The sequence below is a fragment of the Geodermatophilus sp. SYSU D00525 genome, assembly GCF_054050475.1.
In genome coordinates, this window is sequence record NZ_JBJGZK010000022.1 from 1 (window position 1) to 54956 (window position 54956).

A 54956-nucleotide genomic window follows, 5' to 3' on the forward strand; every position below is an offset into this window, starting at 1 on the left:
GCTTTGTTCGTGTGTCTTAGCCCCTCCGCCCCCCCACCCCCACCCCCCCCCCCCCCCCCCCCCCCCCCGCCCCCCCCCCCCCCCCCCCCCCCCCCCGCCGCGTCCCCGGGGCGCGGCGCGGGGAGGCGCCGCACCCGGCACGGGCACGATGGCGGCAGGATCGTCGAGGAGAGGGAGGGGTCACGTGACCGAGGAACGGGGAGGACCGCTCCCGGGCCACCGCGACGCGCCGCCGGCGCCGGGCGCCGAGCCCCCGCCGCCGGCCGAGCGGCCGGTCGCGGTGCGGGTGGGGATCGGCGCGTTCATGGCCGCGCTGATCCTCGGCCTGGTGTCCTCGGTGGTCACGCTGTCCGACGTCGACGGCGTCGTCGCACAGGTGCAGGCCGCCTCGGGAGCCGAGGTCCCCGAGTCGACGGCGCGGGCCGCGTTCTGGGTCGGCGCGGGCTTCGGGGTGGTGCTGGTGGCCCTGGAGGCGCTGGTCATCCGGTTCGCCTGGACCGGGCGCGCCTGGGCGCGGGTGGTGCTCCAGGTCCTCGGTGCCGTCAACGTCCTCGGCGGGTTGTCCGGCCTCACCGGTCCGGGGACGACCGGTCAGGGCTTCCTCGGGTCGCTGTCGGTGTTCATCACCGTCATCAGCGCGGTGGGGCTCGTCGCGCTCGCCCTGCGGCCGGCCTCGGAGTGGTACCGGACGGAGGGGGAGCGCCGGCGAACGTCCGCCCGCTGACCGCCGGCCGGCCGCGCGGCGCGCCCGGGGGTGGTCGGACGGCGGCCCGTCGATCATCATGCGCGGGCCACCACGACGGGAGAGGACGGACATGACCGCAGGACAGGGCCCGCAGGGCTGGGACCAGCCGGGGCAGCCCTACGGCCAGAACCCCTACGGCCAGGACCCCTACGGCCAGAACCCGTACGGGGGCTACGCCTCCGCGCCGGCCGCGCCCGACGGCCTCGGCGCGCCCGCCCCGCTCGAGCGGCCGCAGGCGGTGCGCCTCGGGATCGGCGCCTACGTCGCGAGCCTGGTCCTCGGCCTGCTCGGCGCGATCGTCGCGTTCGCGCAGTTCGACGAGGTCGTCGACCGGGCGCTGGTCGACGCCGGCCTGGACCCGGCCGAGTACGAGGGCGTCTCCGGCGTCGCGAGCGCCACGGTGGTCACCGTCGGCATCGTCTTCAGCCTGGTCCTCCTCGGCCTGCAGGCGCTGTTCCTCTGGTTCGCCTGGACGGGGCGCAACTGGGCGCGGATCGTGCTCTGGGTGTTCGGCGGCCTGGCCGTCGTCGGCGGGCTGTTCTCGCTGGCCGGGCCGTCCGTCGGCGGGCTGACCACGGTGCTGAACCTGGTCCAGACGCTGCTCGTCGTCGTCGGCGTCGTCGCGCTCGCGCAGAAGCCGGCCAGCGACTGGTACCGCTCCCAGGGCTGGCGGCGGGCGCAGGGACGCTGATTCCGTCGCGCACGATCTGATGTCGTGACCGTTTCGTTACCTCCGGTGGTGAACCGCTCGCCCGGCCGCCCCGAACGCCGGACGTGACCACCACCGAGCAGGCCCCCGCGCCGGCCACCGGACCGGACGGGGCCGACCGCCCTGCCCGCCGCGGCGCGCGCGGGCTGCTCGCCGCGCTCGCCGGGCTGCTGGCCGCCGCGGCCGCGCTGGGCGTGGCCGAGCTGGTCGCCGCGCTCGTCGGTCCGGCGTCCTCGCCGGTCGTGGCGGTCGGCGACACGGTCATCACCCTGGTCCCCGAGCCGGTCAAGCAGTTCGCCGTCGCGACGTTCGGCGAGGACGACAAGGTCGCCCTCGTCGTCGGCACGCTGGTCGTCGTCGCTCTGTACGCGGCGCTGGTCGGGCTGGTGTCGCTGCGCTCCCGGCGGGCCGGCGTGGCCGGGATCGTGCTGTTCGGCGCCATCGGCGCCCTCGCCGCGGCGACCCGGCCGGCGGGCGGCCCGCTCGACGCGCTGCCCTCCGTCGCGGGCGCGGGGGCCGGCGTCGTCGCCCTCCTCCTGCTGGTGGCCCCGCTGACGGTGCCGCTGCGACCCGCCCCACGCGGCGACGACGAGGCGGTGCTGGACCGGCTGCGCGACGCGCTGACGACGGCCGGTCGCGAGGACGCCGGCCTGGACCGCCGGCGGTTCGTCCTCACCGGCGCCGCCGCCCTGGGCGCGGCCGCGGTCGCCGGCGGCGGCGGGCTGCTGCTGCAGCGCCGGTTCGACGTCAGCGGCGACCGCGGCGACCTCTCCCTGCCGACGCCGTCGTCCCCGGCCCCCGCGCTGCCCCCCGGCGCCGACCTCGCCGAGCGGGTCGAGGGGCTGACGCCGCTGTTCACGCCCGACCGCGACTTCTACCGGGTGGACACCGCGATCACCGTCCCGCAGATCCGCCCGGGGGAGTACCGGCTGCGGCTGACCGGGATGTTCGACTCCCCGCGCACGTACACGCTGGCCGACCTGTTCGACCGCGACGACGTCGTCGAGCGCGACGTCACGCTCACCTGCGTCTCCAACGAGGTCGGCGGCGGCCTGGCCGGCACCGCGCGCTGGACCGGCGTCCCGCTCCGCGCCTTCCTCCGCGAGAACGGCGTCTCCGACCGCTCCGACCAGCTGGTCTGCCGCTCGGCCGACGGCATGACGATCGGCGCGCCCACCCGCTCGGCGCTGCAGGTCGACGACGCGATGCTCGCCTTCGGGATGAACGGCGAGCCGCTGCCGGTCGAGCACGGCTTCCCGGTCCGGATGCTCATCCCGGGGCTGTACGGCTACGTCTCGGCCTGCAAGTGGATGACCTCGATCGAGGCCACCACCTACGACGCCTTCGACGCCTACTGGGTCGAGCGCGGCTGGGCCGCCCGGGGCCCGGTCAAGGTGGCCTCCCGGATCGACACCCCGGCCCCCCTGCGCCGGTTCCCCGCCGGCCGGCGCGCGATCGCCGGCGTCGCCTGGGCGCAGACCCGCGGCATCTCCCGCGTCGAGGTCCGGGTCGACGACGGCGACTGGCTGGAGGCCGAGCTCGCCCCCGCGGTCGACGCCGACGTGTGGCGGCAGTGGCGGCTGCCCTTCGACTTCGCCCCCGGCTCCTACCAGCTCACCGTCCGGGCCACCACGGCCGACGGCGAGGTGCAGACCGGGGAACGCGCCCGGCCCTTCCCCGACGGGGCCAGCGGCCTGCACTCCGTCCGGGTGATCGCGACCTAGCGGTCCCCGCCCCGCGGGGCGGCACCCGGCACACCCCCAGAACCCGTCTCGGCCACCCGGCCGCAGACGCCTCTCCCGACCCCTCGAACGGGCCGGGGGACCATGGACCGACGACCGAGGAGCACCCACCGTGAAGAGCACCCTGACCCGCGGCCTCCTGCTGGCCTCCGCCTCGACCCTCGCGGTCACCCTGAGCGCCTGCGGCTCGGAGGACACCAGCGCGGCCTCCGACAGCTCGCCCTCCGACAGCAGCTCGGCGCCGGCCTCGGAGAGCCCGGACTCGACGGAGAGCAACAGCCCGATGGCCGAGCCGGCCTCCGACGAGCCCTTCGGCGCCGCCTGCTCCTCGGTCCCGGCCGACGGCGAGGGCAGCTTCGCCGGCATGACCGACGACCCGGTGGCCACCGCGGCCAGCAACAACCCGGTCCTGTCGACGCTGGTGCAGGCGGTCACCCAGGCCAACCTGGTGGACACGCTCAACACCACCGACGACATCACCGTCATCGCCCCGGCCAACCCGGCGTTCGAGGCGATCCCGGCCGACCAGCTGCAGGCCGTGCTCGCCGACCAGGCGATGCTGACCCAGGTCCTGACCCACCACGTCATCCCGGGCCGGCTCTCGCCGGACCAGCTGGCCGGCACGCACACCACCGTGGCCGGCGACGAGGTCACCATCGAGGGCTCGGGCGAGAGCTTCACCGTCGCCCGGACCGTCACCGGCACCCCGGCCTCGGTGGTCTGCGGCAACGTGCAGACCGCCAACGCCACCGTCTACATCGTCGACCAGGTCCTGGCCCCCGCCCAGGGCTGACGCACGACGGCCACCGGCCCGGTTCCCTCGCGGGAGCCGGGCCGGTGCCGTGCGTAGGGTCGCTCCCATGGAGAAGGACCCCGTTCCCCCCCACCCCTCGTCCCTCGGGGCGGGCCCCTGGAACGGAGCCGCCCAGCCCGACCGCGACCGCCTGCTCGAGCTGGTCGTCGACCTCGCCGTCGTCCACGGGCGGGTCACGCTGTCCTCCGGGCGCGAGGCCGACTGGTACATCGACATGCGCCGGCTGACCCTGCACCACGAGGGCGCGCCGCTGGTGGGCCGGGTGATGCGCCAGCTCACCCGCGACCTGCGCTACGACGTCGTCGGCGGGCTCACCCTCGGCGCCGACCCGGTCGCCACGGCCATGCTGCACGCGGCCGCCGACGGCGAGGGGTTCCTCGACGCGTGCGTGGTCCGCAAGGCCGGCAAGGCGCACGGCCTGCAGCGGCGGATCGAGGGGCCCGACGTCGCCGGGCGGGCGGTGCTCGTCGTCGAGGACGTCTCCACCACCGGCAGCAGCCCGCTGACCGCCGTCGAGGCGCTGCAGGAGGCCGGGGCCGAGGTCATCGCCGTCGCGGTGGTCGTCGACCGCGGCGGGCGGGCCGCCGTCGAGGCCGCCGGCCTGGAGTACCGCGCCGCGTTCGAGCTGTCCGACCTCGGCCTGCAGTAGCCGTGCGGTTCCGCGGATGAGCGCGGGAACTGGCCGTACGGTGTGGCGGTGACCACACTCGCCACCGCGTGGGTCGACGAGCTCGCCGCCGTGCTCGGCCGGGACGGCGTGCTCACCGACCCCGACGTCACCGCCGCCTACGCCCGCGACCAGGCGATGCTCGCCGAGGCCGGCACCCCCGCCGCGGTCGTCCTCCCCCGGAGCACCGACGACGTCGCCGCGGTCATGCGGGTGGCCGCGCGGCACGGCGTCCCGGTCGTCCCGCGCGGCGCGGGCTCCGGGCTGGCCGGCGCGAGCAACGCCGTCGACGGCGCGATCACGATGGTCATGACCCGCATGGACGCCGTCCTCGAGGTCAGCGCCGCCGACCGGCTCGCCGTCGTCCAGCCCGGCGTGGTCAACAAGCAGCTGCGCGACGCCGTCGCCGGCTCCGGGCTGTTCTACCCGCCGGACCCCTCCAGCTACGACTGGTGCACGATCGGCGGCAACCTCTCGCAGAACTCCGGCGGCCTGTGCTGCGTGAAGTACGGCGTCACCACCGACTACGTGCTCGGCCTCGAGGTGGTCCTCGCCGACGGGCGGGTGCTGCGCACCGGCCGCCGCACGGTCAAGGGCGTCGCCGGCTACGACCTCGCCCGGCTGTTCGTGGGCTCGGAGGGCACCCTCGGCGTCATCACCGAGGCGACGCTCGCGCTGCGCCCGGCGCCGCAGCAGCCGGTGACGCTGGTGGCCACCTTCGCCACCACCGCGCAGACCGGCCAGGTCGTCGAGCGGGTGGTCACCTCCGGCCTGGTGCCCAGCCTGCTGGAGGTCATGGACAACACCTGCATCTGCGCCGTCGACGACCTGCTGCACGCCGACCTCGACCGCGGCGCGCACGCCCTGCTCGTCGCGCAGTCCGACGCCGGGGGAGAGGCCGCCGGCCGCGAGATCGAGGCGCTGGCGCGGCTGTGCCGCGAGGCCGGCGCGGAGCTGGTGCACACCACCGCCGACCCCGCCGAGGGCGACCTGCTGCTGGCCGCCCGCCGGATGGCGCTGCCGGCGCTGGAGCAGCTGGGCAGCACGCTCATCGACGACGTCGCCGTGCCCCGCTCGCGGATCGCGGAGTTCCTCGACGGCTGCGACGGCATCGCCGCCCGGCGGGGGCTGACCATCGGCGTCGTCGGGCACGCCGGCGACGGCAACATGCACCCGACCGTCTGCTTCGACCCCACCGACCCCGACCAGCGCGCGCGGGCGTTCGCCGCCTTCGACGACGTCCTGGAGCTGGGCCTGGCGCTGGGCGGCACGGTCACCGGCGAGCACGGCATCGGCTCGATCAAGGTCGAGTGGCTCGAGCGCGAGATCGGCCCGGTGTCGCTGGACGTGCACCGCCGGATCAAGGACGCCCTCGACCCGGCCGGCCTGCTCAACCCCGGCAAGGTGCTGCGCCGCAAGGGTTGAGACGGGGGCCTGTCGGGGGTTCCGCGCCCGGGAGATACTGACCGCCGACCAGCGTCGATCGACAGGAGTGCCCCGATGCCCATCGCGACCCCCGAGGTCTACGCCGACATGATCAGCCGGGCGAAGGAGGGCGGCTTCGCCTACCCGGCCATCAACTGCACCTCGTCGGAGACGATCAACGCGGCCCTCCGCGGGTTCGCCGACGCCGGCAGCGACGGCATCATCCAGTTCTCCACCGGCGGCGCGGAGTTCGGCTCCGGCACCAGGGTCAAGGACATGGTCACCGGCGCCGTCGCGCTGGCCGAGTTCGCGCACGTCGTGGCCGAGAAGTACCCGGTCAACGTGGCGCTGCACACCGACCACTGCCCCAAGGACAAGCTGGACTCCTACGTCCGCCCGCTGATCGCGCTGTCGAAGGACCGGGTCGACGCCGGCCAGGCGCCGCTGTTCCAGTCGCACATGTGGGACGGCTCGGCGATCGAGCTCACCGAGAACCTGGAGATCGCCCAGGAGCTCATCGAGAAGTGCGCCGCCGCGAAGATCGTCCTCGAGCTCGAGATCGGCGTCGTCGGCGGCGAGGAGGACGGCGTCGTCGCCGAGATCAACGAGAAGCTCTACACCGCCGACGGGGACTTCGTCCGCACCGCGCAGGCCCTCGGCCTCGGCGAGAAGGGCGTCTACCTGCTCGCGGCGACCTTCGGCAACGTCCACGGCGTCTACAAGCCCGGCAACGTGAAGCTGCGCCCCGACGTGCTGCAGCGCGGCCAGGAGCTGGTCGCCAAGGAGTTCGGTCTGGCCGAGGGCAGCAAGCCGTTCAACCTCGTCTTCCACGGCGGCTCGGGCTCGGCTCTGGAGGAGATCCGCGAGGCGCTGTCCTACGGCGTCGTGAAGATGAACGTCGACACCGACACCCAGTACGCCTTCACCCGGCCGATCGCGGGGCACATGTTCAGCAACTACGACGGCGTGCTGAAGATCGACGGCGAGGTCGGCAACAAGAAGACCTACGACCCGCGCAGCTACCTCAAGGCCGCCGAGACCGGCATGGCCGCCCGCGTCGTCACCGCGTGCGAGGACCTGCTGTCGGCCGGCCAGTCGCAGGGCGCCTGAGCCGTGACCCACGCGCACCAGAACCTGCTCGGCGAGCCGCCGGCCACGCTGCTGCCCGGCGACCCCGAGGCGGAGGCCGCGCTGGCGGCCGGCACCGACCCCGCCGAGGTCGCCGCCGGCCACCCGCGGGCCAGCGCGGCCTGGGCGGCGCTGGCCGAGGCGGCGATCGAGGACGGCCGCACCATCGAGGCCTACGCCTACGCCCGCACCGGCTACCACCGCGGCCTGGACGCCCTGCGGAAGAACGGCTGGCGGGGCCACGGCCCGGTGCCCTGGTCGCACGAGCCCAACCGCGGCTTCCTGCGCTGCGTCACCGTCCTCGCCCGCGCCGCCGAGGCGATCGGCGAGACCGACGAGCAGGAGCGCTGCACCCAGCTGCTGCGCGACTGCGACCCCTCGCTGGCGCCCTGACCCGGACTCCTGCCCCGGGAACGCGCGCGTCTCACCCACGGTCACCGTGACGGGTGAGGCCGCCCCTCCACCGCTGCGTTCACCGGGCGGGGCGGCCTCGCCCGGAGCACACTCCGTGACCAGCGCGCCCCGCCGGGGCGCCCGTCACAGGAGGTGTCCGTGGCACCGCTCCTCTGGATCCTCGCCGTCATCCTCGTGATCGCCGGCATCTTCGCGATCGTCCGAGGCCAGCTGCTCTGGGGCATCGTGCTGATCGTCGTCGGGCTGCTCGTCGGCCCCGGGGGTGTCAGCATCTTCGCCTGACCCGGCCCCGGGCTCGGCGGCCTAGCGGTCGCCGAGCTCGGGGTGCAGCTCCTGCAGGCGGGTGGTCAGCGCGGTGAGCTCCTCACCGCCGGCCATGAGCCGGGTCAGGTCGTCGGCGTCGACGTCGACGCGGGTGAGGTCGCCGGCCACCTGGCCGCGCGCCAGCAGCAGGAAGCGGTCGCCCACCAGGTGCGCGTAGCGCGGGTTGTGGGTGACGACGACGACGGCGAGCCCCTGCGCCCGCGCGCCGAGCACCGCCCGCCCGACCAGCGTGTGCTGGGCGATGGTCATCGGCTCGGTCGGCTCGTCGATCACCAGCGCCCGCGAGCCGTAGTGCACCGCCCGGGCGATCGCCAGGCTCTGCCGCGACCCGGGCAGCAGCGTGTTCACCGGCTGGTCGGGGTCGATGCCGGTGACGCCGATGCGCTCCAGGGCGCGCACCGTGGTCTCCCGCGCGGCGCCGATGTCCAGGCGGCGCAGCGGCCACGGCCGGCGGGTCGGCTCGGCGCCCAGGCACAGGTTGCGCCACACCGGCAGCAGCGGGGCGACGGCGAGGTCCTGCCAGACCGTGGCGATCCCCGCCGCCCGCGCCGCCCGGGGGCTGCGGAAGTGCACCGGGACGCCGTCGAGGAGCAGTTCACCCTCGTCGTGCCGGCGCAGCCCCGACAGCACCGACACCAGCGTCGACTTGCCCGCGCCGTTCTCGCCGAGCACGCAGGTGATGCGGCCGCCCTCCAGCGTGACCGCGACCCGGTCCAGCGCCGGCACGCCGCCGTGGCGGACGCTCAGCCCGCGCAGCTCCAGCACCGGCGGCACGGCGGTCACGAGCGCGGCGCGGCCCGCAGCCGGCCGCGCACCACCCCTCCCACCAGCAGTGCGACCAGCAGCACGACGCCGAGCAGCGCCTGGGACCAGCGCGGGTCCCACCCGGCGAGCTCCACGCCCTCGCGGGCGGCGGCGTAGAGCAGCGCCCCGACCGCGGCGCCGGCCATCGACCCCTGGCCGCCGGTCAGCAGGCAGCCGCCGATCACCGCGACCACCACGTAGTCGATGGCGCCCACCAGGGCCGGGGTGGCGCCGACGCTCGCGGCCGGCACCAGCGCGAGCGTGCCGAGCAGCCAGCCCGCCGTCGCGGTGAGCGCGTACAGCACCAGCGTCGTCCGGCGGACCGGCACGCCCAGCTCGCGCGCCGCCCGGCGGGAGCCGCCCATCGCCAGCACCTCGTTGCCGAACCGCGTCCGCCACAGGAGCCAGCCGGCGCCCGCGGTGGCGGCCAGCCACCACAGCAGGGACACGGGGAAGGTGCCGCCGCCCACCTCGGCGGTGGCGCCGAACACGGCGGACGCCGAGGACCAGCCGGGCGCCTCGTCCAGGCCGCCGATGCGCGGCGCGCCCGCGACGAGTGGCACCGCGGACAGGGTGGTGCCCTGCAGCACCAGGGCGGTGGCGAGGGTGACCAGGAAGCTCGGCAGCCCGGTGCGCACCACCAGCCAGCCGTTGACCAGCCCGACGGCGAGCGCGGCGGCCAGCGACGTCGTCAGCGCGGGCCAGATGCCCCACCCGGCGGGCCCGGCGAGCACCGCGGTGAGGGCGGCGCTGGCGAGGGTGACCGTGCCGATCGACAGGTCGAAGTGGCCGCCGACCAGGAGCAGGCCCACCGCCACGCCGCCGATGCCGAGCAGTGCCGCGGCGTCGAGGACCTCGCCGAGCCCGGCCGGGGTGAGCAGCTCGGGGGTCCGCAGCCCGAACAGCAGGAGGACCAGCGCCAGCCCGAGGACCGCCGTCAGGCTGGGCCGGGCGAGGGCCCGGTCGAGCAACCGCCGGCGCGGCGCGGCGACGCGGAACGCGGGCAGGCGGTCGACGGTCACCGGGCCACCGGGGTGAACGGGCGCAGGAGGGCCTCCTCGGGACGGAGCCCCTCCAGTGTCCACGACGGCGGCCCCGGCCGTCGGCCCCGCCGCAGGGGCCCGCCGCGGGCGTGCGGGGGGCGGGGAGGGGCAGCGCGACCCTCCCTCATGGGCGCAGGCGCCAGCGCACCCGGTCGTCGGCGTACCAGGTCCAGCGGGAGACCGGCCGCGGGTAGGGGACGCCGTCGCGGGTCACCTGGGCCGGGTCGCTGGCCAGCTGCAACGCGCGGCCGGTGCTGCGCCGCGGCGGGCGCATCAGCTGCGGGGACACGACGACGCGGATGGTGTCGACGGCGGTCCAGTCCGGTCGCACGTCGATCCGCGCCACCATGCCGTCGGCCACCCGGGCGTCGTCGTGGTGGGCCTGCACGCCCAGCCGGGCGGCCAGCGGCAGCCGGCCCCTCTGGGCGGCCTCGTAGCGGCCGTGGTGGAGCAGCACCCCGCCGTGGTCGTCGCGGACCAGCGACAGCGCGCGCTCGTCGCCGGTGCCGATGCCCAGGGCGCGGGCCAGGCCGCGGGAGGCGCCGTCGTCGGCGGGTTCCCAGGACACCGGGACCTCCGCCGTCCGGCCGGCGGCGTGCAGCGCGGCCAGCACGCCCGCGAGCGCCGGCACGGGGCCGCGGACCAGCAGGGAGTCCGCGCCCGCGGCCTCGGCGAGTACGGCCCGCTCGGGCGCCTGCCCGGGGGCGAGACCGCGCAGGTCGAACCGGACGAGGGGCATGCCGATACCCTGCCACCTGCCAGCCGGTCGACCGCCGGTGACGAGTCCCAGGGGAGACGACAGCGAGATGCCGGCAGTCGTGCTGATCGGCGCCCAGTGGGGCGACGAGGGCAAGGGCAAGGCCACCGACCTGCTCGGGGGGCGCGTCCCCTACGTGGTCCGCTACCAGGGCGGCAACAACGCGGGGCACACCGTCATCACGCCCGACGGCGAGCGCTACGCCCTGCACCTGATCCCGTCGGGGATCCTCACGCCGGGGTGCACCCCGGTCATCGGCAACGGCGTCGTCGTCGACCCGCAGGTGCTCATCGGCGAGCTCGCCGGCCTGGAGGAGCGCGGCGTCGACACCTCGCGGCTGGTCATCTCCGCCGACGCGCACCTGATCATGCCGCACCACCGGGCCCTGGACCGGGTCACCGAGCGGTTCCTCGGCAAGCGCCGGATCGGCACCACCGGCCGCGGGATCGGCCCCGCCTACGGCGACAAGGTGGCCCGCACCGGCATCCGGGTGGCCGACCTGCTGGACCTGTCGATCCTGCGGCAGAAGCTCGAGGGCACGCTGGTCGAGAAGAACCAGGTGCTGGTCAAGGTCTACAACCGCAAGGCCATCGACGTCGACGAGGTGGTCGAGGAGTACGCCGGCTACGCCGAGCAGCTCAAGGGCCGCATCGCCGACACCCGGTTGCTGCTGGCGAACGCGCTCGACGCCGGCGAGTGGGTGCTGCTGGAGGGCTCGCAGGGCACCCTGCTCGACGTCGACCACGGCACCTATCCGTTCGTGACGTCGTCGAACCCGACGGCCGGCGGTGCGGCCACCGGTAGCGGCATCGGCCCCACCCGCATCTCCCGGGTGGTCGGGATCCTCAAGGCGTACACGACCCGCGTGGGTTCGGGCCCGTTCCCGACCGAGCTGTTCGACGCCAACGGCGAGTACCTGCGCAAGCAGGGCGGCGAGGTCGGCGTGACCACCGGCCGCGACCGCCGCTGCGGCTGGTTCGACGCCGTCGTCGCCCGCTACGCCAGCCGGGTCAACGGGATCACCGACTTCTTCCTCACCAAGCTCGACGTGCTCTCCGGGTTGGAGACGGTGCCGATCTGCGTCGCCTACGACGTCGACGGCGTCCGGCACGAGGAGATGCCGATGACCCAGACCGGCTTCCACCACGCGAAGCCGGTCTACGAGGAGATGCCCGGCTGGTTCGAGGACATCCGGCACTGCCGGTCCTTCGACGAGCTGCCGGCCAACGCGCAGGCCTACGTCCGCCGGCTCGAGGAGCTCTCCGGCGCGCGGATCAGCGTCATCGGCGTCGGCCCCGGCCGCGACGAGAACGTCGTCGTCCACGACCTGATCGACTGAGTTCCGCGCGCCGCCCTGCGAGGCGGCGGGGGGAGTGGGGGCCGGAGGCTCCCGCGATCGAGCGCCGGGGACGGCTCAGCGGAGGCCGGGGACGGCTCCTGGCCGCGGTGCGGTCCGGTGGGGCCGCGAGGTGCTACGCGGCCTCGGGGAGGGCCTGCTCCAGCTCGGCGCGGGCGGCGACGACGACGTCGGGGTTGTCGGTGATGATCCCGTCGACCCCGAGGGCGAGCAGCAGCCGCGCGGCGCCGAGCGCGTCGCCGGCGGCGGCCGGGTCCTCGCTGCTGCGCAGGTGCCGCGGGAGGAACCCGTTCTCCGCGGCCAGCGTCCACGGCACGACCGTGAGGCCGGCGGCGTGCGCGCGCGGCACCAGGTCCGAGACGCCGGTCATCCGCTGCTCGGCGTCGCGCAGCAGGACGTCGTCGACGCACGGCGCGATGCCCTGCGCGTAGGTGGACACCGCGCGCAGCCCGGCGTTGGTGAGCAGGTGGTCGTCACCCGCGGCGGTGTCGACCAGCTGGTACATGGTCGGGCCGTCGTCGCCGAGGTCGGCGCGCAGCCGGCGCAGGGCGGCGGCGTCGAAGGACTGCACGACGACGGTGCCGTCCGGCGCGGTGGCGTCCAGCCGCCGCAGCTCCGCGGCCACCAGCTCGATCATCGGCTGCCCGCGCTCGGCCGACCAGGTCGGCTTCTTGAGCTCCGCGAGCACGCGCACCGGGCGCAGCGGCGTCGACCGGCGGCGGGCGATCTCGACGACCTCCTCCAGGGTGAGCACCCCGAACTGGCCGTCGTAGGCGGTGTTGAGCGGGCGCAGGTCCGGCCGCCGCTCGACGGCGCGCAGGGTGCGCAACTCAGCGAGGCTGAAGTCCTCGGCGAACCAGCCGGTGCGCCGCTTGCGACCCACCCGGCGGGTGGTGCGGCGGTCGGCGAACTCGGGCCGGGTGGCGACGTCGGTGGTGCGTGACAGCTCGTTCTCGTGCCGCGCGATCAGCGCGCCGTCCTTCGTGACGACGATGTCGGGCTCGATGAGGTCGGCGCCCATGTCGATGGCCAGCTCGTAGCTGGCGGCCGTGTGCTCCGGTCGGTAGGCGCAGGCACCGCGGTGCCCCACCACGAGAGGACGGGAGGACCGGGTCACGGCGGGAGTCGCAAGCGACTCGATCGCGTGCATGCCATCCAGAACACCCGACCGAGGTGTCGGGATGGCGAACGCGAACTGGCGAGTCTCTGAGAATTGGGAGGACACCGCGCTGAGCTGCGCGGGACCATCCGCCCCGTGACACATCTCTCAGGGATCGGCTGGTCCCGGGCGCGTCTCGAGCAGCTCCCCCCGGGGACCCAGCCCGGACGGGTGGCGCGGGTCGACCGCGGCCGGCTGACGGTGCTCACCGCCGACGGCGAGCGGCGGGTGCACCCGGCCGCCGCGTTGCACGACCCCGACGGCGTCGCGGCGCCCGCGGTCGGCGACTGGGTCGCGCTGCGCGGGGAGCTCGCCGTCGCGCTGCTGCCCCGCACCTCGGCGTTCACCCGCACGGTCGCCGGGCGCACCTCCGCCGCGCAGGTCGTCGCCGCCAACCTGGACCTGGTCCTGGTCGTCGACGCGCTCGCCGGCCCGACCCGGGCCCGCCGCGTCGAGCGCTACCTCGCCGTCGCCTGGGGCAGCGGGGCGACGCCGGTCGTCGTCCTCACCAAGGCCGACCTGTGCGACGACGTCGCCGCGGCCGTCGCGGAGGTGGGCGAGGACGCCGTCGGCGCGGAGGTGCTGGCCGTCAGCGCGCGCACCGGCGCGGGCCTGGACGCGCTGCGGGCGCTGCTCGGCCCCGGCGTGACGGCGGCGATGGTCGGGCCGTCCGGCGTCGGGAAGTCCTCGCTGGCCAACGCGCTGGCCGGGCGCGAGGTGGCGCCCACCCGGGAGATCCGGGAGGCCGACGGCCGCGGCCGGCACACCACCACCTCCCGCGAGCTGCACGTCCTGCCCGGCGGCGGCCTGCTCGTCGACACCCCCGGCATGCGCGAGCTCGGCCTCTACGACGACGAGGGCGTGGACACCGCCTACGCCGACGTCGCCGAGCTGGCCACCCGCTGCCGGTTCCGCGACTGCGAGCACCGCACCGAGCCCGGGTGCGCCGTCGCCGCCGCGATCGACGAGGGCCTTCTCGACCCGGCCCGCCTGCTGGGCTGGCGCAAGCTGCAGGCCGAGGCGCGCCGCCAGCTGCTGCGGGCCGACGCCCGCGCCCGCGCCGCCGAGCACCAGCGGGTCAAGGCGCTGCACCGGGCGTACCGCTCCCAGCCGAACCGGGTGCGGTAGCCGGGCGCTCGGTAGGGTCGCGGTCCGTGCGCGTGCTCGTGATCGGCTCCGGTGCCCGGGAGCACGCCCTGTGCGTCGCTCTGCAGTCCGACCCCGCGGTGACCGCGCTGGCCTGCGCGCCGGGCAATGCCGGCACCGCGCGGATCGCCGAGCAGGCCGCGGTCGACGTCGCCGACCCGGTCGCGGTGGCCGCGCTGGCCACCGGCTGGGCCGCCGACCTGGTCGTCGTCGGCCCCGAGGTGCCGCTGGTCGCCGGCGCCGCCGACGCCGTCCGCGACGCCGGGACCGCCTGCTTCGGCCCGTCGGAGCAGGCCGCGCAGATCGAGGGCAGCAAGTCCTTCGCCAAGCACGTGATGGCCGCCGCCGGGGTGCCGACCGCCCGCGCGTGGCCGGTCGGCGGGCCCGCGGAGCTGGAGACCGCGCTCGACGAGGCCGGCGCCCCGTACGTGGTGAAGGACGACGGGCTGGCCGCCGGCAAGGGCGTCGTCGTCACGACCGACCGGGACGCCGCCGTCGCCCACGGGCACCGGGTCCTCGACGCCGGGGGAGCGGTGCTGGTCGAGGAGTACCTCGACGGGCCGGAGGTGTCGCTGTTCGCCGTCACCGACGGGACGACGGTGCTGCCGCTGCTGCCCGCGCAGGACCACAAGCGCCGCGACGACGGCGACGCGGGCCCGAACACCGGCGGGATGGGCGCCTACGCGCCGCTGCCCTGGGCGCCGGCCGGGCTGGTCGACGAGGTGCTGGCCACCGTGCTGCAGCCGACCGTCGACGAGATGCGCCGCCGCGGCGAGCCGTTCAGCGGGCTGCTCTACGCGGGCCTGGCGCTGACCTCGCGCGGCGTGCGGGTGGTCGAGTTCAACGCCCGCTTCGGCGACCCCGAGACCCAGGTCGTGCTGCCGCTGCTGGAGACGCCGCTGGCCGGGCTGCTGCACGCCGCGGCCACCGGCACCCTCGCCGACCACCCGCCGCTGCGCTGGCGGTCCGGGGCGGCCGTCACGGTCGTCGTCGCCGCGGCCGGCTACCCCGAGGCGCCGCGCACGGGCGACCCGGTCACCGGCGCCGACGGCGAGGGCGTGCTGCACGCCGGCACCGCCGTCGACGCCGAGGGCACCGTCCGCTCGGCCGGCGGGCGGGTGCTCGCGGTGACCGCGACCGGCGCCGACCTCGCCGCGGCGCGGCAGGCCGCCTACGAGCGGGTGGCCGCCGTCCGGCTGGCCGGCGCGCACTGGCGCAGCGACATCGCGCTGGCCGCCGTCGAGGGCCGGATCGCGGTCCCGGGATGACCGACCCGGCCGACGAGGTGTGGAACCGCGCCTGCGACCCGGACGCGCCGTCCTCCCACCCGGGGGACGCCGCCCTGGCCGCGGTGCTCCTCTGCCACGGGATGGCGGTGAACGGCGGCCTGCTGCACGCGGTCCAGGGCCTCGAGCCCGACCGGCTCGAGCGCGCGGTGGCCGGGTTCCGGCTCCTCGGGCTGGCCGCCGCCGCGGACGCCGTGGCGGAGGTCGCCCGGCAGGCGGCAGCGCTGGCGGAGGACGACCTCGACGCCGCCGAGCGGCTCGAGATCGAGGCGGACCGCCGTTACGCCGCGGCGCTGCCCGAGGGGGACGAGACGGTCGACCGGGCCTTCCGCGCCCACCTGGCCGCGCACCCGGAGGCGTACGCGCCCCTCTAGCCGCGGACCCCGACCGCCGGGCGGGCCCGCTCCGGGCGCGGCTCGGGCGGCCGCGGGCCGTCGTGCCGCCGCGACAGGTAGGTGCCGGCGACGTTCGCGCAGGCCACCACCGGCACCGCGATCAGCGCGCCGAAGATGCCCGCCACGAGCAGTCCGGCCGCGATGGCCAGGACCACGGCCAGCGGGTGCACGTGGACCGCCTTGCCCAGCAGCAGCGGCTGCAGGACGTGCCCCTCGAGCTGCATGACCAGGACGACGATCGCCAGCGCGATCAGCGCCTTGATCGGGCCGACGGCGACCAGCGCGACCAGCACCGCGATCGAGCCGGCGAGGAACGACCCGATGATCGGGATGAACGCGCCGAGGAACACCAGCGCGGCCAGCGGGATCACCAGCGGCACGCCGAGGACGGCCAGCCCGATGCCGATGCCGACGGCGTCGACCAGCGCGACGGCGACGGTGGCGCGGACGTAGGAGATGAGCGTGCGCCACGACCGGCGGGCGGCCTCGTCGAGGTAGGCGCGCGAGTCGCGGGGGAACAGGCCGACCAGCCACAGCCAGATGGACCGGCCGTCCTTGAGGAAGAAGAACAGCGTGAACAGCGCCAGGACGAAGCCGGTGAACACCTCGCCGACCGTCGCGGCCGTGGTCAGCGCGCCGGTGGCCAGCGTCTCCTGGTTGGACACGATGGCGTCCTGGGCGCTGGTCACGGCGTCGTCGATCTGCCGCTGGGTGACCGGGAAGGTCTCGACGACGAAGTCGCGGATCTGGTCCAGGCCCTGGCTGACCTGGTCGGCGAGGTCGGAGAAGCCGGCGCTGAACCGCTCGACGACCAGCGTGATGATCCCCGCGACGACGGCCAGCCCGACCAGCAGCATCGCCAGCGCGGCCAGCGACCGCGGCCACCCGCGCCGGATGAGCGAGGCCGCACCCGGCTGCAGCAGCGCCGCCAGCAGCAGCGCGACCATGACCGGGACGATCACCACCGCGACGTACGCCGCCGCGTAGAGCAGCACGTACAGCCCCGCGAGGACGGCGATCAGCCGCCACGACCAGGCCGCCGCGGTGCGCAGCGCGCCGGGCACCGCGGCGTCGCCCTGCGGGGCCTCGCGGCCCGGGCCCAGCAGCCGGCGGCCGCGCTCGGCGGCCCGGTGCGGGCGCCCGCCGTCCGGGGGGCCGCTCACCCCGCCGGTGGCCAGCGGCCCGTCGAGGTCGGGGGCGCCGGGCTCGGGGCTGCCGAGCGGCGGGTCGCCGTCGGCGGACAGGCCGGCGTCGGTCTCGTCGTCGGGCACCTCGCCGTCGTACACGAGGATCGCCCGGTCGCCGTCGCGCTCGGGCCACGCGTGCGGGTCCCGCTCACCCGCCGCCCGGATGCGCTCGCGCGCTCGGGCGACCAGCGAGCCGGCCTGTCGCAGCATGAGGTCCTCCGCGGTCCGTGGGGGCCGTTCTCGATCACGCTAGCGCTGCGGGAGGATGCTCCCGTGCTTCGACGACTCGACCGGCTGCCGGGGGTACCCGCGTGATCGACCGCTACACGCTCCCCGAGATGGGCCGGGTCTGGAGCGACGAGCACAAGTACGAGCTCTGGTGCCGGGTGGAGACGCTGGTGCTGGAGGCGCACGCGGCCGCCGGGCGGGTCCCGGCCGAGGTCGTGGAGCCGGTGCGCAACGCCCCGCCGCCGACCGCCGCCCGCGTCGCGGAGATCGAGGAGACGACGCAGCACGACGTCATCGCCTTCCTCACCGCGTGGGCCGACAACACCGAGCCCCGCTCGGCCGCGGCCTACGTGCACCACGGCATGACGTCCTCGGACCTGCTCGACACCGCGCTCGCCGTGCAGCTCACCGAGGCCACCGACGTGCTGCTGGCCAAGGCCGACCGGCTGGTCGCCGCGCTGCGCCACCACGGCCTGGCGCACCGGGAGACCCTCAAGGTCGGGCGCACGCACGGCGTGCACGCCGAGCCGGTCGTGTGGGGGCACCGGGTCGCCGACCTCGCCTTCGCTGTGGCCCGCTCCCGCGACCGGCTGCGCGCGGCCCGCGAGCGCGTCGGCGTCGTCGCCATCTCCGGCGCCGTCGGCACCTACTCGCTCATCGACCCGTCGGTGGAGGTCGCCGTCGCCGAGGCGCTCGGGCTGCGCCCGGCCGACGCCTCCACCCAGGTGGTCCTCCGCGACTCGATCAGCGAGTGGGTGTCCGCGCTGGCGGTGATCGCGACCGTCTGCGAGACCGTCGCGCTCGAGGTCCGACACGGGCAGCGCACCGAGGTGCGGGAGCTGTCGGAGGCCTTCGGTTCCGGCCAGAAGGGCTCCAGCGCGATGCCGCACAAGAAGAACCCGATCCGCTCGGAGCGCGTCGCCGGGCTCGCGCGGGTGGTGCGCGCCGCCGTCGTCCCGGTGATGGAGGGCATCCCGCTGTGGCACGAGCGGGACATCTCGCACTCCTCCACCGAGCGGGTGTTCCTCCCCGACGCCGCGATCACCACCGACTACCTGCTGCACCTGACCACCGGCCTGGTCGAGAACCTGGTGGTCGACGTCGACCGGATGCGCGCCAACCTCGACCTCACCGGCGGGCTGATCTACACCTCCGCCGTGCTGCTGGAACTGGTCGAGTCGGGGCTCTCGCGCGAGGACGCCTACGCGCTGGTGCAGGGCGCGGCGATGGAGACGTGGAACTCCGGGACGCCGTTCCGGTCGACGCTGCGGACCCGCGCCGACGCCTCCGGCGTGACGCTCGACGAGGCGCGGCTGGACGACATCTGCCAGCCCGAGGGCTACGTGCGCAACCTCGGCCCGCTGTTCGACCGGCTGGCGGCGCTGACCTGATGCTCGACCTGCCCCTGGTCGCACGCGGCAAGGTCCGCGAGGTCTACGACGCCGGGCCCGGCCGCCTGCTGCTCGTGGCGTCGGACCGGATCTCGGCCTACGACCACGTGCTGCCGACGCCGATCCCGGACAAGGGGCGGGTGCTCACCCGGCTGTCGGTGTGGTGGTTCGAGCAGCTGACGCCGGTGCTGTCCTCCTTCGGCGCCACCCACCACCTGCTGTCGGCCACCGACGTGCCCGCCGGCGTCGCCGGGCGGGCGATGCTCGTGCGGCGGCTGGACATGCTGCCGGTGGAGTGCGTGGCCCGCGGCTACCTGTCCGGCTCGGGGACGGCGGAGTACGGGCGCACCGGGTCCATCCGCGACGTGCCGCTCCCGCCCGGGCTGGTCGAGGGCTCGCGACTGCCCGAGCCGGTGTTCACGCCGTCGACGAAGGCCGAGGCGGGGGAGCACGACGAGGCGATCGACTTCGCGCGCGTGGTCTCCCTGGTCGGCGCCGAGCGCGCCGCCGAGCTGCGGGAGCTGACCCTGGCGCTGTACCGGCGGGGTGCGGAGATCGCCGCGGACGCGGGCATCCTGCTGGCCGACACCAAGGTCGAGTTCGGCCTCGACGCCGACGGCGGCCTGGTGCTCGGCGACGAGGTGCTCACGCCGGACTCGTCGCGCTTCTGGCCCGCGTCGTCGTGGGCGCCGGGCGCGCCGCAGCCCTCGTTCGACAAGCAGTACGTCCGCGACTGGCTCACGTCCTCGGGCTGGGACCGCGTCTCGCCGCCGCCGGAGCTCCCCGACGACGTCGTCGCCGCCACCCGCGACCGCTACGTCGCCGCGTACGAGCAGCTCACCGGCACCCCCTTCTGATGCGGACGCGCTCGGGCATCGCGTACCGCTCCGGCGGGTCCGGCGGGGACCTGCTCCTGCTGCTCCACGGGCTCGGCGCGACCGGCGCGGTGTGGGACCGGCTGCTGCCGCTGGTCGAGCGGTCCTGGCCCGGGTCCTGGGCGGTCCCCGACCTGCGCGGGCACGGCCGGTCCGTCGCCGAGCCGCCCTACGGGTACGCGGTGCACGCCGCGGACGTGGCCGCGGTGGCCGCCGACCTCGACGCCACGCGGGTGACCGTGCTCGGGCACTCCTTCGGCGGCGTCGTCGGCGCGGTGCTGGCCGGCGGCTGGTACGGCGTGGACGTCGTCCGGGTGGTCGCGGTCGGTGTCAAGATCGACTGGGCCGACGACGAGGTCGCGCGGGCCCGCTCGCTGGCCGCCCGCCCGCCGCAGGTGTTCCCGACCGCCGCCGAGGCCGCCGAGCGGCACCTGCGGCTGGCCGGGCTGACCGGGCTCGTGGACCCGTCGTCCGAGGTGGCGCTCGCCGGCGTCCGCGAGACCGACGGCGGGTTCACCCCGGCGCTGGACCCGCGCGCGTTCGGCGCCGTCGGCCCGCCGGTCGAGGAGGTCCTGTCGCGCGCGGAGGCGCCGCTGCGGCTGGCCGCCGGCGCGACCGACCCGATGGTCGGCCCCGACGCGATGCGGCGGGTCGACCCCCGGGCGGTGCTGCTCGAGGGCGCCGGCCACAACGCCCACTGGGAGGCCCCCGAGGCCGTCTGGCGCCTCGTCGCCTCCTGACCCCGGCCTCCCTCCTTCGGTCGAGATCACGTGATCTCGACGCTCCGGGGGCCCGTACGTGCCGAGATCACGTGATCTCGACGGGGCTGTGGACGGCGTCAGCGGACAGCTGCGGTCCCGCGGCAAGGTGCCGCGGTGCCCAGCCGACGCCGTCAGCGCATCACCGGACCCACGACCCGCGCCGCCGCGCACGCGGCAGGACTCGGCGACCGGCACCTGCGCCACCCCACGATGCAGCGGCTGTCGCGCGACACCTACCTGCCGCGTGCCCTGGTGGACGACGTCGGCGCGCGGGTCGCCGCGGTGCTGATGACCGCCCCGCCCGGTGCCGTCGTCAGCCACCGGACCGCTGCGGACCTGTGGGGTCTCCGGCTCCCGCTGCAGGACGTCGCCGACCGCCGCGTCGACCTGACCGTCCCGGGAGCCACCCGCGCGGAGAGCCGCCGGGACCGGCGCGTGCACCGGCTGCCCCTGGCAGGCGACGAGGTGACGCACCGGTGGGGGCAACCGGTCACCACCCCGTCGCGCACGTGGCGCGATCTGGCCGGGGTGCTCGAGCCGCCGGCCCTGCTGGCGGCGACCGACCAGCTCCTGGGCGGCCTGTGCTCGACCGCCGACCTCCGGCGTCAGCTCGCCCGCCGGCCGACGGGCCGGGGCGCGGCCCGGGCCCGGAGGGTCGTACCCGTCGCCGACGCGCGGTCCGAGTCACCGATGGAGTCGGTGCTGCGCTGGCTGCTGCACCAGGCCCGGACACCCGCTCCGGTGGTCCAGTACGAGATCCGCGACGCGGCCGGGTTCGTGGCGCGCGTCGACCTCGCCTGGCCTGATCACCGCGTCGTCGTCGAGTTCGACGGCGACGGGCACCGCGACCGCGATGTGTTCGTCAACGACGTCCGACGCCAGAACCGCCTGGTCGCCGCCGGCTGGACGGTCCTCCGGTTCACCTCCGCCGACGTCCTCGGCCGGCCCGACGATGTCGTCGCCGCCATCCGCGCGGCGCTGCGCTGACGAGATCACGTGATCTCGACCGTCTCCGGCCCGGGCGGGGGCGAGATCGCGCGATCTCGACCGTCTCCGGCCCACACGGCGGCGAGATCACGTGATCTCGACCGCGGGGAGAGCGCCGGTCTCGCAGGGACGAACCGGCCGGGTGCGGGCGCCCGGTAGGCTCGGGAGCCGTGCCGCAGGTGGTCGTCGACGTCGTCCTCAAGCCGGAGATCTCCGACCCGCAGGGGCAGGCGGTGCTCGGCGCACTCGGCCGGCTCGGCCACACGCAGGTCACCGGGGTCCGTCAGGGCAAGCACTTCGTGCTCGACGTCGAGGGCACCCCGGACGAGGCGGAGCTGAAGCAGATCGCGGAGACGCTGCTGGCCAACCCGGTCATCGAGGACGTCGAGCTGCACCTGCCGGGGGCCTGAGCCGTGCGCATCGGTGTCATCACCTTCCCCGGCTCCCTCGACGACGTCGACGCCGCCCGCGCGGTGCGGCTGGCCGGCGCCGAGCCCGTCGTCCTCTGGCACGCCGACCACGACCTCAAGGACGTCGACGCGGTCGTCCTGCCCGGCGGCTTCTCCTACGGCGACTACCTGCGCGCCGGCGCCATCGCCGCCCGCGCGCCCCTGGTGCAGGACGTCGTCGACCGGGCGCGCCAGGGCATGCCGGTCCTCGGCATCTGCAACGGCTTCCAGGTCCTCTGCGAGGCGGGGCTGCTGCCCGGCGCGCTCACCCGCAACAGCCACCTGCACTTCCGCAACCGCGACCAGCGGCTGCGCATCGAGCGGGCCGACACCGCGTGGACGTCCGCCTACGCCGAGGGCCAGGAGATCGTCGTCCCGGTCAAGAACGGCGAGGGGCGCTACGTCGCCGCGCCGGCCGAGCTCGAGCGGCTCGAGGGCGAGGGCCGGGTCGCGGTCCGCTACGTGGGCGGGAACCCCAACGGCAGCCTCCGCGACGTCGCCGGGATCACCAGCGAGGACGGCCGGGTGGTCGGGCTCATGCCCCACCCCGAGCACGCCGTCGAGGACCTCACCGGGCCGTCGACCGACGGGCTCGGCTTCTTCACCAGCGTCCTGAAGGCGGTCGTCAGCGCATGACGCAGGGTCTCTCCGACCTCGACACGGGCCCCGGCCCGCTGGCCGACCGGCTCGACACCGTCGCGCTCGCGGAGAGCACCCCGGACGTCGAGCAGCCCTTCGCCGAGCTCGGCCTCAAGAGCGACGAGTACGCGCGGATCCGCGACATCCTCGGCCGCCGGCCCACCACCGCCGAGCTGGCGATGTACTCGGTCATGTGGAGCGAGCACTGCTCCTACAAGAGCTCCAAGGTGCACCTGCGGCAGTTCGGCGACCTGCCGCGCAGCGAGCACCTGCTCGTCGGCATCGGCGAGAACGCCGGCGTGGTCGACGTCGGCGACGGCTACGCGGTCACCTTCAAGGTCGAGTCGCACAACCACCCCAGCTACGTCGAGCCGTACCAGGGCGCGGCCACCGGGGTCGGCGGCATCGTCCGCGACATCCTCACCATGGGCGCCCGGCCGGTCGCCGTCATGGACTCGCTGCGCTTCGGCCGCGCCGACGCCCCCGATACCGCCCGCGTGCTGCCCGGCGTCGTCGCCGGCGTCGGCGGCTACGGCAACTGCCTGGGCCTGCCCAACATCGGCGGCGAGCTGCTGTTCGACGATTGCTACGCCGGCAACCCGCTGGTCAACGCGCTGTGCGTCGGGGTCATGAAGCACGAGGACGTCCGCCTGGCCAAGGCCGAGGGCGTGGGCAACAAGGTCGTCCTGTTCGGCGCCCGCACCGGCGGCGACGGCATCGGCGGCGTGAGCGTGCTGGCCAGCGAGACCTTCGACCAGGAGGGGCCGGCCAAGCGCCCGAGCGTGCAGGTCGGCGACCCGTTCACCGAGAAGCTGCTCATCGAGGCGTGCCTGGAGATCTTCGCCGCCGACCTGGTCACCGGGATCCAGGACCTCGGCGGCGCCGGGCTGTCCTGCGCCACCTCCGAGCTGGCCAGCGCCGGCACCGGCGGCATGCACGTCGACCTCGACCGCGTCCCCCTGCGCGACAGCACCCTGACGCCCGCCGAGATCCTCATGAGCGAGTCGCAGGAGCGCATGTGCGCGATCGTCGAGCCGGGCAAGGTGGACGCCTTCCTCGCCGTCTGCCGCAGGTGGGACGTGCTGGCCACCGTCATCGGTGAGGTGACCGAGGGCGACCGGCTGACCGTCGACTGGCACGGCGAGCGCATCGTCGACGTCCCGCCGCGCACCGTCGCCCACGAGGGCCCGGTCTACGAACGGCCGGTGCAGCGCCCCGCCGACCTCGACGCCCTGCAGGCCGACGACCCGGCCGCGCTGCCCCGCCCGGCCACGCCGGCGGAGCTCACCGCGCACTGGCTGGCCGTCGTCGCCAGCCCCGACGGCGCGGACAAGACCTGGGTCACCGAGCAGTACGACCGCTACGTCCGTGGCAACACCGTGCTCGCCCAGCCCGACGACGCCGGCGTGGTCCGCATCGACGAGGAGTCGCACCGCGGCATCGCCCTCGCCCTGGACGGCAACGCCCGGTTCGCCCGGCTGGACCCCTACGCCGGCGCGCAGCTCAACCTCGCCGAGGCCTACCGCAACGTCGCCGTCACCGGCGCCCGGCCGCTGGCGGTCACCAACTGCCTGAACTTCGGCTCCCCGGAGGAGCCCGAGGTCATGTGGCAGTTCGCCGAGGCCGTCCGCGGCCTGGCCGACGCCTGCCGCGACCTCGGCCTGCCGGTCACCGGCGGCAACGTGAGCCTCTACAACCAGACCGGCGACGTCGCCATCAACCCGACCCCGGTCATCGGCGTCCTGGGCGTGCACGATGACGTCCGCACGCGGATCCCCACCGGCTGGCGGGCCGGCGGCGAGACCGTGCTGCTGCTCGGCGAGACCCGGCCGGAGTTCGGCGGGTCGGCGTGGGCGAGCGTCGTCCACGGCCACCTCGGCGGCCGCCCGCCGGCCGTGGACCTCGAGGCCGAGCGCACCCTGGGCGAGCTTCTCGGCGCGCTGGGCCGCGAGGGCCTGGTCACCTCCGCGCACGACCTGGCCGACGGCGGCCTCGCCCAGGCGCTGGCCGAGTCCGCGCTCCGCTACGGCACCGGGGCCACGCTGCGGCTCGGCGGTCCCGACGGCATCGACGCGTTCACCGCACTGTTCAGCGAGTCCGGTGCCCGCGTCGTCGTCACCACGACCGACCCCGAGGCGGTGCGCACCACCGCCGAGTGGGCCGGCGTCGCGGTCACCGAGCTCGGCACCACCGGCGGGGACGTCCTCGCCGTCGAGGGCGTCGGCGAGCTGCCGCTGGCCGAGCTGCGGGCGGCGTGGACGGCGACCCTCCCGGCGCTGTTCGGCTCGCCGGAGGCCACGGTGGGCACCGTCCCCGCGGGCACCGTCCCCACCAGCTGATGCCCGCGCAGCAGCCGATCCCCGCCGAGGAGCTGCGCGCCGCCGTCGACGCCGTCCGCCCCTGGCTGGCCGGGGAGGCCGAGCAGCCCGCGCGGTCGGTGCTGGGCGCGGCGGTGAAGACCACCGCCCGGTGGCTGGCCCAGCAGGTGCCCGGCCGCTCCGTGGAGCTGCGGGTGCCGCCGCACGTCGCCGTCCAGCTGGTGCCCGGGCCGCGGCACACCCGCGGTACGCCGCCGAACGTCGTCGAGACCGACGCGGGCACCTGGCTGCGGCTGGCCACCGGCGAGCTCGGCTGGGCCGAGGCCGTCGCCGGGGGCCGGGTCAGCGCCAGCGGCAACCGCGCCGACCTGTCGGCCCACCTGCCCCTGCGCCCGCTGAGGAGCCACTAGCGCGACAGAGGCTCCCCACCCGGACGGGGCGTCAGCCGGTGAAGAGGGTCAGCGCGGTCTTGACCGTCTGGTACAGGCCGTAGGCCAGCGGGACGCCGACCAGCGTCCACGCGAACGCGATCAGCCCGGTGGGCGTGTGCACGGGCTGCTGCCCGTCGGGGGAGGTCTGCTGCGACAGCGGCGTGCTCATCGGGCGGCGCTCCGTTCCGGGGTCGAGGGGGCGGCCGGGGCGGCCTCGCGGTGCGGCTCGTGCCACTTGCCGGCCACCGGCCGCACCAGCAGGTTCGCGACGAACCCGACGGCGAGCAGGCCGACCATGATGAACAGCGCCGGCCGGTAGTTGGCCGCCACGAGGCTGCCCGGCTCGCCCTGGGTGTCGAGGACGCTGTTGACGATCAACGGACCGGCCACGCCGGCCGCCGACCACGCGGTGAGCAGCCGGCCGTGGATGGCGCCCACCTGGTAGGTGCCGAACAGGTCGCGCAGGTAGGCCGGGATGGTCGCGAACCCGCCGCCGTAGAACGAGATGATCACCGCGGCGAGCAGGACGAACACCCAGGTGGCGCTGCTGCCGATGGTGGCCAGCGCGACGTACAGGACCAGGCCGACGCCGAGGTACACCATGTAGATCGGCTTGCGGCCGATGAAGTCCGACGTCGAGGACCACACGAACCGGCCGGCCATGTTGAACAGCGACAGGACGCCGACGAAGCCGGCGGCCGCGGTGGCGGCGACCGTCGAGGTGTCCCCGCTGCGGAAGAAGTCCTGGATCATCGGCGCGGCCTGCTCGAGGATGCCGATGCCCGCGGTGACGTTGCAGAACAGCACGGTCCACAGCAGCCAGAACTGCGGCGTCTTGACGGCGTTGGCGGCCGAGACGCTCTCCGTGGTGACCAGCGCCTTCTGCTTGACCGAGGCCGGGTCGAAGCCGGCCGGCCTCCAGCCCTCGGCCGGCACCCGGACGATGAAGGCGCCGAACATCATGAAGACCAGGTAGACCGCGGCGAAGGTGAAGAACAGCGCCGCGACGGCGCCGCCGTTGGGCACCGTGCCGGCGGTGCCGTCGTAGCCCGGGTCGTACCAGCTCATCAGCTGCCGGGACAGCGGCGAGGCGATGAGCGCACCGCCGCCGAAGCCCATGATCGCCATTCCGGTGGCCAGGCCCGGCCGGTCGGGGAACCACTTGATCAGCGTGGAGACCGGCGAGATGTAGCCGATGCCCAGCCCGATGCCGCCGATGACGCCGTAGCCGAGGTAGAGCAGCCACAGCTGCCGGGTCTCGATGCCCAGGCCGCCGACGAGGAAGCCGGTGACCCAGAAGCACGCCGACACGAACATCGCCGCGCGCGGGCCGTTGCGGTCCACCCAGGTGCCGAACAGGGCGGCCGAGAGGCCCAGCATCACGATCGCGATGGAGAAGACGACGCCGATCGCCGTCTGGGAGGTGCCGAAGTCCTCGACCAGCGCGGTCTTGTAGACGCTGGTGGCGTAGGCCTGCCCGATGCACAGGTGCACCGCCAGGGCCGCCGGCGGGATCAGCCAGCGGTTGAAGCCGGGACGGGCGACGATGCGCTCACGGCGCAGGAAGCCGGGTAGCGCCACGGGGGACCTCCAGGGGACGGCAGACTGTGGGGAACGCTACGGCCGGGTTCGGGAACCTGCCCGTCGGGACGGGGTTCCCGGCCAGCGGGAGCAGCGGGCGCGGACCCCCCGGGCCGCCCATAGGCTCCCGGCATGGCCTACGAGGTGAGGGGCGTCGTCGCCCGCGGCAAGGGAGAACCGGTCAGCGTCGAGACGGTCCTGGTGCCCGATCCGGGGCCGGGCGAGGCGGTGGTCGACGTCGCGGCCTGCGGGGTGTGCGCCACCGACCTGCACTACCGCCAGGGCAACATCAACGACGACTTCCCGTTCCTCCTCGGCCACGAGGCCGCCGGCACCGTCGCCGCGGTCGGCGAGGGCGTGACCGACGTGGCCGTCGGCGACTTCGTCGTCCTCAACTGGCGGGCGGTGTGCGGGCAGTGCCGCGCCTGCCTCAAGGGCCAGCTGCAGTACTGCTTCAACACCCACAACGCCACGCAGAAGATGACCCTCGAGGACGGCACGGAGCTGTCCCCGGCGCTGGGCATCGGCGCGTTCGTGGAGAAGACGCTGGTCGCCTCCGGCCAGTGCACCAAGGTCGACCCCGAGGCGCCGGCCACCGCCGCCGGCCTGATCGGCTGCGGCGTGATGGCCGGCGTGGGCGCGGCGATCAACACCGGCGCGGTGCAGCGTGGGGAGTCCGTCGCCGTGTTCGGCTGCGGCGGCGTCGGGAACGCCGCGATCGCCGGGGCGGAGCTGGCCGGCGCGACGACGATCGTCGCCGTCGACGTCGACGACCGGAAGCTCGAGTGGGCGAGGCAGTTCGGCGCCACCCACACGGTCAACTCGCGGGAGAGCGACGCCGTCGAGGCGATCAAGGGGTTCACCGGCGGGTTCGGCGTCGACGTCGCGATCGACGCCGTCGGCCGCCCGGAGGTGTTCGAGCAGGCCTTCTACGCCCGTGACCTGGCCGGCCGGGTCGTGCTGGTCGGCGTCCCGACCCCGGACATGCAGCTCACCCTGCCGATGATCGAGCTGTTCGGCCGCGGCGGGGCGCTGAAGTCCTCCTGGTACGGCGACTGCCTGCCCAGCCGCGACTTCCCGATGCTGGTCGACCTCTACCGGCAGGGCCGCTTCCCGCTGGAGGACTTCGTCAGCGAGACCGTCGGCATCGACGACGTCGAGGCCGCCTTCGAGAAGATGCGCTCCGGCGACGTGCTGCGCTCGGTCGTGGTGTTGGAGAAGTGACCGCCCGCATCGACAAGGCCGTCGTCTCCGGGGTGTTCAGCCTCGACGGGCAGGACTTCGACGTCGACAACAACGTCTGGCTCGTCGGCGACGACGACGAGGTGCTGGTGGTCGACGCGCCGCACCGCGCCGAGCCGATCGTCGAGGCGATCGGCGGGCGGAGGGTCACCGCGATCGTGCTCACCCACGGGCACAACGACCACATCACCGCCGCGGTCGACCTGCGCGAGGCCACCGGCGCGCCGGTCTGGTTCCACCCCGCCGACCGGATGCTGTGGGAGATGGTCCACCAGAGCGCCGAGCCCGACGAGGCGCTGGCCGAGGGCACCCGGTTCCGGGTGGCCGGCACGTCGCTGACCGCGCTGCACACCCCGGGTCACTCGCCGGGCAGCACCTGCCTGCACGCGCCGGACCTGGCCGCCGTCTTCACCGGCGACACGCTGTTCCACGGCGGCCCGGGCGCCACCGGCCGCAGCTTCAGCGACCACCCGACGATCGTGCGGTCCATCCGCAGCAAGCTGCTGACCCTGCACGGCGACACGGTGGTGCACACCGGCCACGGCGAGGACACCCGCATCTCCGCCGAGATCGGCACCGTCCGGTAGGACGGCGCCGACCCCGACGTCACGCCGGGCCGGCGTCGTCCCCGGCCGTGGTCCCGTCGGTGCGGGGCTCCGCGGCCGGGGCCTCCGGCGTGCCCGACCGCTCCAGGCGCTGGCGGATCGCCGCGACGTTGAGCGCCAGGTCCTCCAGCGCCTCGACGGCGCGGGTGGCGAGCGCGAACGTGAGGTTCTCCCGCCGCTCCTCGGCGCTGGGCCCGTGGTGGCGCTGCCGCGTGTCGCGGTCGGTCGCCCGCCGCCACGGGTCGTCGTCCTCGCCCTCGGCGCCGCGCGACGGGTCGAACAGCCCGCGCAGCATGCGCTGGGCCATCTCGAGGAAGTCGTTGGGGTCGGGCCGGTCGCTGCTCATGTCGGCTCCTCTCAGGTGGACCGTCCGTCAACGCGCCGGACCCCGGCCGGGGTTCCGCACGCCCGTGACGCACGCGGACCTGCGCGGGTCCGCGGCCGGGTGGTCACGATCACGGCTCGGACAGGAGGTACCCACGGGGGCGCCGGTACTCTCGTCGGTGTGCCTCGCGGTGACGGACGGCTGACGCACGACCTCGACCCCCACGCTCCCGGCCCCCAGGACGCCTGCGGCGTCTTCGGTGTCTGGGCCCCGGGGGAGGAGGTCGCGAAGCTGACCTACTTCGGCCTGTACGCCCTCCAGCACCGCGGTCAGGAGGCGGCGGGCATCGCGGTCTCCGACGGTGCCTCGGTGGTCGTCTACAAGGACCTCGGCCTGGTCAGCCAGGTGTTCGACGAGTCCACCCTGGGCAGCCTGCGCGGCCACCTCGCCGTCGGGCACACCCGCTACTCCACCACCGGCGCGTCCACCTGGGAGAACGCCCAGCCGACGTTCCGCACCACCGACGCCGGCACCGGCCTGGCGCTGTGCCACAACGGCAACCTGGTCAACACCGCGGAGCTCGCGAGCCGGGCCGCCGACGCCGGCGTCCCCGGCGCCTTCACCGCCAGCACCGACTCCGACCTCGTCACCTCGCTCATCGCCGCCCGCCCCGACATGAGCATCGAGGCCGCGGCCATGGAGGTGCTCCCGCAGCTGCGCGGCGCGTTCAGCCTCACCTTCATGGACGAGGACACCCTGTACGCCGCCCGCGACCCGCAGGGCGTGCGCCCGCTGGTCCTCGGCCGGCTGGAGCGCGGCTGGGTGGTGGCCAGCGAGACCGCGGCCCTCGACATCGTCGGCGCCTCCGTGGTCCGCGAGGTCGAGCCCGGCGAGCTGCTGGCCATCGACGAGAACGGCCTGCGCAGCCAGCACTTCGCCCCGGCCGAGCCCAAGGGCTGCGTCTTCGAGTACGTCTACCTCGCCCGGCCCGACACCACGATCGGCGGCCGCAGCGTGCACGCCGCCCGCGTCGAGATCGGCCGCCGGCTGGCCAAGGAGCAGCCCGCCGACGCCGACCTGGTGATCCCGGTCCCGGAGTCCGGCACGCCGGCCGCGGTCGGGTACGCCGAGGCGAGCGGCATCCCCTACGGGCTCGGGCTGGTCAAGAACTCCTACGTCGGCCGCACGTTCATCCAGCCGTCGCAGACCATCCGGCAGCTCGGCATCCGGCTCAAGCTCAACCCGCTGCGTGACGTCATCCGCGGCAAGCGGCTGGTCGTCGTCGACGACTCGATCGTGCGCGGCAACACCCAGCGCGCGCTGATCCGCATGCTGCGCGAGGCCGGCGCGGTCGAGGTGCACGTGCGCATCTCCAGCCCGCCGGTGAAGTGGCCGTGCTTCTACGGCATCGACTTCGCCAGCCGCGCCGAGCTGATCGCCAACGGCCTCGACGTCGACGGCGTGCGCGCCTCCATCAACGCCGACTCCCTCGGCTACGTCTCCGAGCAGGGCCTGATCGCGGCCACCGAGCAGCCGGTCAACCGGCTGTGCACCGCCTGCTTCACCGGCCGGTACCCGATCCCGCTCGGCGAGTCCGGGGTGCTCGGCAAGCACGTCCTCGAGGGCGGTCTCCCCGCCGGCGTGGCCCGCACGCCGATGCCGCGCGTCGACGACGGCGAGCGCGCGGTCACCGGCTGGACCGGCCAGCGGGCCGGCAGCCCCGCCCTGCCCGGTGGTGCCGACGACGCCCTGCGCCGTCCGTGAGCCCGACGTCCGGGGGGCAGGCGTCCGGGGACAGTGGCTTCACCTACGCGGCGTCCGGCGTCGACATCGACGCCGGTGAGCGGGCCGTCGACCTCATGCGGACGGCGGTCGAGCGGACCCGCCGGCCCGAAGTGGTCGGCGGCCTGGGCGGCTTCGCCGGGCTGTTCGCGCTCGACACCACGCGCTACCGGCGCCCGCTGATCGCCTCGTCCACCGACGGCGTCGGCACCAAGATCGCCCTCGCGCGGCAGCTGGACCGGCACGACACCGTGGGCATCGACCTCGTCGCCATGGTCGTCGACGACCTGGTGGCCTGCGGCGCCGAGCCGCTGTTCCTCCAGGACTACGTCGCCTGCGGGAAGGTCGTCCCCGAGAGGATCGCCGCGATCGTCACCGGCATCGCGGCCGGGTGCGCGCAGGCCGGGGCCTCGCTGGTCGGCGGGGAGACCGCCGAGCACGGCGACCTCATGGCCGCCGACGAGTACGACCTGGCCGCCACCGCGGTCGGCGTCGTCGAGGCCGACGCGGTGCTCGGGCCCGAGCGGGTCCGCGACGGCGACGTCGTCGTCGCGATGGCCTCGAGCGGGTTCCACTCCAACGGCTACTCCCTGGTGCGCCGCGTGGTGTCCGCCGCCGGGCTGGACCTCGCCGCCACCCCGGCCGGGCTGGACCGGCCGCTGGGCGACGTGCTGCTCGAGCCCACGCGGATCTACGCCCTCGACTGCCTGGCGCTGGTGGCCGGGCTCGGCGTCGACGGCGTGCACGCGTTCGCGCACGTCACCGGCGGCGGGCTCGCCGGCAACACCGCGCGGGTGGTGCCCGACGGGCTGGAGGCGGTGCTCGACCGCGGCACCTGGGCGCTGCCGGCCGTGGTGTCCCTGCTCGAGGAGCACGGCGTGCCGCGCGAGGAGTCCGAGCGGGCGTTCAACTGCGGCGTCGGCATGGTCGCCGTCGTCGCGGCCGACGAGGCCGAGCGGGCGGTGGGCCTGCTGACCGGCCGCGGGGTGCCGGCCTGGGTGGCGGGCACCGTCGGCACCGGCGGGACCGGCGTCCGGCTGGTGGGGTCCTACCGCTGACCACGGCACACACCGCCGCCCCGCGGGGGACGGCGGTGTGTCGTGTCGATCAGACCGGCGGGGAGCCGACCCTCAGCGACTGGCTGCCCAGTCGTCCTCGGAGTCGTCGTCCGCCCACCGGTCGGTGTACTCGTCGTCGTCCTCGTCGTCGTCCTTGGCGGCACGCGACGCGGTGTACGGAGACGGAGAACCGGCCAGCTCGCGCTGTAGCGCGGAGAGGTCGGTGTTGGGTGAGCTGTACTTGAGCTCACGGGCCACGCGTGTCTGCTTGGCCTTCGCTCGGCCGCGCCCCATCGGCTCGACCCCCTCGTGACGGAGAACGGGAGTCCAGCTCACGGGCTGGACGGCCCGCGTGGCGACCCCGACTGAGTGACTGTGTCTTGACCCAGCCTACGACACGGACGAGGCGCGGGCACGGGTCCTCCCCCGCGGTCCCCCGACCGGGGCGTGGTCCGCGCCACGCCGCGGCCGAGGGCGCAGGTCAGCGGGGCAGCCGGATGGTCGCCAGCCGCCCGACCGAGGCGATCCGCTGCTCGGCCAGCCGGTCGGCGGCGACGGCGGGGGAGACGCCCTCGGTCGCGGCGGTCTCGAACACCCGCAGCGCGACGTCGAAGATGCCGGCCGCCTTGGCCTCGGCACGGGCGAAGGAGAAGCCGTGCCGCTCGTCCTCGACCTGGATGACCCCGCCGGCGTTCACCAGGTAGTCGGGGGCGTAGAGGATGCCGCGCGCGGTCAGCTGGTCCGGGATGCCCTCGTGCGCGAGCTGGTTGTTCGCGCCGCCGCACACCACCTCGGCCTGCAGGGCTGCGACCGTCGCGTCGTCGAGCGCGCCGCCGAGGGCGCAGGGCGCGTAGACGTCGGCCGGGCAGCGCACCAGGGTCGCGGTGTCGGCGACCGCCTCCACGCCGGGGTGCCGGGCGAGGACCCGCTGCACCGCGGCGGGGTCGACGTCGGTGACGAGGACGTCGGCGCCGTCGGCCACCAGCCGGTCGACCAGCCAGCCGCCCACCTTGCCGACGCCGGCGACGGCGACGGTGCGCCCGGACAGCGTCGGCTCGCCCCAGCGGTGCTGGGCGGCGGCGCGCATGCCCTGGAAGACGCCGAAGGCGGTGAGCACCGAGGAGTCCCCGCACCCGCCGTAGACCTCGGAGCGGCCGTGGGCGAAGCGGGTCTCCCGGCCCACGAGGTCGAGGTCGGCGTTGGTCGTGCCGACGTCGCACGCGGTCAGGTACCGGCCGCCGAGGGCCTCGACGAACCGGCCGTAGGCGCGCAGCAGCGCCTCGGTCTTGTCGGTCCGCGGATCCCCGATGACGACGGCCTTGCCCCCGCCGAGGTCGAGGCCGGCCAGGCTGTTCTTGTAGGTCATCGCCCGCGCCAGGCGCAGCGCGTCGGCGACCGCCTCGTCCTCGGTGGCGTAGGGGTGGAAGCGGGTGCCGCCGAGCGCGGGACCCAGCGCCGTCGAGTGGACGGCGATCACCGCCCTCAGGCCCGAGGCCGGGTCGGAGCAGAAGACCACCTGTTCAGCACCGGAGCCGAAGACGTCCACGACCGCCGAGCCTAGAACGTGCGGAAGTGCCGTCCGTCACCCCCGAGGGGTCTCAAGTCCCGCGCCCCGGGTGTCGACAAGTGGTGTGACGGATGTCGATGACTGTGTCGTGCGGTCACGGTGTGACATCCGTGCCGCGTGTTGCCACTGTGGCGCGTGTCCGCCGGACGACGCTGACGCCGCGACCCCGCACCACCTCCTCTTCCCCAAGGAGTGCCCGAATGCCGCAGTGCCGTCCCGCCCGGACCGGCCGTCGCCGTGGAGGCGTGCGCACCGCCCTGGTCGGCCTGCTCTCCTGCGTGGTGCTCCTCGGCACCGCCGGGCCCGCGTCGGCCGTGCCGCCGCCGCCGGTGAACCCGAGCGACGGCGAGATCGCCGACGCGCAGGCCGCCCAGGACGCCGCCGCCGCGGAGGTGGGCCGCCTGGCCGCCGAGGTGGCCGCGGCCGAGAGCGAGCTGGAGCGGCTCGGCGTGCAGGCCGAGGCCGCCGGCACCGCCTTCCTCGCCGCCGAGGAGGCCCTCGTCCAGGCCCAGGCGGCCGCCGCGCAGGCCGCCGCCGACCTGCAGGCCGCGACCGACGACGTCGACGCCGCGATCGGCCGCATCGCGGGGTTCGCCCGCGACAGCTACGTCAACGACCCCACCCTGGCCACCGCGTCCGCGCTGCTGGACTCCGCCGGCCCCGGCGAGCTCGTCCAGCGGGCCGCGCTGCTGGAGTACGTCGCCGACACCCAGGTCGACGTGCTCGAGGAGTTCGAGGTGGCCCGGGTCCGGCAGGCCAACGCCGAGTCCGCCGCGCGGGCCACCCGGGACGCGGCCGCGGCCGCCGAGCAGCAGGCCGCCGACGCCAAGGCGGCCGCCGACGCCCAGGTGGCCGCGCAGCAGGACGCCGTCGCCGCGGCCGAGGCGAACAAGGCCGCGCTGGACCAGCAGCTGCAGGCGGCGCAGATCCACCTGCTCGAGCTGCAGGGCGCCCGCGACGCCTACCAGGAGTGGCAGCGGCAGAAGGCCGAGGAGGAGGCCGCCGCGGCTGCGGCCGCCGCCCGCGCCGCCGAGGAGGCCGCCGCGGCTGCGGCCGCCGCCCGCGCCGCGGCGTCGAGCGCCGCGGCGTCGAGCACCGCGTCGTCGGGGACGGCGACGGCCGCCGCCTCCGAGGTCAGCGGGTCCGGCTACGTGAAGCCGACCTCGGGCCGGACGTCGAGCTGCTTCGGCTCCCGCTGGGGCGTGCTGCACGGCGGCGTCGACATCGCCGCCCCGATCGGGACGCCGATCTACGCCGCCACCTCCGGCGTCGTGGTCCGGCACGGCCCGGCGACCGGCTTCGGCCTGGCGATCTACGTCCGCGGCGACGACGGCGCGGTCACCGTGTACGGCCACGTCAACGCCGAGTACGTCGGCACCGGGGAGCGCGTCGTCGCGGGCGACCTGATCGCCGAGGTCGGCAACCGCGGCCAGTCCACCGGCCCGCACCTGCACTTCGAGGTCCACCCCTCGGGCGCCCTCTACGGCGGCCAGGTCGACCCGGTGCCGTGGCTGCGCGCCCGCGGGGTGTCGATCAGCGGCTGCTGAGCCGGGCGCGCCGGGCCGCGCCGATCCGCTGCAGCGCCGCCAGCGCGGCGGCGGTCGCCGGGGGGCGCGGCCCCGGCAGCACCGCCGCCTGCACCCGGCGGGAACCGGGCTCGTCGGCCAGCGGGCGCAGCACCAGGTCGTGCCCGCCGACGACCACGGTGAGCTCGTGGGTCAGCGCGACGCCGCGGCCGGCCGCCACGAGCGCCTGGGTCTCCACCGGCTCGTCCCCGTGGCCGGCCAGCAGCAGCGGGGGCGTCACCCCGGCGCGGGCGAGCACCGCGTCCAGCCGGCGGGCGGCCGAGCCGTCGTGCGGGCGGATCCAGGTGTCCGCGGCCAGGTCGCGCACCCGCACCGCGGCGGCGCCGGCCAGGCGGTGGCCGGCCGGCAGCGCGACGCGCAGCGGGTCGTCGAACAGCGGGTGCAGCTCGACGTCGTCGGCGGGAGGGGCGGGCTCCAGGTCGGGCTCGAAGACGAGGGCGAGGTCGAGCCCGCCGCGGCGCAGCCGGGCCAGGGCGGCGGCGCGGTCGACCAGCTCGTCGACGACGACGAGGCCGGGATGGCGCTCGCCGAGCGCCGCGGCCAGCTCGGCGGACAGGTGCACGAGGGCGGAGAAGAAGGAGCCCAGCCGCACGGTGCCGCGGGCCAGGCCGGCCAGCTCGCGCACCTCCCGCTCGGCCCGCTCCAGGCCCGCGAGCAGCGTCTCCGCGTGGGCGAGCAGCAGGCGGCCGGCCTCGGTGGGCCGCACGCCCTGCTGCGTGCGGTGGACCAGCAGCGTGCCGAGCTGCCGCTCCAGCAGGCTCACCTGCCGGGAGACCGCGGGCTGGGTGAGGTGCAGCGCGGCCGCCGCCGCGGTGAACGAGCCGTGCGTGAGGACGGCGCGCAGCGTCGCGAGCCTCGTCGTGTCCAGCACGGCCCGCAGTGTCCCCGCCCCATGACCGCGTGTCAGGACCGTCCCAGCCGATCCTGATGGATGGTCATGGCCGCGGCGGGGATGCCTCCCGGGTGACCGCCGAGCACCCCGTCCCGGTCCCGGCCCTGACGGCGGCCCGGGTCCTCTTCCTCCTCACCGGCCTGCTCGCGGCGAGCTGGGCCGGGCGGGTCCCGGCGGTGCAGGAGCGGCTGGACCTGTCGCCGGGCGGCGTGGCGGTCGCGGTCCTCGGCATCGAGGGCGGGGCGCTGCTCGGCCTGCCGCTGGGCGGCGCGCTGGTCACCCGCCTCGGCAGCCGCGGCGGGGCGGCGCTCGGCCTGGCCGGCTACGCGCCGCTGCTGTCCGTCGCGGCGGCGGCGCCGTCGTTGCCCTGGCTGGCGGCCGCGCTGGCCGGCTGGGCCGCGGCCAACAGCGTCGTCGACGTCGCGCTCAACGCCCAGGGCGTGGAGCTGGAGCGGCGGTGCGGGCGCCCGCTGCTGTCCGGCCTGCACGCCGCCCAGGGGCTCGGGCTGCTGCTCGGTGCGCTCGGGGCGACGGCGGCCGCCGCCGCCGATCTCCCGCTCGGCGTGCACCTCGGCGCGGCCACCGCGGCCGGCCTCCTCGCAGGCGGGCCCGCGACGCGGCTGCTGGTGCGCGGGCCCCGGGCGCCCGCGCGCCCGCGCCCCGCCGGGTCCCGCCGGGGCCTGCTCGGCCTGGGTGCGGTGGCCTCGTGCGCGTTCCTGGTCGACGCCTCGGCCACCCAGTGGGTCGCCGTCCACCTGCGGACCGACCACGGCGCCGGGCCGGGGCTGGCCGCCGCGGGCCTGCTGGCCGTCACCGCCGCGCTGGTCGTGGGCCGGCTGCCCGGGGACCGGCTGCTCCTGCGGTACTGCCGCGCCACCGTCGTCCGGGGCTGCGGGCTGGCCGTCGCGGCCGGGGCGGGGCTGGCGGTGCTGGCGCCCACCGCGGGGTGGGCGCTCGCCGGCTGGGCGCTGGTCGGGCTGGCCGTGGCCCCGCTGGCGCCGGTCGTGCTCGGCGCCGCTCCGGACGCGCCGCGCCGTCGGAGCGCCGGGATCCCGGCCCCGGTGGCGATCGCCACGGTCACCACCGTCGGCTACCTCGGCTCGGCCACCGGTCCGCCCGCCGTCGGCGCGCTCGCCGAGGGCGTCGGGCTGTCCGCGGCGCTGCTGCTCGTCGTGCTCGCCGGCCTGGCCGCCGCGGTGCTCGCCGGGACCGTCCCCGCCCGCCGCTGACCGGGCCGGACACCACGACGGCCCGCCCCCGGGCGGGGAGCGGGCCGTGTCGTGTCCGGGGACTAGCTCGTGGGGGCGGCGGCGCCGCAGTTCTCCTCGCCGAACCGGGCCACGTTGGTGGCCTCCGGGCCCTGCGCGACGGTCACGAACTGCTGGGCGGCGGTCTGGAGCTGGGCCTGCCCGTCGGGGGTGGAGAGGTCGACGGAGTTGGCGGTGTCGGAGAAGGCCTGCACGGCGTCGCCCACGACCTGCCAGTCGTTCGCGATCTCGGCCGGCGGCTGCACGGAGTCGAACGCGGCGGCCGCCTGCTGCAGCAGGCCGGGCAGCTGCTCGGTCGTCGCGGCGGAGAGCTGGTTGCCGAGCTCCTCGTACTGCGCGGCCTGCTCGCAGAACGCCGCGACGGCGGGGTCGTCGCCGCCCGCGGAGGACGAGCTGCCCGAGCCGCCGCTGGAGTCGGCGGAGCTGGAGGTGCTCGCGGCGGTGGACTCGGCGGTCTCCTCGCTGCCCGACCCGTCGGCCCCGCCGCAGGCGGTGAGCACGACGGCCGCGGCCGCGGCGACGACGGCGGAGCGGGACGGGGACGCGATCGATCGCATGCCCGGAGGCTAACGGCCGGGCGGGCGGTGCGCGTCCGGGCGCGGCTACCGTGCGGGCGTGCGCGCCCCCGCCGACCCCCGCGTCACCTGGGACCTCCCCGCCCCCGGCGGGCTGCCGCGGACGGCGGACCTCGAGCCGCTGGTCACCCGCGTGCTGGCCCCCAACCCGTCGGACATGACCCTCGACGGCACCAACACCTACGTCGTCGGCGCGCCGGGCAGCGGCCAGGCCGTCGTGGTCGACCCCGGCCCCGACGACCCCGCCCACCTCGCCGCGGTGGAGGAGGTGCTGGCCGCCCGCGACGCGCGCTGCGTCGCCGTCCTCGTGACCCATCACCACGGCGACCACGCCGAGGCCGCGCAGCCGTGGGGAGCCCGTCTCGACGCGCCGGTCGCCGCCGCCGACGCCACCGTCGCCGGCCCCGGTGGCCGGGTGCTCGAGCCGGGGGAGCGGCTGCGGCTGGCGGGCACCGCGCTGGACGTCGTCCCGACGCCCGGGCACACGGCCGACCACCTGGCCTTCCGGCTGGAGTCCGGGGCGGTGCTGGTCGGCGACCACGTCCTGGGGCGCGGCACGTCGGTGGTCACCCACCCGGAGGGCGACGTCGTCGCCTACCTGGAGTCGCTGCGGCGGGTGCACGACCTCGGGCCGAGCGCGCTGTACTGCGGGCACGGGCCGGAGCTGACCGAGGACCCGGGCGCCGTCCTCGACTTCTACCTGGCCCACCGGGCGTTCCGGGAGTCGCAGCTGCTGGCCGCGCTGGTCCGCGGGGCGGGCACGGTCGACGCGGTGGTGGCCGACGTCTACGCCGAGGTGCCGCGGGAGCTGTGGCCGGCGGCCGCGCAGTCCACCCGCGCCACGCTGGCCAAGCTCGCCGCCGACGGGCACGTCGTCGTCGAGGGCGAGCGGGTGCGGCTGCCGTGAGCGACGGGGTCGCCGTCGTCCGGGCCGCCGACAGCGAGCGCGACCAGCGGCGGGCCGCGGCCGCGCTGCGGGCGGCCGGGCTGCGGCGCGGCGACCGGCTGCTGGTCTCGGCGGCGTCCTCCCCGGCGCTGCTGGCGGTCGTCCTCGGCGCGCTGCGCACCGGGATCGTGCCCGTGGTGCTCGACCCGGCGTTGCCCGCCGCCGAGCGGGCCGCCCTCGCCGACGACGCCGACGCCGCCCTCGACGCCGGCGCGGCGCCCGAGCGGCTGCTCGCCGCCGACGACGAGGCCGGCCTGGCCGACGTGCCGCTGGCCCGGCCGATGCACTACACGTCGGGCACCACCGGGCGGCGCAAGGGCGTGTGGTCCGGCGTCCTCGACGACGGCGACGCCGGCGCGCTGGCCGCCGAGGAGATCGGCCTCTGGGGCTTCACCGCCGCCGACCGGCACCTGGTGCTCTCGCCGCTGCACCACTCCGCGCCGCTGCGCTTCGCCGTGCACACGCTGCTGGCCGGCGGCGAGGTGCTGCTGCCCGGCCCGTTCGACGCCGTCCGGGCGGCCGCGGCGATCAGCGGGCTCGCCCCCACGACGACGTTCTGCGTCCCCACCCACCTGCGCCGGCTGCTCGCCCGCGACGACGTGGACTGGTCCTCCTTCCGCGTCCTCGCGCACGCCGGCGCGCCCTGCCCCGAGCCGCTCAAGCGGGCGGTGCTCGACGCGCTGCCGGCGGGCAGCGTCTGGGAGTTCTACGGCTCCACCGAGGCCCAGTTCACCGTCTGCTCCACCGAGGACTGGCTGGCGCACCCGGGCAGCGTCGGCCGCGCCCGGCCGGGCCGGCGGCTGGAGACCGACGAGCGGGGCCAGCTGTGGTGCGCCGTGCCGCGGTGGGCACGGTTCGAGTACTGGCGCGCGCCGGAGAAGACGGCGGCGGCGTGGCGCGGCGACCGGGTGACCGTCGGCGACCTCGGCCGGGTCGACGCCGACGGCACCGTCTGGCTCGACGGCCGCCGCGAGGACCTGGTCATCTCCGGCGGGGTGAACGTCTACCCGGCCGAGGTCGAGGCGGTCCTCGACGCCCACCCGGGCGTGGTGGAGAGCGCGGTCGTCGGCGTCCCCGACGACGAGTGGGGGCAGCGGGTGGTCGCCGCCTACGTGGGCGCCGCGGACCCCGCCGACCTCGCCGCCTGGGCGCGGGAGCGGCTGTCCCCGGCCAAGCGGCCCAAGAGCCTGCACCCGGTGGGGGGGCTGCCGCGCACCTCCACCGGCAAGGTCCGGCGGCTGGACCTGCCGGGGGTCCTCGGCCTGTGAGCGGGGACGCCGGCGGCTGGGACGTCGTCGTGGTGGGCGCCGGCTCGTCCGGCTGCGCGCTGGCCGCCCGCCTCGCCGACACCGGCCGCCGGGTGCTGCTGCTCGAGGCCGGCGCCGACCACCCCCGGCCCGCCGACTTCCCCGACGACCTGCGCGACCCCGCCACGCTGCGCGCCACCGTGCCGGGACACCCGGCGAACTGGTCGTTCACCACCGAGCTGACCCCGGGCAGGACCGCCCCGCTGCCGCGCGGGCGCGTGGTCGGCGGGTCCAGCGCCGTCAACGGCGGCTACTTCGTCCGCGCCACCCCTGCCGACCACGCCGGCTGGGCCGCCGCCGGCAACGACCTGTGGAGCCTGGCGGCCACGCTGCCGGCCTGGCGGCGGCTCGAGGACGACCGCCAGTACGGCGACCGGCCGGGGCACGGCCGCGGCGGTCCGCTGCCGGTCACCCGGCCCGGTGGTGGCTCGCCGCTGACCGAGGCGCTCGCCGCGGCGGCCGCCGAGCTCGGCGTCCCGGAGGAGCCGGACAAGAACGCCGGCGGCCCGCCGGGCTACGGGCCGGTGCCGTTCACCGTCGACGGCGGCCTGCGGGTCAACGCGGCGATGGCCTACCTGTCCCCGCGGCGCGGGTCGCCGCTGCTGACCGTGCGCGGCGGGGTGCGGGTGCGGCGGGTGCTCGTCGAGCGCGGCCGCGCGGTGGGCGTGGCCACCGACGCCGGCCCGGTGCGCGCCGCCGAGGTGGTGCTGGCCGCGGGCGCCGTCGGCTCGCCGCACCTGCTGCTGCTGTCCGGCATCGGCCCGGCCGCGCACCTGCGCGCGCACGGCCTCGACGTCGTCGCCGACCTGCCCGGGGTGGGCGCCGGGCTGACCGACCACCCGCTGGTGTACCTGCCCTGGGTCCCGGTGCCGGGGCTGCCCGAGGGCGACTGGCCGCTGCCGCTGCACGGATCGCTGAACGCCACCTCCTCGGACTCGCCCGTGCCCGGCGACCTGGAGGTGCTGCCGTGGCTGCGGCCCTGGGGGCGGGTGGTCCCCGGCGGGGGCGGGGACGACCGCACGCTGTCGCTGGCCGCCGGCCTGTACCGGGAGGAGAGCCGCGGCCGGCTGACGCTGACGTCGGCGGACCCGGCGGCGCCGCCGCGCATCGAGCACCGGTACCTGGCCACGGCGACCGACCGGCGGCGGCTTCGCGAGGTGGTGCGCCTGGCCGACGGCCTGCTGCGCACCCGCGCGCTGGCCCCGCTGGTCGCCGCCCGCCCCGGCCCGCCGGCCGGCGTCCTCACCGACGACGCCGCCCTCGACGGCTGGGTCCGCGCGCACCTCACGACCGCGGTGCACCTCGCCGGCAGCGCCCGGATGGGGCCCGGTGACGACCCGGGCGCCGTCGTCGACCAGCGCCTGCGCGTGCGCGGCGTCGACGGGCTGCGGGTGGCCGACACGTCGGTGCTGCCGGCGGCGCCCTCGCGCGGGCCGGCGGCGACCGCGGTGATGCTCGGCGAGCGGGCCGCGGAGCTGGTGGCCGGCGGCTGACCCCGGGTGCGACGCAGGTCACGTCCTCGGTAGCGTCCCGGTCCCCGGACGGCGCCGTCCGGGACGGCCCAGAGGAGGACCCGTTGCCCCAGGTGCAGACCGTTCGCGGCCCCGTCGACACCGCCGAACTCGGCCCGACCCTCATGCACGAGCACGTGTTCGTGCTCAACGCCGACGTCCAGCAGAACTACCCCGGCGAGTGGGGCAGCGAGGACGACCGGGTCGCCGACGCGGTGCAGAAGCTGCGGAAGCTGGCCGGGACCGGCGTGCGCACCATCGTCGACCCCACCGTCATCGGCCTCGGCCGCTACATCCCGCGCATCCAGCGGATCGCCGAGCAGGTCGACCTCAACATCGTCGTCGCGACCGGCTGCTACACCTACGACGACGTCCCGTTCTTCTTCCACTACCGCGGCCCGGCGCTGAACGAGGCCGTCGGCGCCGAGGTGCCCGACCCGATGGTCGACATGTTCGTCGGCGACATCCGGGACGGGATCGCCGGCACCGGGGTCCGGGCGGCGTTCCTCAAGTGCGCCATCGACCACCAGGGCCTCACGCCCGGCGTGGAGCGGGTCATGCGCGCCGTCGCCAAGGCGCACCGCGCCACCGGCGCCCCGATCACCGTGCACACCCACCCGGGCAGCCACACCGGGCTCGACGTGCAGAAGGTGCTGGCGGACGAGGGCGTCGACCCGGGCCGGGTCGTGCTCGGGCACAGCGGGGACACCACCGACGTCGACCACCTGTCCGAGCTCGCCGACGCGGGCTTCGTCCTCGGCATGGACCGCTTCGGCATCAACCTGGACACGACCTTCGAGGCCCGCGCCGACACGCTGGTCGAGATGTGCCGCCGCGGCTACGCCGACCGGATGGTGCTCTCCCAGGACGCCTCCTGCTACATCGACTGGCTGGCCCCCGGCGTCATGGACCTCCTGCCGCAGTGGCACTACACGCACATCCACGACGACGTCCTGCCCTACGTGCGCGAGCACGGCGTCACCGAGGAGCAGATCACCACGATGCTGGTGGACGTCCCGCGCCGGTACTTCGAGAACGTGGGGACGTACTGAGATGGCGCTGCACCCCTTCGACGAGGCAGGGGTCGAGCGCGACGCGGCCGGCGTCAAGCACTACACCGACCTGCCGGAGTCCGTCGTCGCGATGCTGCGGGCCTCGGTCGAGCGCGACCCGGGCGGCGAGGCGGTCGTCGAGGTCGACGGCCCGCGGCTGACCTTCCAGGAGCTGTGGGACGGCGCGGCGCGGGTCGCCGGCGGGCTCCGCGAGGCCGGTGTCGGCCGCGGCGACCGGGTGGCGATCCGGCTGGGCAACGGCGTCGACTGGGTGCTGGGCTTCTTCGGCACGCTGCTGGCCGGTGGCGTCGCGGTGCCGGTGAACACCCGGTTCACCGAGCCCGAGGCGCAGTACGTGGTCGACGACAGCGGGGCCCGGGTGGTGCTGGCGCCGGGGGACCCGCTGCCCGACGGCGCCCCGTACGCCGAGGAGGGGCTCGCCCTGTCGGACCTCGCGGCGATCTTCTACACCTCCGGGACGACCGGCTTTCCCAAGGGCGCGATGACCAGCCACGAGAACTTCCTGACCAACACGGAGAACGCGCGCCGGGTGGTCGGGCTGGGCCGGCACGACCCGACGCTGCGGAACCTGGTCAGCGTGCCGCTGTTCCACGTCACCGGCTGCAACAGCCAGCTGCTGCCGGCGCTGCAGGGCGGCGCGGCGGCCGTGGTCATGCCGGCGTTCGAGGTCGGCCGGTTCCTGCGGGTGATCCCGGAGGAGCGGATCGCGGTCGTCACCTCGGTGCCCGCGGTGTTCTGGCTGGCGGTCAACCAGCCCGCCTTCGCCGACGTGGACGTGAGCGGGGTGCGGTTCGCCACCTACGGCGGGGCGCCGATCGCACCGGAGCTGGTCGCGCGGATCAAGCAGGCGTTCCCGGCGGCGCGGGTGGGCAACGGGTTCGGCCTGTCGGAGACGTCGTCGATCTCGACGTTCCTGCCGCACGAGTACGCCGGCACGCACGCCGACTCGGTGGGCTTCCCCGCGCCGGTGGTCGACCTCCAGGTGGCCGACCCCGATCCGGAGACCGGCGTCGGGGAGCTGCTGATCCGCGGCGCCAACGTCGTGCAGGGCTACTGGAACAAGCCGGAGGCGACCGCGCAGGCGTTCACCGACGGCTGGCTGCACTCCGGCGACCTGGCCCGCATCGACGACGACGGGTTCACCTACGTCGTCGACCGCGCCAAGGACATGATCAACCGCGGCGGCGAGAACGTGTACTGCGTCGAGGTGGAGAACGCGCTGGCGGCCGCGCCGGGGGTCTTCGAGGTCGCCGTCGTCGGGGTGCCCGACCCGGTGATGGGGGAGAAGGTCGGCGCCGTCGTCGTGCCGGTGCCCGGCACCGAGCTCGACGTCGAGGCGTTCATGGTGCACGCCCGCGCGCACCTGGCCGACTTCAAGGTGCCGCAGTTCGTGTCCGTGCGGACGGCGGTGCTGCCCCGCAACCCCGGCGGCAAGGTGCTCAAGCCGGTGCTGCGCGCCGAGTCGGAGTGGGCGCCGGTGCGCCGCTGAGGGGACGGGTCGTCCCGGCGGCGCGCCGTCCGCAGCCGCCGGGACGCCGGACCAGGGGCCCGGTCAGCGGACCGGGCGGATCTCCGTCGTCGTGGTGATCGGCGACCACGCGTCGGGGTGGGGGCGGCCGGCGTCGGCCACCCAGCCGGCCGAGCGCTCACCGGGCCGGGGAGCGGTGCGGGGAGCAGGCCGGGAACTCAGGGCGACGATCAGGGCCAGCAGCAGGAGCAGCCCGGCGAGGACCCCGCCGGTGACCAGGAGCGTCGTGAGCACTGACCGACCGTATGCGGCGGATTGCTCCGTGTCACAGGCAAGGAACGACGGACATCCCGTCCGGCCACCGGCAGGTCCTGCCGGTTGACGAACGACACGTGCAGGGCCCGGGGGCGCGGGTAGGGCAGCGGCGTGCACGACCTCGCGAGGCTGGCCGGACGACTGGCCGCGGTGCCGCTCGGTGCGCTGGCGCGCCGGCGCCGCGGCAAGCCCATGCACCCTCGCGGCGCCGTCGTCACGGCCGTGCTCGAGCGGACCGGCCTCCCCGGCTCCTGGGGCGTCCCGTGGCTGGAGGAGCCCGCGCGCGAGGCCGCCGTCGTCCGGCTGTCCCGCGGGGCGGGCCTGCCCGCCCCGCTGCCGGACCTCCTGGGCCTCGCGGTCCGCCTGCCCGACGGAGGCCGGCCCGTGGACCTGCTGCTGTCGAGCACCGGCTCCGGCCGCTGGACGCGGCTCCTGCCGGTGCTCCGCGTCGACGACGCCGCGACCACCTACTCGTCGATCATGGGCTACCGCTCGGCCGCGGGGACGCTCCGGCTCGCCGCGGTCCCGGACCGGCCGGAGGCCCTGCCGTCGGACCCGGCGCCGGTCGCCGCCGCGGCCCCCGGGACGACGTTCCGCCTGGTGGTCGCCCGCGGGGCGGGCGAGTGGGTGCCCTTCGCCCGGCTGACCCTCGGGGACCCGGTCGACGGCCTCGACCCGGACCTGCGCTTCGACGCCGTCCGCAACCCGCCGCCGGGGCTGCTCGCCGACGGCCCGATCGCCCGGTTCCGGGCCCCGGCGTACGCCGCCGCGCGGGAGGCCCGCAGCAGCGCCGGCTGAGCCCCCATCGGGTGACGCAGGCCACCCGGTGAGGCTCCACACGGTTGTGCGGCACCATCCTGGGTACCGGAACTCCCCGGAGTTCATCGAGGAGCACCGCCCCTGCTGTCGCAGTGCTCGACCGCAGGAGGAGTGCACCACCGAGTGATGCACGCACTACCGACGTCCGCGTCGCCCGCGCGGATCCGCGTCGCGACGGTGCCGCACGCCGACCCCTACGTCGACGCCGTGCTGCCCGCCTCCGCGGTGCGGGTGGGGCCCGCCCACGACCCCAGCCCCTGGCTGGACCCGGCGTACCTCACCGCGCACGCCGGCCTGGTCGACGTCGTGCACCTCCACGCCGGCTACGGGCACCTGCACGAGGACGAGGTGGTCAGCTGGACCGAGGCGCTGCGCCGCACCGGCGTGCCGCTGGTCGTCACCGTGCACCAGTCGCGCGACCCCGCCCAGCCCGCCCGGCACCGGCACGACGCCCACCTGGCCGCGCTGCTGGCCACCGCGGAGGTCGTCTTCACGCTGACCCCCGGCGCCGCCGACGAGATCGCCGAGCGCTTCGGGCGGACGGCGATCGTCGTCGCCCACCCCTCGGTGGCCGCGGCCGACCCGGACGCCGGCGCCGAGCGCGGCCTCGTCGGGCTGGCGCTCGGGATCGCGGGGACGACGGTGACCGACCCGGGCGCGATGGTGCGGGCCGCGCTGTCGGGGGCGGTCTCCGGCGGCGGGCGGCTGCGGGTGTTCCTCGAGCCCGGGCAGGCGCTCGCCCTCGACCCGGACCTGGCCCGCGCCGAGGGGCTGGAGGTGGTCGTCCGGGACCCGGCGCGCTGGGCCGCGCAGTTGCAGGAGCTGCACGTGGCGGTGCTGCCGCAGCGCTGCGGCACGCACTCCCGGGACCTGGAGGTGTGCCGCGACGTCGGCACGCGGGTGGTGGCGCCCCGCTGCGGGTGGTTCGCCGACCAGTGGTCCGACGTCGTCGGCTACGGCAACGACGAGGAGTGCGGGTTCGACCCGGTGTCGCTCGGCGTGGCCGTCGGCGCGGCGCTGACCCGGCCGATGCCCCGCCCGGCCGACCGCGCCTGGCGGGCGGAGCAGCGCGCAGCGGTGCAGGCCGTGCACGAGCAGGTCTACGACCAGGTGGTGGCCGACCGCGCCGTCGGCGTCTGAGGCGGGCTGCGGGGCGGGTGGAGCAGGTCGACCACCCACAGGCCCGGCAGCACCTCGCGCCCGCCCACCTCGGCGAACCCGGCCCGGGCGTAGAGCCGGCGGGCCGGGGTGTTGGCGCGGCCGGTGGAGACGGTGACCGGGCGGTCCCCGGCCCGCTCCAGCACGGCGGCGACCAGGGCCAGCCCGGTGCCGCGGCGCGCGTGCGCAGGGTCGACGACGAGCCGGTCGACGTCGACACCGCCAGCGGTGTCCCGCCGGCCGAGGGCGCCGAGGACAGTCCCGCCGTCGCGGGCGACCAGCCAGGACAGGCCGGCGGCCCGCAGGGCGGCCAGGTCCTCGTGCAGGGCGGGGATGCGGTCGTCGCCGATGAGCCGCGCCTCGACGGCGTAGGCGGCGTGCTGGACCTCGAGCAGGCGGGCGGCGAGGGCGGCGTCCCGGGCCGGGTCGCGCTCCTCGACGACCACCGGGCTCCGTGGGGGAGAGAGTGTGTGGGCAGGGGCGGGGTCGAACCGCCGACCTCTCGCTTTTCAGGCGAGCGCTCGTACCGACTGAGCTACCTGCCCCTCCCGGTGACGCTGCACCGGGGAAGCGACCCTGACGGGACTCGAACCCGCGACCTCCGCCGTGACAGGGCGGCGCGCTAACCAACTGCGCTACAGGGCCTTGCTGGTACTGCTTGGTGGTGCCGTGCCCCCAACGGGGTTCGAACCCGTGCTACCGCCTTGAAAGGGCGGCGTCCTGGACCGCTAGACGATGGGGGCTCGTGTTCGCTGGGGGCAGGGAGAACGATACACGGCCCCCGGAGGGCCCCTGACACCACCCCTCGGCCAGGCGTGGCGGGTCCACCCGGAGCCCGCCGGCTGTCACGATCCGCGGGTGTCCCGCCGTGCGCTCGCCCCCGTCTCCACCCTGCTCACCGCGGCGCTCCTGCTGACCGGCTGCGGCGGGGAGGAGCAGCCGGCGGCCGGCGAGTCCTCGACCGCGGCGCCGTCCTCCACGACGTCCTCGACCGCGGCGTCGTCCTCCACCGCGTCGTCCTCCGCGACGTCGTCGGCCGGCGGGTCCGCCTCGCCGACCCGGGGGGAGACCGACGGGGACGCCGGCACCGCCGCGCCCTCGTTCCCCGCCGACACGCGGCCCGACACCGCCGGCGCCTCCGCCGGTGCGGCCGTGACGGTGCGCGACGTCCGCACCGGCCGCCACGACGGCTTCGACCGCGTGGTGTTCGAGGCCGGCGGCACGGGGACGCCGGGCTGGGACGTCCGCTACGTCGACGTCGCCAGCTCGCAGGGCAGCGGCGAGGAGGTCGACGTGGCCGGCGAGGCGGTCCTGCAGGTGACGATCACCGGCGCCGGCTACCCGTACGACACCGGCGTCGAGGAGTACGCGGGCCCCGACCCCCTGCCGGGCGCGGGCACCGCCACGGTCACCGAGGTGGTCTTCGACGCGACCTTCGAGGGGACGACGGTCGCCTTCGTCGGCACCCGCTCGCAGGCGCCGTTCCGGGTCTACGCGCTCGAGGACCCGACCCGGGTGGTCGTCGAGGTCGCCGACGCCGGCTAGGTGCGGCCCCGCTGCAGGGGCCCGCCGCGAGCTCGCGAGTGGTGGGGCAGGAGGTCCTCCGTCAGCCGAGGCTGGCGGTGAGCTCGACCGAGTCGCCGGACACGCTGGTGCACTCCAGCGACAGGCTCCCGGCGGACACGGACTCGCCCTCCCCGCAGGACACGCTCGCGCCGGCGACGCTGATCGACGCCCGGCCGTCCTGCACGCTCCCCAGCGTCACCGTCGTCCCCAGGACCTCGACCTCGCTGCCCTCGCCGTTGAGCGTGACCGTGCAGGTCGACCCGGAGCAGGAGAAGCCGTTGGAGGTGAACGAGCAACCGGCCACGGGGACCAGGGCCAGCGCCCCGGCGAGGACACCGGCGGCCAGGCGGGGAGTCGGAGCCATGCCGCGAGCCTAGGGCGGGCGGCTCAGTCGGTCGGGGAGGACGGGGTCCCGTCGCCGGTGCCGTCCTCCCTGCCGTCGGCAGGGACGTCGTCGGCGGTCGGCTCCGGGACGACGGTGCGCACGATCGTCGCCTCGGTCTCGCCCAGGCCGCCGAGGGTGATGTCGTCGTAGGCGACCAGCGCCCCGGTGTCCGGGTCGAGGTAGAGGACCGTGCAGGTCAGCGGTTCGGGGTACTCGCCCTGCAGGCCGCGGAGCCCGGCGCCGCCGGTCGACCCCTGCACCATGAGCAGCGTCCCGCCGTCGAGGGTCTCGACCTCCCGCTCGTGGGTGTGCCCGGCCAGGACCAGCGGGACCACGCCGTCCAGCGGCCCGGCCTGCCCGGGGTCGTGCACCATCGCGATCGCCGGCGTCTCCGGCTGCTCCTCGGCGACCTCGGCGAGGTCCTCGCCGGTCTGCTCCAGCGACTCGCCGTCGCCGGAGGCGTCCTTGTCGGGGGTGAACCGGGGGTCCCGGGCGCCGACCACGGTCAGGCCGGCGACCGTCGTCGCGGAGTCGTCGAGGACGGTGGCGTTGGGTTGGGACGCGACCAGCGCGGCGGTGGTCGCGGAGTCGTGGTTGCCGCGGACGTACACGTAGGGGACGCCGAGCGCGCCGATGGAGCCGATCAACCGGTTCTCCGGCTCGCTGCCCCAGTCGGTGATGTCGCCGGTGTCGAGGACGGCGTCGACGTCGAACTGGTCGGCCACCTGCGCCACCAGGTCGAAGCCGGCCGGGTTGAGGTGGACGTCGGAGACGTGCAGCAGGGCCACGGTGTCGGTGGGCCCGCCCGGCGCCGGCAGGGCCGACAGCGTCGAGTACAGCGTGCCGACGTTGGTGACCAGCTCCTCGAGCGACTCCCGGTAGGCGCTGAACCGGGCGACGATGTCCTCGGCGCTGCCGATCAGGCTGGTCGCGTTGACCAGCAGGCCGGTGTAGGTGGGCTGGGACAGCGCCTCGGGCCGCCAGGTCGCCGCACCCAGGCCGGCGGTGCCCGCCAGCAGGACCACGGAGACGCCCGCGGCCACCAGCGGCTCGCGCCAGCGGCGGTACAGGAGCAGGGAGACGACGGCGGCGCCGCCCACCCCGGCGGCGGCCGTGGTCCAGGCCAGCCGGACGACGGCGTCCTGCAGGTCGGCGCTGACCCGGTCGACCACGCCGTCGAGCCGCGCCGGGTCGTTGACCAGCGCCTGGATGCGCGTCTCGTCCACGCGGCGCAGCTGGACGTCGAGCCCGAGCGGGCCGTCGTAGGCGTCGACCTCCAGCGTCCCGAGCGGCGGCACCTCCACGGTCGCGCCGCCGCCGGTGGGGGTCAGCGCGAGGCCGGCGTCGAAGGGGCCGATGGGCGCCTCGACGCGGCCGAGCAGCAGGATGCCGAGCAGCGCCCCGGCGGCCGCGACGGCGAGGCGGACCGCCCAGCGCCCGGCGACCCGTGCCGGACGCCTCCAGCGCCCGGGCGCCCGCGTGGTCGGCCCGCTCATCCCGTCGAGGCTAGTTCCGGGTCTCCGGCCCTGCTCGGGACGGCGACGGCCGGCCGGGAGCTCCCCCGGCCGGCCGTCACGGTGCGTCCGTGCAGGTCAGGCGGCCAGCTTCGCGGAAACCTCGGCCAGTCGGCGGCCCTGGTAGCGGGCCGCCGCCAGCTCGGCCTCGGAGGCGGTGGCCGACTTGCCGCCCGAGGCGTTCGAGACGCCGTAGGGGTTGCCGCCGGCCTCGAACAGCAGCGGGTCGGTGTAGCCGGGCGGCACGATCACCGCGCCGAAGTGCGAGAAGACGTTGAAGAACGTGAGGATCGTCGACTCGTTGCCCCCGTGGACGTTCTGCGCGCTGGTGAACGCGGTGGCGCCCTTGTTCGCGAGCTTCCCGGTGAACCACAGGCCGCCGAGCTGGTCGATGAACTGCTTCATCTGGGAGGCGGGCGTGCCGAAGCGGGTGGGGCTGCCCAGCGCGTAGCCGTCGGCCCACTCCAGGTCGGCCGGCGTGGCCTCCTGCACCTCGCTCGCGGTGGAGTCGACGTGCGCCCGCCAGAGCGGGTTGCTGTCGATGGCCTCCTCGGGGGCCAGTTCCGGGACCCGGCGCAGGCGCACCTCGGCGCCGGCCTCCTCGGCGCCCTCGGCCAGGGCGCTGGCCAGCTGGTGCACGTTCCCGGTGGACGAGTAGTAGATGACGGCGATCTTCGCCACGGTTCCCTCGGCTCTCGTGTCGCGTACGCGGTCTCGTGGTTGCGCGTTCAACCACTGCTGGCCTGTGTGCTCGCGACACGCGCGCGCCAAACACCCGGCGGTCGACCGGGCCGGGGGGTCAGGCGGGCTGGGGGCGGAAGACCCAGCGCAGCGCCAGGAAGCGCAGCGTCCCGATGGTCGCGGTGACCAGGGCGATGACCGCCAGCTCGGCGACGACGGACGGCTCGCTGACCGCGGCGTTGAACCAGCTCAGCGCCAGGCTGGTGGCCACCATGCCGGCGATCGCCAGCGCGCCGCCCTCCCACTGCGCGGCGAACCAGCCGACCCGCTCACCGGCGCGGAAGGTCAGCCGCCGGTGCATCTCGTTGGCGAGCATCGACGACAGCGCCGAGCCGACCACGTTGGCCTGCACCCCGCCCAGGTCGCGCAGCAGCCAGAACAGCAGCGCGTAGACGGCGCTGGAGAACCCGCCGACCATCACGAACCGGGCGAACTGGCCCAGGGCCCGGTCGGAGCGCACCAGGGTGTTCAGGCCCGCCGCGAGGTCGGTGACCACGTCGACGACCGCGGGGCGGTGCAGCAGCGACGGGCAGGTCACGGCACACCTCCTCGCTGGTCACGGCGTCGTCGGGGATCACTGTCCAGGATCCTCCTGACAATGGCCGGGGGGCGAGCGAGTTACTCCCCGCGGGTCGCTGTATCGGGTGTGCGTCCGCTCACTCCGGGTCGCCGCAGGCCGCTCCCAGGGGCCTGCCAGGGACGTGCGCCACAGTCGGGCGATGAGGTCGCTGCTGTCCGCCGCCCTCGCCGTGGCGCTGGCCGTCGTCGCCGCGCTCACGCTGCTGCCCACCGGCGACGGGGGCTGGGCCTGGGGCTCGCCCGCCGTCGAGGCGCACTGGTACCTCTCCGGCCTGGACTCGCGCGCGACCGTGCGGCAGCTGCTGGGCAACCTGCTGCTGCTGACCCCGGCGGCCGCGCTGGCCGTCCTCCGCTTCCCGGCCCTGCGCCGGCCGGCCGCCCTCGCGGGTGCGGCCGTCACCGCGGGCGCGGCGATCGAGGTGCTGCAGTGGCTGCTGCCGCTCGGCCGGGTCGTGTCCCCGCTGGACGCGCTGCTGAACGCGGCCGGCGCGCTCGCGGCGGGACTGCTCGTGATCGCGCTGGTCAGCCCCGTGGCCGGTGGCGTCAGGGTGGCCCGGCGGGGGTAGGAGCCCGCGCATGAGCCTGATGGGGATCCTCGACCGACTCGCGGACGTGAGCACCTTCGACCGGGCGATCGAGCCGGCCCGCCGGGCGGTCCAGGCGGTCCTGCGGCCGGGGGCGCTCAAGGACGCGCTCCACGGCACCTGGCTCGGCCACCCGCTGCACCCGGTGCTCGTGCAGGTCCCCGTGGGGAGCTGGACCTCGGCCGGCCTCCTCGACGCCGTCCCGCCGCTGCGGCCGGCGGCCACCGTCCTGATCGCCACCGGGGTGGTGGTCTCGGTGCCCGCGGCGATGTCCGGTGCGGCCGACTGGTCGGAGCAGGAGGTGGGCGTCCGCCGGCTGGGCGCGGTGCACGCGGTCTCCAACGTGGCCGCGCTGGGTCTCTACGTCGGCTCCCTCGTCGCGCGGGCCCGGGGCCGCGGCACGCTGGGCCGGGTGCTCGCCTACGCCGGGCTGGGCATCGCCACCGGGTCCGCGGCGATCGGCGGGCACATGTCCTACGCCCAGTCCTCGGGCGCCTCGCACGCGGCGACGGCGGCCCGCGCCCTGACCTCCGAGTGGATCGACCTCGGCCCGCTCGACGACCTGCCGGAGGGGCGGCCGGCGCTGCGGACCGCGGGCGGCAGCGGGGTCGCCGCGCCGCTGGCCGCCGTCCGCCGGGGCGCGCGGGTCGACGTCTTCGTGGGCGCCTGCTCGCACCTCGCCGGGCCGCTGTACGAGGGCACCGTCGAGGAGGTGCGCGGGCACACCTGCCTGGTCTGCCCGTGGCACGGCTCGGCGTTCGACCTGGAGGACGGGGAGCCGCGGCGCGGGCCGGCGGCGAACCCGCAGGAGAAGCTCGAGGTGCGCATGGAGGCCGGCCGGGTGATGGCGCGGCTGCCCTCCCGCCACCAGTAGCCCGCCGCCCTACGCTCGCCGCATGCGGCGGACGGCGGCGGTGCTGGCCGTGCTGCTGTGCGCCGCGTGCGGCTCCGCCCGGCCTTCGGCCGCCGAGCCGGCCTCACCGGTGCCGCCGTCGTCCACGCCCGCTCCCGGGCCGGCCGTGCCGCCGGTGCCCGGGATCGAGGCCGAGGCGGTGGAGCTGCGCACCGACGCGGCGGTCGGCGGGCAGGTGCAGGTGCGGGTCACCGACACCGGTGCCGAGCCGTTCACCGTCACCGCCGTGGCGATCGACTCGCCCGGCTTCGCGCCGCTGCCGGACCGGGCGCTGACCGCCGCCTACGCCCCCGGCCGCACCATCGACCTGCCCACGCCCTACGGCGAGGTGGTGTGCGACCGGGCCGCCGAGCCCGCCGCGGCGCGACTGACCGTCGCCCGGCCCGACGGGCGCACCGAGACGCTGCGGGTGCCGCTGGCCGCCGAGGTGCTCGGCCGCATCCACGACGAGCGGTGCGCCGTCCGCGCCGTCCTCGCCGTCGCGGGGGTCGCCGTCTCCGGCCTCGCGTCGGACGGCGACGCCGTCACCGGGACGCTCGTGCTGACCCGGGCCGGCGACGACGACCGCCCGGTGACCGTGACCCGGCTGGAGGGCAACGTCCTCTACGACGTCGCCGCGGACCTGCCGCGGACGCTGGAGGCGGGCGAGCCGACGCTGGAGGTCCCGGTCGGGTTCACGATGGCGCGCTGCGACCCGCACGCACTGGCGGAGGTCAAGCAGCCCTACCTGTTCGTGCTCGGGCTGCAGATGGGTGACGACGAGGTGCCGGCGGACCTGCCGATGGACCAGGCGCAGCGGGACGTCCTCTCCGGGCTGGTCGCCACCGCCTGCTGACGGTCCCGGGAAGGGACCGGCCCGGCGGTCCTGGGGGGAACGGGACGGCCGGGCCGGAGTGGTCGCACGCGGTCGGGACCGGCGCGCTGGGGATGACCGTAGGTAGTGGCCCCCGGTGCCACGATCCCCTGAACGGGTGCCCGTCCCCGACCGGGTGGCGACGGCTCGTGACACCCGGTTGCCGACGGCGCACGGTGGGCACCCCGACCGGGTGTTCCTGTACTTCTCCGGCCGCCTGGGCTGCCTGGGCTCCCTGCTCGTGTCGGCGGTGCTGACCCTGGTCGTGCTGCTGGTCCTCGACGTGCTGTGACCGACGCCGAGGTCCTGGGTGCACTGGCGGCCGCCACGGAGGCGGACCGGGCCGGGGTCCGCGCCGCCGTGGCGGCGGTGGGGGAGGCCGACGGTGCCCTCGTGGAGTGGCGCGGGGGACGGCCGGGTGCCGACGGCGTCGTGCAGGTGCCGTACCCGGTGTACGCGCCGGCGGTGCACCAGTTGCTCGGCGCGCTGGCGGGGGCGGGCGCCGTCCCGGTGTTCGCCTGGCCGTCCTGGGACGGTGTGCGGCGGCTGCGGTCGGTGGACGACCTGGCGGCCGCCCCGCTGGCCGACGTCGCACGGTTCCTGACGACGGTGGTGCGCGGGGAGCGGTTCTCCGAGCGGACGGTCACCGCCGCCCTCGAGGACGGCAGGCTGCTGACCGCGGCGCGCCGCGTGGCCGACGGGCGGTGACCGCGACCCCGTGACGGCTTGTGCACCGGGGGACCGCAGCCTGCTGCGCAGCGCCGCGGACCCCGGCGCGACCGGCGTGTCCGGGACGGGCGGTCCGGGAGGCCGCCACAGGATCGGCGCCCTCGGAACCCCAGGCGTGCACGGACGTGCGCCGACGAGATCGGAGGGCACCGATGCAGGACCCGACTCCCCGACGAGCCCAGCCCGACCAGCGGCGCCGCCCCGGCCTGCGCGAGATCCCCGCCGTCCGGAGAGGTGAGGAGGACGAGCGCAGGGCACCGGCGAGGGCCGCGCGCGCCGACGCCTGAGCCACCGCGGCGCGGCGCGCCGGCCGGACCCGCCGGCCGCGCCGCGTCCCCGGTCAGTCCCCGGGACGAGCGGCCGTGCCCGCCGGCGCCCAGGGCATCCGCGCGCGGCCGGCCCGCGCGAGCGCGGAGGCGCCCGCGCCGAGCGCCGCCGCGACCAGCGCCGCCGAGGCCGTCGGGGGCAGCCGGCGGTCCAGCAGCCGGATGAGCAGCGCCGTCGCGCCACCGGCCGCCATGGAGCCGAGCACGGCCGAGCCGCCGAGCAGGCGCACGCCCTCCCGCGAGTCGCGGTACGGGCGGGTGATCTCGTCCCGGACCCGCTCGACCTCGCGGTGCACCACCGCGCCGATCTCCTCGGTCAGCGGCTGCAGCAGGTCACGGCCGGGAAGTCCCGGGATCTGCGACGTCATGGCACCCTCCCCGGTCCCGACGGTCGCGGTGCCTGCGATTGTCGCTCCGGCAGGGCCCGCCGCGGGGCTCGCGCGTCCTACCGCTCGCGCTCCTCGTTCCCGCGGCCGGTGATCTTCTCGACGAAGTCCTCGATCTTCT

The 54956-nt window shown here is 76.1% G+C and carries 60 protein-coding genes and 3 tRNA genes (1 of these 63 running past the window's edge); 40 read left to right on the forward strand and 23 right to left on the reverse strand.

Annotation, left to right across the window (positions count from 1 at the left end; all coding sequences use genetic code 11):
• Nucleotides 1-184 precede the first annotated feature (184 nt).
• The 9 genes from ACI796_RS16985 (at nt 185) to ACI796_RS17025 (ending at nt 7926) form a co-directional block, all read left to right on the forward strand.
• Nucleotides 185-724 carry a hypothetical protein gene (locus ACI796_RS16985; protein WP_456942400.1) on the forward strand — a complete coding sequence of 180 codons (540 nt, stop codon included), beginning with the start codon at nt 185-187 and terminating at the stop codon, nt 722-724.
• Between the two features lie 91 nt (nt 725-815).
• A complete protein-coding gene (locus tag ACI796_RS16990) occupies nt 816-1436 on the forward strand; it encodes a hypothetical protein (RefSeq protein ID WP_456942401.1) in 621 nt (206 codons plus the stop codon).
• Nucleotides 1437-1519: 83 nt separating this feature from the next.
• The gene (locus tag ACI796_RS16995) at nt 1520-3178 is read left to right on the forward strand and encodes a molybdopterin-dependent oxidoreductase (RefSeq protein WP_456942402.1); all 1659 of its coding nucleotides are present in this window, start codon (nt 1520-1522) and stop codon (nt 3176-3178) included.
• Between the two features lie 130 nt (nt 3179-3308).
• Entirely contained in the window at nt 3309-3989 is a 681-nt protein-coding gene (locus ACI796_RS17000; protein ID WP_456942403.1) for a fasciclin domain-containing protein, read from the forward strand.
• 67 nt (nt 3990-4056) lie between these two features.
• Nucleotides 4057-4659 (forward strand): orotate phosphoribosyltransferase, encoded by a 603-nt coding sequence (gene pyrE / locus ACI796_RS17005; RefSeq protein ID WP_456942404.1) that lies wholly within the window; start codon nt 4057-4059, stop codon nt 4657-4659.
• A gap of 48 nt (nt 4660-4707) precedes the next feature.
• Entirely contained in the window at nt 4708-6102 is a 1395-nt protein-coding gene (locus tag ACI796_RS17010) for an FAD-binding oxidoreductase (protein ID WP_456942405.1), read from the forward strand.
• Nucleotides 6103-6177: 75 nt separating this feature from the next.
• Nucleotides 6178-7212: a class II fructose-bisphosphate aldolase gene (gene fbaA / locus ACI796_RS17015; protein ID WP_456942406.1), complete on the forward strand. Its 1035-nt coding sequence runs from the start codon at nt 6178-6180 to the stop codon at nt 7210-7212.
• A gap of 3 nt (nt 7213-7215) precedes the next feature.
• Nucleotides 7216-7623, forward strand: a complete 408-nt coding sequence (locus ACI796_RS17020) for a DUF3151 domain-containing protein (RefSeq protein ID WP_456942407.1) — start codon at nt 7216-7218, stop codon at nt 7621-7623.
• A gap of 159 nt (nt 7624-7782) precedes the next feature.
• Complete coding sequence (locus ACI796_RS17025) at nt 7783-7926, forward strand: GPGG-motif small membrane protein (protein WP_456942408.1); 144 nt, start codon at nt 7783-7785, stop codon at nt 7924-7926.
• Between the two features lie 21 nt (nt 7927-7947).
• Here ACI796_RS17025 and ACI796_RS17030 read toward each other — a convergent pair whose 3' ends face one another.
• The 3 genes from ACI796_RS17030 to ACI796_RS17040 all read right to left on the reverse strand — a co-directional run bounded on the left by ACI796_RS17030 (nt 7948) and on the right by ACI796_RS17040 (nt 10554).
• Complete coding sequence (locus ACI796_RS17030) at nt 7948-8751, reverse strand: ATP-binding cassette domain-containing protein (protein ID WP_456942409.1); 804 nt, start codon at nt 8749-8751, stop codon at nt 7948-7950.
• Nucleotides 8748-9794, reverse strand: a complete 1047-nt coding sequence (locus ACI796_RS17035) for an ABC transporter permease (protein ID WP_456942410.1) — start codon at nt 9792-9794, stop codon at nt 8748-8750. Before ACI796_RS17035 ends, ACI796_RS17030 begins: the two co-directional genes overlap by 4 nt.
• Nucleotides 9795-9939: 145 nt before the next feature.
• Nucleotides 9940-10554 carry a hypothetical protein gene (locus ACI796_RS17040; protein WP_456942411.1) on the reverse strand — a complete coding sequence of 205 codons (615 nt, stop codon included), beginning with the start codon at nt 10552-10554 and terminating at the stop codon, nt 9940-9942.
• A 67-nt stretch (nt 10555-10621) separates the two neighbouring features.
• Between ACI796_RS17040 and ACI796_RS17045 the strand changes: the two genes are divergently transcribed.
• Nucleotides 10622-11911: an adenylosuccinate synthase gene (locus tag ACI796_RS17045; protein ID WP_456942412.1), complete on the forward strand. Its 1290-nt coding sequence runs from the start codon at nt 10622-10624 to the stop codon at nt 11909-11911.
• A gap of 133 nt (nt 11912-12044) precedes the next feature.
• Here ACI796_RS17045 and ACI796_RS17050 read toward each other — a convergent pair whose 3' ends face one another.
• A complete protein-coding gene (locus tag ACI796_RS17050; protein ID WP_456942413.1) occupies nt 12045-13022 on the reverse strand; it encodes a glycerophosphodiester phosphodiesterase family protein in 978 nt (325 codons plus the stop codon).
• A gap of 162 nt (nt 13023-13184) precedes the next feature.
• Between ACI796_RS17050 and rsgA the strand changes: the two genes are divergently transcribed.
• From rsgA to ACI796_RS17065, 3 genes are read left to right on the forward strand one after another with little or no spacing between them, the layout of a single operon-like run.
• Nucleotides 13185-14216: a ribosome small subunit-dependent GTPase A gene (gene rsgA / locus ACI796_RS17055; RefSeq protein ID WP_456942414.1), complete on the forward strand. Its 1032-nt coding sequence runs from the start codon at nt 13185-13187 to the stop codon at nt 14214-14216.
• A 26-nt stretch (nt 14217-14242) separates the two neighbouring features.
• Nucleotides 14243-15502, forward strand: coding sequence for a phosphoribosylamine--glycine ligase (purD, locus tag ACI796_RS17060; RefSeq protein ID WP_456942415.1), 1260 nt, complete (start codon nt 14243-14245; stop codon nt 15500-15502).
• A complete protein-coding gene (locus ACI796_RS17065) occupies nt 15499-15894 on the forward strand; it encodes a DMP19 family protein (RefSeq protein ID WP_456942416.1) in 396 nt (131 codons plus the stop codon). The genes purD and ACI796_RS17065 overlap by 4 nt, the downstream gene beginning before the upstream one ends.
• On the opposite strand, the gene ACI796_RS17070 is transcribed toward ACI796_RS17065, so the two are convergent.
• Nucleotides 15891-17312 (reverse strand): AI-2E family transporter, encoded by a 1422-nt coding sequence (locus ACI796_RS17070; protein WP_456942417.1) that lies wholly within the window; start codon nt 17310-17312, stop codon nt 15891-15893. The genes ACI796_RS17065 and ACI796_RS17070 overlap by 4 nt on opposite strands.
• 101 nt (nt 17313-17413) lie before the next feature.
• Between ACI796_RS17070 and purB the strand changes: the two genes are divergently transcribed.
• The 8 genes from purB (at nt 17414) to ACI796_RS17110 (ending at nt 25160) form a co-directional block, all read left to right on the forward strand.
• Nucleotides 17414-18721 (forward strand): adenylosuccinate lyase, encoded by a 1308-nt coding sequence (gene purB, locus ACI796_RS17075; protein WP_456942418.1) that lies wholly within the window; start codon nt 17414-17416, stop codon nt 18719-18721.
• Nucleotides 18721-19578, forward strand: coding sequence for a phosphoribosylaminoimidazolesuccinocarboxamide synthase (locus ACI796_RS17080; RefSeq protein WP_456942419.1), 858 nt, complete (start codon nt 18721-18723; stop codon nt 19576-19578). Before purB ends, ACI796_RS17080 begins: the two co-directional genes overlap by 1 nt.
• The gene (locus tag ACI796_RS17085; RefSeq protein WP_456942420.1) at nt 19578-20336 is read left to right on the forward strand and encodes an alpha/beta fold hydrolase; all 759 of its coding nucleotides are present in this window, start codon (nt 19578-19580) and stop codon (nt 20334-20336) included. The genes ACI796_RS17080 and ACI796_RS17085 overlap by 1 nt, the downstream gene beginning before the upstream one ends.
• 135 nt (nt 20337-20471) lie before the next feature.
• Nucleotides 20472-21344: a DUF559 domain-containing protein gene (locus ACI796_RS17090; RefSeq protein WP_456942421.1), complete on the forward strand. Its 873-nt coding sequence runs from the start codon at nt 20472-20474 to the stop codon at nt 21342-21344.
• 170 nt (nt 21345-21514) lie between these two features.
• A complete protein-coding gene (gene purS / locus ACI796_RS17095) occupies nt 21515-21754 on the forward strand; it encodes a phosphoribosylformylglycinamidine synthase subunit PurS (protein ID WP_387992145.1) in 240 nt (79 codons plus the stop codon).
• A 3-nt stretch (nt 21755-21757) separates the two neighbouring features.
• Nucleotides 21758-22429: a phosphoribosylformylglycinamidine synthase subunit PurQ gene (gene purQ, locus ACI796_RS17100; RefSeq protein ID WP_456942422.1), complete on the forward strand. Its 672-nt coding sequence runs from the start codon at nt 21758-21760 to the stop codon at nt 22427-22429.
• Nucleotides 22426-24771 carry a phosphoribosylformylglycinamidine synthase subunit PurL gene (gene purL / locus ACI796_RS17105; RefSeq protein ID WP_456942423.1) on the forward strand — a complete coding sequence of 782 codons (2346 nt, stop codon included), beginning with the start codon at nt 22426-22428 and terminating at the stop codon, nt 24769-24771. The genes purQ and purL overlap by 4 nt, the downstream gene beginning before the upstream one ends.
• The gene (locus ACI796_RS17110) at nt 24771-25160 is read left to right on the forward strand and encodes a sterol carrier family protein (RefSeq protein ID WP_456942424.1); all 390 of its coding nucleotides are present in this window, start codon (nt 24771-24773) and stop codon (nt 25158-25160) included. Before purL ends, ACI796_RS17110 begins: the two co-directional genes overlap by 1 nt.
• 31 nt (nt 25161-25191) lie before the next feature.
• Here the strand turns inward: ACI796_RS17110 and ACI796_RS17115 are convergent, their stop codons facing one another.
• Together ACI796_RS17115 and ACI796_RS17120 are read right to left on the reverse strand one after the other, a co-directional pair.
• On the reverse strand, nt 25192-25350 hold the full coding sequence (locus ACI796_RS17115) for an MFS transporter small subunit (RefSeq protein ID WP_456942425.1): 159 nt from the start codon (nt 25348-25350) through the stop codon (nt 25192-25194).
• On the reverse strand, nt 25347-26762 hold the full coding sequence (locus ACI796_RS17120; RefSeq protein ID WP_456942426.1) for an OFA family MFS transporter: 1416 nt from the start codon (nt 26760-26762) through the stop codon (nt 25347-25349). The genes ACI796_RS17115 and ACI796_RS17120 overlap by 4 nt, the downstream gene beginning before the upstream one ends.
• Before the next feature lie 132 nt (nt 26763-26894).
• Between ACI796_RS17120 and ACI796_RS17125 the strand changes: the two genes are divergently transcribed.
• Both ACI796_RS17125 and ACI796_RS17130 read left to right on the forward strand, forming a co-directional pair.
• Nucleotides 26895-27986, forward strand: a complete 1092-nt coding sequence (locus tag ACI796_RS17125) for an S-(hydroxymethyl)mycothiol dehydrogenase (protein ID WP_456942427.1) — start codon at nt 26895-26897, stop codon at nt 27984-27986.
• Nucleotides 27983-28591, forward strand: a complete 609-nt coding sequence (locus tag ACI796_RS17130) for an MBL fold metallo-hydrolase (RefSeq protein ID WP_456942428.1) — start codon at nt 27983-27985, stop codon at nt 28589-28591. The genes ACI796_RS17125 and ACI796_RS17130 overlap by 4 nt, the downstream gene beginning before the upstream one ends.
• 19 nt (nt 28592-28610) lie before the next feature.
• On the opposite strand, the gene ACI796_RS17135 is transcribed toward ACI796_RS17130, so the two are convergent.
• Nucleotides 28611-28955 carry a hypothetical protein gene (locus ACI796_RS17135; protein WP_456942429.1) on the reverse strand — a complete coding sequence of 115 codons (345 nt, stop codon included), beginning with the start codon at nt 28953-28955 and terminating at the stop codon, nt 28611-28613.
• Nucleotides 28956-29114: 159 nt separating this feature from the next.
• On the opposite strand from ACI796_RS17135, the gene purF reads away from it, so the two are divergent.
• Both purF and purM read left to right on the forward strand, forming a co-directional pair.
• Nucleotides 29115-30698 (forward strand): amidophosphoribosyltransferase, encoded by a 1584-nt coding sequence (gene purF / locus ACI796_RS17140; protein ID WP_456942430.1) that lies wholly within the window; start codon nt 29115-29117, stop codon nt 30696-30698.
• Complete coding sequence (purM, locus tag ACI796_RS17145; protein ID WP_456942431.1) at nt 30695-31774, forward strand: phosphoribosylformylglycinamidine cyclo-ligase; 1080 nt, start codon at nt 30695-30697, stop codon at nt 31772-31774. The genes purF and purM overlap by 4 nt, the downstream gene beginning before the upstream one ends.
• Before the next feature lie 72 nt (nt 31775-31846).
• Here purM and ACI796_RS17150 read toward each other — a convergent pair whose 3' ends face one another.
• Complete coding sequence (locus ACI796_RS17150; RefSeq protein WP_456942432.1) at nt 31847-32068, reverse strand: DUF3073 domain-containing protein; 222 nt, start codon at nt 32066-32068, stop codon at nt 31847-31849.
• 187 nt (nt 32069-32255) lie between these two features.
• On the reverse strand, nt 32256-33320 hold the full coding sequence (locus tag ACI796_RS17155) for a Glu/Leu/Phe/Val family dehydrogenase (protein ID WP_456942433.1): 1065 nt from the start codon (nt 33318-33320) through the stop codon (nt 32256-32258).
• A gap of 266 nt (nt 33321-33586) precedes the next feature.
• Here ACI796_RS17155 and ACI796_RS17160 point away from each other — a divergent pair, with 266 nt between their 5' ends.
• Nucleotides 33587-34888, forward strand: a complete 1302-nt coding sequence (locus tag ACI796_RS17160) for a M23 family metallopeptidase (RefSeq protein ID WP_456942434.1) — start codon at nt 33587-33589, stop codon at nt 34886-34888.
• Here ACI796_RS17160 and ACI796_RS17165 read toward each other — a convergent pair.
• The gene (locus ACI796_RS17165) at nt 34875-35798 is read right to left on the reverse strand and encodes a LysR family transcriptional regulator (RefSeq protein WP_456942435.1); all 924 of its coding nucleotides are present in this window, start codon (nt 35796-35798) and stop codon (nt 34875-34877) included. The two genes, ACI796_RS17160 and ACI796_RS17165, sit on opposite strands and share 14 nt — an antisense overlap.
• Before the next feature lie 92 nt (nt 35799-35890).
• Here ACI796_RS17165 and ACI796_RS17170 point away from each other — a divergent pair, with 92 nt between their 5' ends.
• The gene (locus ACI796_RS17170; RefSeq protein WP_456942436.1) at nt 35891-37048 is read left to right on the forward strand and encodes an MFS transporter; all 1158 of its coding nucleotides are present in this window, start codon (nt 35891-35893) and stop codon (nt 37046-37048) included.
• A gap of 62 nt (nt 37049-37110) precedes the next feature.
• On the opposite strand, the gene ACI796_RS17175 is transcribed toward ACI796_RS17170, so the two are convergent.
• Nucleotides 37111-37644: a hypothetical protein gene (locus ACI796_RS17175; RefSeq protein ID WP_456942437.1), complete on the reverse strand. Its 534-nt coding sequence runs from the start codon at nt 37642-37644 to the stop codon at nt 37111-37113.
• A 58-nt stretch (nt 37645-37702) separates the two neighbouring features.
• Here ACI796_RS17175 and ACI796_RS17180 point away from each other — a divergent pair, with 58 nt between their 5' ends.
• The 5 genes from ACI796_RS17180 to ACI796_RS17200 all read left to right on the forward strand — a co-directional run bounded on the left by ACI796_RS17180 (nt 37703) and on the right by ACI796_RS17200 (nt 43988).
• Nucleotides 37703-38569, forward strand: a complete 867-nt coding sequence (locus ACI796_RS17180; protein WP_456942438.1) for an MBL fold metallo-hydrolase — start codon at nt 37703-37705, stop codon at nt 38567-38569.
• Nucleotides 38566-39876, forward strand: coding sequence for a class I adenylate-forming enzyme family protein (locus tag ACI796_RS17185; protein ID WP_456942439.1), 1311 nt, complete (start codon nt 38566-38568; stop codon nt 39874-39876). Before ACI796_RS17180 ends, ACI796_RS17185 begins: the two co-directional genes overlap by 4 nt.
• Nucleotides 39873-41408, forward strand: a complete 1536-nt coding sequence (mftG, locus tag ACI796_RS17190) for a mycofactocin dehydrogenase MftG (RefSeq protein WP_456942440.1) — start codon at nt 39873-39875, stop codon at nt 41406-41408. The genes ACI796_RS17185 and mftG overlap by 4 nt, the downstream gene beginning before the upstream one ends.
• 92 nt (nt 41409-41500) lie before the next feature.
• The gene (locus tag ACI796_RS17195) at nt 41501-42478 is read left to right on the forward strand and encodes a phosphotriesterase family protein (protein ID WP_456942484.1); all 978 of its coding nucleotides are present in this window, start codon (nt 41501-41503) and stop codon (nt 42476-42478) included.
• A 1-nt stretch (nt 42479) separates the two neighbouring features.
• Nucleotides 42480-43988: a class I adenylate-forming enzyme family protein gene (locus ACI796_RS17200; protein WP_456942441.1), complete on the forward strand. Its 1509-nt coding sequence runs from the start codon at nt 42480-42482 to the stop codon at nt 43986-43988.
• Nucleotides 43989-44051: 63 nt separating this feature from the next.
• Here the strand turns inward: ACI796_RS17200 and ACI796_RS17205 are convergent, their stop codons facing one another.
• Nucleotides 44052-44261, reverse strand: a complete 210-nt coding sequence (locus ACI796_RS17205; RefSeq protein WP_456927491.1) for a hypothetical protein — start codon at nt 44259-44261, stop codon at nt 44052-44054.
• Between the two features lie 132 nt (nt 44262-44393).
• Here ACI796_RS17205 and ACI796_RS17210 point away from each other — a divergent pair, with 132 nt between their 5' ends.
• Entirely contained in the window at nt 44394-45080 is a 687-nt protein-coding gene (locus ACI796_RS17210) for a phosphodiesterase (RefSeq protein WP_456942442.1), read from the forward strand.
• Between the two features lie 147 nt (nt 45081-45227).
• The gene (locus tag ACI796_RS17215) at nt 45228-46241 is read left to right on the forward strand and encodes a hypothetical protein (RefSeq protein ID WP_456942443.1); all 1014 of its coding nucleotides are present in this window, start codon (nt 45228-45230) and stop codon (nt 46239-46241) included.
• Here the strand turns inward: ACI796_RS17215 and ACI796_RS17220 are convergent.
• From ACI796_RS17220 to ACI796_RS17235, 4 genes are all read right to left on the reverse strand, one after another.
• Nucleotides 46202-46705: an N-acetyltransferase family protein gene (locus tag ACI796_RS17220; RefSeq protein ID WP_456942444.1), complete on the reverse strand. Its 504-nt coding sequence runs from the start codon at nt 46703-46705 to the stop codon at nt 46202-46204. The genes ACI796_RS17215 and ACI796_RS17220 overlap by 40 nt on opposite strands.
• A 25-nt stretch (nt 46706-46730) precedes the next feature.
• Nucleotides 46731-46804 (reverse strand) — tRNA-Phe (locus ACI796_RS17225).
• A 26-nt stretch (nt 46805-46830) separates the two neighbouring features.
• Nucleotides 46831-46904 (reverse strand) — tRNA-Asp (locus ACI796_RS17230).
• Between the two features lie 25 nt (nt 46905-46929).
• Nucleotides 46930-47002 (reverse strand) — tRNA-Glu (locus tag ACI796_RS17235).
• 115 nt (nt 47003-47117) lie between these two features.
• On the opposite strand from ACI796_RS17235, the gene ACI796_RS17240 reads away from it, so the two are divergent.
• Nucleotides 47118-47804: an AMIN-like domain-containing (lipo)protein gene (locus tag ACI796_RS17240; RefSeq protein ID WP_456942445.1), complete on the forward strand. Its 687-nt coding sequence runs from the start codon at nt 47118-47120 to the stop codon at nt 47802-47804.
• 61 nt (nt 47805-47865) lie between these two features.
• On the opposite strand, the gene ACI796_RS17245 is transcribed toward ACI796_RS17240, so the two are convergent.
• The 4 genes from ACI796_RS17245 to ACI796_RS17260 form a co-directional block, all read right to left on the reverse strand.
• Nucleotides 47866-48189 carry a hypothetical protein gene (locus tag ACI796_RS17245; protein WP_456942446.1) on the reverse strand — a complete coding sequence of 108 codons (324 nt, stop codon included), beginning with the start codon at nt 48187-48189 and terminating at the stop codon, nt 47866-47868.
• A 23-nt stretch (nt 48190-48212) separates the two neighbouring features.
• Nucleotides 48213-49706, reverse strand: coding sequence for a metallophosphoesterase family protein (locus tag ACI796_RS17250; protein ID WP_456942447.1), 1494 nt, complete (start codon nt 49704-49706; stop codon nt 48213-48215).
• Between the two features lie 96 nt (nt 49707-49802).
• Nucleotides 49803-50405, reverse strand: a complete 603-nt coding sequence (gene wrbA / locus ACI796_RS17255) for an NAD(P)H:quinone oxidoreductase (RefSeq protein WP_456942448.1) — start codon at nt 50403-50405, stop codon at nt 49803-49805.
• Between the two features lie 118 nt (nt 50406-50523).
• Nucleotides 50524-51003, reverse strand: a complete 480-nt coding sequence (locus ACI796_RS17260; protein WP_456942449.1) for a GtrA family protein — start codon at nt 51001-51003, stop codon at nt 50524-50526.
• 181 nt (nt 51004-51184) lie between these two features.
• Between ACI796_RS17260 and ACI796_RS17265 the strand changes: the two genes are divergently transcribed.
• The 5 genes from ACI796_RS17265 (at nt 51185) to ACI796_RS17285 (ending at nt 54102) form a co-directional block, all read left to right on the forward strand.
• Nucleotides 51185-51610 (forward strand): VanZ family protein, encoded by a 426-nt coding sequence (locus ACI796_RS17265; protein ID WP_456942450.1) that lies wholly within the window; start codon nt 51185-51187, stop codon nt 51608-51610.
• Nucleotides 51611-51620: 10 nt separating this feature from the next.
• Complete coding sequence (locus ACI796_RS17270; RefSeq protein WP_456942451.1) at nt 51621-52502, forward strand: Rieske 2Fe-2S domain-containing protein; 882 nt, start codon at nt 51621-51623, stop codon at nt 52500-52502.
• Nucleotides 52503-52524: 22 nt separating this feature from the next.
• Nucleotides 52525-53376 (forward strand): hypothetical protein, encoded by an 852-nt coding sequence (locus tag ACI796_RS17275; RefSeq protein ID WP_456942452.1) that lies wholly within the window; start codon nt 52525-52527, stop codon nt 53374-53376.
• 136 nt (nt 53377-53512) lie between these two features.
• Nucleotides 53513-53686: a hypothetical protein gene (locus ACI796_RS17280; RefSeq protein ID WP_456942453.1), complete on the forward strand. Its 174-nt coding sequence runs from the start codon at nt 53513-53515 to the stop codon at nt 53684-53686.
• Complete coding sequence (locus ACI796_RS17285) at nt 53683-54102, forward strand: DUF6508 domain-containing protein (protein WP_456942454.1); 420 nt, start codon at nt 53683-53685, stop codon at nt 54100-54102. Before ACI796_RS17280 ends, ACI796_RS17285 begins: the two co-directional genes overlap by 4 nt.
• A 361-nt stretch (nt 54103-54463) precedes the next feature.
• Here ACI796_RS17285 and ACI796_RS17290 read toward each other — a convergent pair whose 3' ends face one another.
• Nucleotides 54464-54817: a phage holin family protein gene (locus ACI796_RS17290; protein WP_456942455.1), complete on the reverse strand. Its 354-nt coding sequence runs from the start codon at nt 54815-54817 to the stop codon at nt 54464-54466.
• 77 nt (nt 54818-54894) lie between these two features.
• Nucleotides 54895-54956: the 3' portion of a gas vesicle protein GvpJ gene (gene gvpJ, locus ACI796_RS17295; RefSeq protein ID WP_456942456.1), read on the reverse strand. 307 nt of this gene lie beyond the right edge of the window; the window shows 62 of its 369 coding nt (coding positions 308-369); its start codon lies beyond the right edge, outside the window; the stop codon is at nt 54895-54897.

Coding starts and splice junctions, on each gene's coding strand:
- ACI796_RS16990 (WP_456942401.1), top strand. CDS start 816: ATGACCGCAGGACAGGGCCCGCAGGGCTGGGACCAGCCGGGGCAGCCC.
- pyrE (WP_456942404.1), top strand. CDS start 4,057: ATGGAGAAGGACCCCGTTCCCCCCCACCCCTCGTCCCTCGGGGCGGGC.
- fbaA (WP_456942406.1), top strand. CDS start 6,178: ATGCCCATCGCGACCCCCGAGGTCTACGCCGACATGATCAGCCGGGCG.
- ACI796_RS17040 (WP_456942411.1), bottom strand. CDS start 10,554: ATGCCCCTCGTCCGGTTCGACCTGCGCGGTCTCGCCCCCGGGCAGGCG.
- ACI796_RS17045 (WP_456942412.1), top strand. CDS start 10,622: ATGCCGGCAGTCGTGCTGATCGGCGCCCAGTGGGGCGACGAGGGCAAG.
- ACI796_RS17065 (WP_456942416.1), top strand. CDS start 15,499: ATGACCGACCCGGCCGACGAGGTGTGGAACCGCGCCTGCGACCCGGAC.
- ACI796_RS17070 (WP_456942417.1), bottom strand. CDS start 17,312: ATGCTGCGACAGGCCGGCTCGCTGGTCGCCCGAGCGCGCGAGCGCATC.
- ACI796_RS17080 (WP_456942419.1), top strand. CDS start 18,721: ATGCTCGACCTGCCCCTGGTCGCACGCGGCAAGGTCCGCGAGGTCTAC.
- ACI796_RS17085 (WP_456942420.1), top strand. CDS start 19,578: ATGCGGACGCGCTCGGGCATCGCGTACCGCTCCGGCGGGTCCGGCGGG.
- purL (WP_456942423.1), top strand. CDS start 22,426: ATGACGCAGGGTCTCTCCGACCTCGACACGGGCCCCGGCCCGCTGGCC.
- ACI796_RS17110 (WP_456942424.1), top strand. CDS start 24,771: ATGCCCGCGCAGCAGCCGATCCCCGCCGAGGAGCTGCGCGCCGCCGTC.
- ACI796_RS17115 (WP_456942425.1), bottom strand. CDS start 25,350: ATGAGCACGCCGCTGTCGCAGCAGACCTCCCCCGACGGGCAGCAGCCC.
- ACI796_RS17125 (WP_456942427.1), top strand. CDS start 26,895: ATGGCCTACGAGGTGAGGGGCGTCGTCGCCCGCGGCAAGGGAGAACCG.
- ACI796_RS17135 (WP_456942429.1), bottom strand. CDS start 28,955: ATGAGCAGCGACCGGCCCGACCCCAACGACTTCCTCGAGATGGCCCAG.
- ACI796_RS17150 (WP_456942432.1), bottom strand. CDS start 32,068: ATGGGGCGCGGCCGAGCGAAGGCCAAGCAGACACGCGTGGCCCGTGAG.
- ACI796_RS17175 (WP_456942437.1), bottom strand. CDS start 37,644: ATGCGATCGATCGCGTCCCCGTCCCGCTCCGCCGTCGTCGCCGCGGCC.
- ACI796_RS17200 (WP_456942441.1), top strand. CDS start 42,480: ATGGCGCTGCACCCCTTCGACGAGGCAGGGGTCGAGCGCGACGCGGCC.
- ACI796_RS17215 (WP_456942443.1), top strand. CDS start 45,228: ATGCACGCACTACCGACGTCCGCGTCGCCCGCGCGGATCCGCGTCGCG.
- ACI796_RS17245 (WP_456942446.1), bottom strand. CDS start 48,189: ATGGCTCCGACTCCCCGCCTGGCCGCCGGTGTCCTCGCCGGGGCGCTG.
- ACI796_RS17250 (WP_456942447.1), bottom strand. CDS start 49,706: ATGAGCGGGCCGACCACGCGGGCGCCCGGGCGCTGGAGGCGTCCGGCA.
- ACI796_RS17265 (WP_456942450.1), top strand. CDS start 51,185: ATGAGGTCGCTGCTGTCCGCCGCCCTCGCCGTGGCGCTGGCCGTCGTC.
- ACI796_RS17270 (WP_456942451.1), top strand. CDS start 51,621: ATGAGCCTGATGGGGATCCTCGACCGACTCGCGGACGTGAGCACCTTC.
- ACI796_RS17275 (WP_456942452.1), top strand. CDS start 52,525: ATGCGGCGGACGGCGGCGGTGCTGGCCGTGCTGCTGTGCGCCGCGTGC.
- ACI796_RS17290 (WP_456942455.1), bottom strand. CDS start 54,817: ATGACGTCGCAGATCCCGGGACTTCCCGGCCGTGACCTGCTGCAGCCG.